At 36.9% G+C, this 57,671-nt stretch carries 46 protein-coding genes, 14 tRNA genes and 1 other RNA gene (2 of these 61 only partly in view); 49 read left to right on the top strand and 12 right to left on the bottom strand.

The features are described 5' to 3' along the window. From AC6CHJ_RS09490 to AC6CHJ_RS09450, 9 genes are all read left to right on the top strand, one after another. A protein-coding gene (locus AC6CHJ_RS09490; protein ID WP_066788449.1) for an adenine phosphoribosyltransferase crosses the window boundary here: on the top strand, positions 1-267 show its 3' portion. The gene continues 246 nt to the left of window position 1, outside the view; only the last 267 of its 513 coding nucleotides appear in the window; its start codon lies beyond the left edge, outside the window; its stop codon occupies positions 265-267. A 160-nt stretch (positions 268-427) separates the two neighbouring features. Next, positions 428-2,620, top strand: a complete 2,193-nt coding sequence (locus tag AC6CHJ_RS09485; protein WP_251646956.1) for a RelA/SpoT family protein — start codon at positions 428-430, stop codon at positions 2,618-2,620. An 18-nt stretch (positions 2,621-2,638) separates the two neighbouring features. Beyond that, complete coding sequence (gene dtd / locus AC6CHJ_RS09480) at positions 2,639-3,085, top strand: D-aminoacyl-tRNA deacylase (protein WP_066788445.1); 447 nt, start codon at positions 2,639-2,641, stop codon at positions 3,083-3,085. Between the two features lie 373 nt (positions 3,086-3,458). Next, positions 3,459-6,242, top strand: coding sequence for an ATP-dependent DNA helicase DinG (gene dinG / locus AC6CHJ_RS09475; RefSeq protein ID WP_498288238.1), 2,784 nt, complete (start codon positions 3,459-3,461; stop codon positions 6,240-6,242). 98 nt (positions 6,243-6,340) lie between these two features. Continuing rightward, a complete protein-coding gene (locus AC6CHJ_RS09470; protein WP_498288236.1) occupies positions 6,341-6,823 on the top strand; it encodes a cell wall elongation regulator TseB-like domain-containing protein in 483 nt (160 codons plus the stop codon). A gap of 380 nt (positions 6,824-7,203) precedes the next feature. Then, the gene (gene asnS, locus AC6CHJ_RS09465; RefSeq protein WP_066788436.1) at positions 7,204-8,499 is read left to right on the top strand and encodes an asparagine--tRNA ligase; all 1,296 of its coding nucleotides are present in this window, start codon (positions 7,204-7,206) and stop codon (positions 8,497-8,499) included. Positions 8,500-8,588: 89 nt separating this feature from the next. Then, complete coding sequence (locus AC6CHJ_RS09460; RefSeq protein ID WP_147195766.1) at positions 8,589-9,320, top strand: DnaD domain-containing protein; 732 nt, start codon at positions 8,589-8,591, stop codon at positions 9,318-9,320. Positions 9,321-9,335: 15 nt separating this feature from the next. Continuing rightward, entirely contained in the window at positions 9,336-9,998 is a 663-nt protein-coding gene (nth, locus tag AC6CHJ_RS09455) for an endonuclease III (protein WP_147195764.1), read from the top strand. Next, complete coding sequence (locus tag AC6CHJ_RS09450) at positions 9,991-10,341, top strand: YpoC family protein (protein ID WP_392993135.1); 351 nt, start codon at positions 9,991-9,993, stop codon at positions 10,339-10,341. The genes nth and AC6CHJ_RS09450 overlap by 8 nt, the downstream gene beginning before the upstream one ends. 85 nt (positions 10,342-10,426) lie before the next feature. Here AC6CHJ_RS09450 and AC6CHJ_RS09445 read toward each other — a convergent pair whose 3' ends face one another. Together AC6CHJ_RS09445 and recU are read right to left on the bottom strand one after the other, a co-directional pair. Further along, positions 10,427-13,093, bottom strand: coding sequence for a PBP1A family penicillin-binding protein (locus AC6CHJ_RS09445; protein ID WP_392993138.1), 2,667 nt, complete (start codon positions 13,091-13,093; stop codon positions 10,427-10,429). Between the two features lie 35 nt (positions 13,094-13,128). Continuing rightward, entirely contained in the window at positions 13,129-13,737 is a 609-nt protein-coding gene (gene recU, locus AC6CHJ_RS09440) for a Holliday junction resolvase RecU (protein WP_249774497.1), read from the bottom strand. Between the two features lie 171 nt (positions 13,738-13,908). On the opposite strand from recU, the gene AC6CHJ_RS09435 reads away from it, so the two are divergent. The 12 genes from AC6CHJ_RS09435 to AC6CHJ_RS09380 all read left to right on the top strand — a co-directional run bounded on the left by AC6CHJ_RS09435 (position 13,909) and on the right by AC6CHJ_RS09380 (position 29,031). Beyond that, complete coding sequence (locus AC6CHJ_RS09435) at positions 13,909-14,085, top strand: hypothetical protein (protein WP_184117458.1); 177 nt, start codon at positions 13,909-13,911, stop codon at positions 14,083-14,085. Positions 14,086-14,201: 116 nt separating this feature from the next. Next, entirely contained in the window at positions 14,202-14,564 is a 363-nt protein-coding gene (locus AC6CHJ_RS09430) for a YppE family protein (protein ID WP_498288234.1), read from the top strand. Beyond that, complete coding sequence (locus AC6CHJ_RS09425; protein WP_498288232.1) at positions 14,557-16,839, top strand: DEAD/DEAH box helicase; 2,283 nt, start codon at positions 14,557-14,559, stop codon at positions 16,837-16,839. Before AC6CHJ_RS09430 ends, AC6CHJ_RS09425 begins: the two co-directional genes overlap by 8 nt. 2 nt (positions 16,840-16,841) lie before the next feature. Further along, complete coding sequence (locus AC6CHJ_RS09420) at positions 16,842-18,101, top strand: ribonuclease H-like domain-containing protein (protein ID WP_498288231.1); 1,260 nt, start codon at positions 16,842-16,844, stop codon at positions 18,099-18,101. Between the two features lie 58 nt (positions 18,102-18,159). Continuing rightward, entirely contained in the window at positions 18,160-18,483 is a 324-nt protein-coding gene (gene gpsB, locus AC6CHJ_RS09415; protein ID WP_066788409.1) for a cell division regulator GpsB, read from the top strand. 67 nt (positions 18,484-18,550) lie between these two features. Beyond that, an RNA gene (gene rnpB, locus AC6CHJ_RS09410) (RNase P RNA component class B) lies at positions 18,551-18,934 on the top strand. A gap of 83 nt (positions 18,935-19,017) precedes the next feature. Next, a complete protein-coding gene (locus AC6CHJ_RS09405; RefSeq protein WP_498288229.1) occupies positions 19,018-20,754 on the top strand; it encodes an EAL domain-containing protein in 1,737 nt (578 codons plus the stop codon). 2 nt (positions 20,755-20,756) lie between these two features. Further along, the gene (locus AC6CHJ_RS09400; protein ID WP_066788404.1) at positions 20,757-21,884 is read left to right on the top strand and encodes a THUMP domain-containing class I SAM-dependent RNA methyltransferase; all 1,128 of its coding nucleotides are present in this window, start codon (positions 20,757-20,759) and stop codon (positions 21,882-21,884) included. A gap of 142 nt (positions 21,885-22,026) precedes the next feature. Further along, a complete protein-coding gene (locus tag AC6CHJ_RS09395) occupies positions 22,027-23,928 on the top strand; it encodes an ATP-dependent DNA helicase (protein WP_446738189.1) in 1,902 nt (633 codons plus the stop codon). 180 nt (positions 23,929-24,108) lie between these two features. Next, positions 24,109-26,910, top strand: a complete 2,802-nt coding sequence (locus AC6CHJ_RS09390) for a response regulator (RefSeq protein WP_446738190.1) — start codon at positions 24,109-24,111, stop codon at positions 26,908-26,910. A gap of 11 nt (positions 26,911-26,921) precedes the next feature. Further along, entirely contained in the window at positions 26,922-27,755 is an 834-nt protein-coding gene (locus tag AC6CHJ_RS09385; protein WP_446738191.1) for a CheR family methyltransferase, read from the top strand. Positions 27,756-27,879: 124 nt separating this feature from the next. Next, on the top strand, positions 27,880-29,031 hold the full coding sequence (locus tag AC6CHJ_RS09380) for a SpoIIE family protein phosphatase (RefSeq protein ID WP_498288227.1): 1,152 nt from the start codon (positions 27,880-27,882) through the stop codon (positions 29,029-29,031). A gap of 67 nt (positions 29,032-29,098) precedes the next feature. Here AC6CHJ_RS09380 and AC6CHJ_RS09375 read toward each other — a convergent pair whose 3' ends face one another. The 4 genes from AC6CHJ_RS09375 to AC6CHJ_RS09360 all read right to left on the bottom strand — a co-directional run bounded on the left by AC6CHJ_RS09375 (position 29,099) and on the right by AC6CHJ_RS09360 (position 32,343). Next, the gene (locus AC6CHJ_RS09375) at positions 29,099-30,700 is read right to left on the bottom strand and encodes a b(o/a)3-type cytochrome-c oxidase subunit 1 (protein ID WP_066791889.1); all 1,602 of its coding nucleotides are present in this window, start codon (positions 30,698-30,700) and stop codon (positions 29,099-29,101) included. A gap of 116 nt (positions 30,701-30,816) precedes the next feature. Next, the gene (locus tag AC6CHJ_RS09370) at positions 30,817-31,299 is read right to left on the bottom strand and encodes a cytochrome c oxidase subunit II (protein WP_498288225.1); all 483 of its coding nucleotides are present in this window, start codon (positions 31,297-31,299) and stop codon (positions 30,817-30,819) included. 22 nt (positions 31,300-31,321) lie between these two features. Next, the gene (locus tag AC6CHJ_RS09365) at positions 31,322-31,447 is read right to left on the bottom strand and encodes a cytochrome c oxidase subunit 2A (RefSeq protein WP_147195739.1); all 126 of its coding nucleotides are present in this window, start codon (positions 31,445-31,447) and stop codon (positions 31,322-31,324) included. A gap of 440 nt (positions 31,448-31,887) precedes the next feature. After that, entirely contained in the window at positions 31,888-32,343 is a 456-nt protein-coding gene (locus AC6CHJ_RS09360) for a chemotaxis protein CheX (RefSeq protein WP_066788386.1), read from the bottom strand. Positions 32,344-32,678: 335 nt separating this feature from the next. On the opposite strand from AC6CHJ_RS09360, the gene AC6CHJ_RS09355 reads away from it, so the two are divergent. The 20 genes from AC6CHJ_RS09355 (at position 32,679) to AC6CHJ_RS09260 (ending at position 44,260) form a co-directional block, all read left to right on the top strand. After that, positions 32,679-36,296 carry a dynamin family protein gene (locus AC6CHJ_RS09355; protein WP_498288223.1) on the top strand — a complete coding sequence of 1,206 codons (3,618 nt, stop codon included), beginning with the start codon at positions 32,679-32,681 and terminating at the stop codon, positions 36,294-36,296. Continuing rightward, positions 36,251-37,108 (top strand): sulfurtransferase, encoded by an 858-nt coding sequence (locus AC6CHJ_RS09350; RefSeq protein WP_498288221.1) that lies wholly within the window; start codon positions 36,251-36,253, stop codon positions 37,106-37,108. The genes AC6CHJ_RS09355 and AC6CHJ_RS09350 overlap by 46 nt, the downstream gene beginning before the upstream one ends. Before the next feature lie 66 nt (positions 37,109-37,174). Next, the gene (locus AC6CHJ_RS09345) at positions 37,175-38,434 is read left to right on the top strand and encodes a hypothetical protein (RefSeq protein ID WP_498288219.1); all 1,260 of its coding nucleotides are present in this window, start codon (positions 37,175-37,177) and stop codon (positions 38,432-38,434) included. Positions 38,435-38,639: 205 nt separating this feature from the next. Further along, positions 38,640-38,711 (top strand) — tRNA-Gly (locus tag AC6CHJ_RS09340). A gap of 77 nt (positions 38,712-38,788) precedes the next feature. Further along, positions 38,789-38,865: transfer RNA gene (locus tag AC6CHJ_RS09335), tRNA-Arg, on the top strand. 4 nt (positions 38,866-38,869) lie between these two features. Then, a tRNA-Pro gene (locus AC6CHJ_RS09330) sits at positions 38,870-38,946 on the top strand. A 19-nt stretch (positions 38,947-38,965) separates the two neighbouring features. Further along, positions 38,966-39,041, top strand: a tRNA-Ala gene (locus AC6CHJ_RS09325). A 20-nt stretch (positions 39,042-39,061) separates the two neighbouring features. Continuing rightward, positions 39,062-39,135, top strand: a tRNA-Met gene (locus tag AC6CHJ_RS09320). Between the two features lie 9 nt (positions 39,136-39,144). Further along, positions 39,145-39,237 (top strand) — tRNA-Ser (locus AC6CHJ_RS09315). A gap of 29 nt (positions 39,238-39,266) precedes the next feature. After that, positions 39,267-39,343 (top strand) — tRNA-Met (locus AC6CHJ_RS09310). 152 nt (positions 39,344-39,495) lie between these two features. Further along, positions 39,496-39,572: transfer RNA gene (locus AC6CHJ_RS09305), tRNA-Met, on the top strand. A gap of 3 nt (positions 39,573-39,575) precedes the next feature. Next, positions 39,576-39,652: transfer RNA gene (locus tag AC6CHJ_RS09300), tRNA-Asp, on the top strand. Between the two features lie 30 nt (positions 39,653-39,682). Then, positions 39,683-39,758, top strand: a tRNA-Phe gene (locus AC6CHJ_RS09295). Positions 39,759-39,764: 6 nt separating this feature from the next. Further along, positions 39,765-39,840: transfer RNA gene (locus AC6CHJ_RS09290), tRNA-Thr, on the top strand. A 10-nt stretch (positions 39,841-39,850) separates the two neighbouring features. Next, a tRNA-Asn gene (locus AC6CHJ_RS09285) sits at positions 39,851-39,927 on the top strand. 3 nt (positions 39,928-39,930) lie between these two features. Further along, positions 39,931-40,021: transfer RNA gene (locus tag AC6CHJ_RS09280), tRNA-Ser, on the top strand. A gap of 9 nt (positions 40,022-40,030) precedes the next feature. Beyond that, a tRNA-Glu gene (locus AC6CHJ_RS09275) sits at positions 40,031-40,102 on the top strand. A 253-nt stretch (positions 40,103-40,355) separates the two neighbouring features. Further along, positions 40,356-42,056, top strand: coding sequence for an ABC transporter ATP-binding protein (locus AC6CHJ_RS09270; protein ID WP_147196713.1), 1,701 nt, complete (start codon positions 40,356-40,358; stop codon positions 42,054-42,056). Between the two features lie 95 nt (positions 42,057-42,151). Next, positions 42,152-42,793, top strand: a complete 642-nt coding sequence (locus AC6CHJ_RS09265; protein ID WP_498288217.1) for a Yip1 family protein — start codon at positions 42,152-42,154, stop codon at positions 42,791-42,793. A 183-nt stretch (positions 42,794-42,976) separates the two neighbouring features. Continuing rightward, a complete protein-coding gene (locus AC6CHJ_RS09260) occupies positions 42,977-44,260 on the top strand; it encodes a Na+/H+ antiporter NhaC family protein (RefSeq protein WP_498288215.1) in 1,284 nt (427 codons plus the stop codon). Positions 44,261-44,284: 24 nt separating this feature from the next. Here the strand turns inward: AC6CHJ_RS09260 and AC6CHJ_RS09255 are convergent, their stop codons facing one another. Both AC6CHJ_RS09255 and hmpA read right to left on the bottom strand, forming a co-directional pair. Further along, positions 44,285-44,512, bottom strand: coding sequence for a hypothetical protein (locus AC6CHJ_RS09255; protein WP_147196719.1), 228 nt, complete (start codon positions 44,510-44,512; stop codon positions 44,285-44,287). Between the two features lie 111 nt (positions 44,513-44,623). Further along, on the bottom strand, positions 44,624-45,811 hold the full coding sequence (hmpA, locus tag AC6CHJ_RS09250; RefSeq protein WP_150284668.1) for an NO-inducible flavohemoprotein: 1,188 nt from the start codon (positions 45,809-45,811) through the stop codon (positions 44,624-44,626). 307 nt (positions 45,812-46,118) lie between these two features. Between hmpA and AC6CHJ_RS09245 the strand changes: the two genes are divergently transcribed. After that, positions 46,119-46,790: a TerC family protein gene (locus AC6CHJ_RS09245; protein WP_066788352.1), complete on the top strand. Its 672-nt coding sequence runs from the start codon at positions 46,119-46,121 to the stop codon at positions 46,788-46,790. 103 nt (positions 46,791-46,893) lie between these two features. On the opposite strand, the gene pepF is transcribed toward AC6CHJ_RS09245, so the two are convergent. Both pepF and gdhA read right to left on the bottom strand, forming a co-directional pair. Continuing rightward, positions 46,894-48,711: an oligoendopeptidase F gene (gene pepF, locus AC6CHJ_RS09240; RefSeq protein ID WP_446738200.1), complete on the bottom strand. Its 1,818-nt coding sequence runs from the start codon at positions 48,709-48,711 to the stop codon at positions 46,894-46,896. A 164-nt stretch (positions 48,712-48,875) separates the two neighbouring features. Further along, positions 48,876-50,249, bottom strand: a complete 1,374-nt coding sequence (gene gdhA / locus AC6CHJ_RS09235; RefSeq protein ID WP_223823551.1) for an NADP-specific glutamate dehydrogenase — start codon at positions 50,247-50,249, stop codon at positions 48,876-48,878. Between the two features lie 159 nt (positions 50,250-50,408). Between gdhA and AC6CHJ_RS09230 the strand changes: the two genes are divergently transcribed. Beyond that, complete coding sequence (locus AC6CHJ_RS09230; protein WP_150284666.1) at positions 50,409-50,873, top strand: YaiI/YqxD family protein; 465 nt, start codon at positions 50,409-50,411, stop codon at positions 50,871-50,873. 60 nt (positions 50,874-50,933) lie between these two features. Here the strand turns inward: AC6CHJ_RS09230 and AC6CHJ_RS09225 are convergent, their stop codons facing one another. Next, positions 50,934-51,725 (bottom strand): squalene/phytoene synthase family protein, encoded by a 792-nt coding sequence (locus AC6CHJ_RS09225; protein WP_150284953.1) that lies wholly within the window; start codon positions 51,723-51,725, stop codon positions 50,934-50,936. Positions 51,726-51,913: 188 nt separating this feature from the next. Between AC6CHJ_RS09225 and AC6CHJ_RS09220 the strand changes: the two genes are divergently transcribed. The 3 genes from AC6CHJ_RS09220 to coaW all read left to right on the top strand — a co-directional run bounded on the left by AC6CHJ_RS09220 (position 51,914) and on the right by coaW (position 54,208). Then, positions 51,914-52,648 (top strand): SDR family NAD(P)-dependent oxidoreductase, encoded by a 735-nt coding sequence (locus AC6CHJ_RS09220; protein ID WP_147196727.1) that lies wholly within the window; start codon positions 51,914-51,916, stop codon positions 52,646-52,648. A 33-nt stretch (positions 52,649-52,681) separates the two neighbouring features. Next, positions 52,682-53,101, top strand: coding sequence for a MarR family winged helix-turn-helix transcriptional regulator (locus tag AC6CHJ_RS09215; protein WP_066788341.1), 420 nt, complete (start codon positions 52,682-52,684; stop codon positions 53,099-53,101). Positions 53,102-53,383: 282 nt separating this feature from the next. Continuing rightward, positions 53,384-54,208 carry a type II pantothenate kinase gene (gene coaW / locus AC6CHJ_RS09210; RefSeq protein WP_147196729.1) on the top strand — a complete coding sequence of 275 codons (825 nt, stop codon included), beginning with the start codon at positions 53,384-53,386 and terminating at the stop codon, positions 54,206-54,208. A 74-nt stretch (positions 54,209-54,282) separates the two neighbouring features. Here the strand turns inward: coaW and AC6CHJ_RS09205 are convergent, their stop codons facing one another. Next, positions 54,283-54,675: a reverse transcriptase-like protein gene (locus AC6CHJ_RS09205; protein ID WP_498288212.1), complete on the bottom strand. Its 393-nt coding sequence runs from the start codon at positions 54,673-54,675 to the stop codon at positions 54,283-54,285. Between the two features lie 80 nt (positions 54,676-54,755). Here AC6CHJ_RS09205 and AC6CHJ_RS09200 point away from each other — a divergent pair, with 80 nt between their 5' ends. The 3 genes from AC6CHJ_RS09200 to AC6CHJ_RS09190 all read left to right on the top strand — a co-directional run. Next, positions 54,756-54,947, top strand: a complete 192-nt coding sequence (locus tag AC6CHJ_RS09200) for a zinc-finger domain-containing protein (protein ID WP_147196927.1) — start codon at positions 54,756-54,758, stop codon at positions 54,945-54,947. A 578-nt stretch (positions 54,948-55,525) separates the two neighbouring features. Beyond that, on the top strand, positions 55,526-56,896 hold the full coding sequence (locus AC6CHJ_RS09195) for an aspartate kinase (RefSeq protein WP_498288210.1): 1,371 nt from the start codon (positions 55,526-55,528) through the stop codon (positions 56,894-56,896). A gap of 243 nt (positions 56,897-57,139) precedes the next feature. Further along, positions 57,140-57,671: the beginning of a hemolysin family protein gene (locus AC6CHJ_RS09190; protein ID WP_147196734.1), read on the top strand. It continues 776 nt past the right edge of the window; 532 of the gene's 1,308 nt are visible here — the first part of the coding sequence; its start codon is at positions 57,140-57,142; its stop codon lies beyond the right edge, outside the window.

The following is a 57,671-nucleotide window of genomic DNA, read 5'->3' as shown; positions in this document are numbered from 1 at the left end:
TTGCCACGTGAAGTCATTTCAGCTGATTATGGCTTAGAGTATGGCAAGGATACTTTAACTATGCATAGCGATGCTGTAAAACCAGGCCAAAAAGTGCTGATTGTCGATGATTTATTAGCGACTGGCGGAACAGTGGAAGCTGCAATTCGCTTAGTAGAAGAATTAGGCGGCGTTGTGGTAGGCTGCGCGTTCCTTATTGAACTAGAAGAACTTCATGGTCGCGATAAAATTGAAGGTTATGACGTCTTCACTTTAATGCAATATTAATTTTTTATAATAGCGAGTCTGTGGTCAAGTAGATTATAGACTCGCGAAATTTGTCGAAATATCAATATTTCGGGAGTAATAGCCTTTACAAACAGGCTATTTTTTTTATACAATTAACTTCATACTCAATCGGCAAATTTATGAAATAAGGTGGGCAATCATGGCGAAAGATCAAGTGATGACAGTCGAAGAAGTTTTCGCAATACTCTCATCATATATGAATGATGAACATGTAGCATTTGTAAAAAAAGCATACGAAGTGGCAAAAGAAGCGCATAAAGAGCAATTTAGAAGCTCTGGTGAGCCATATATCCTGCACCCTGTGCAAGTTGCGGGCATTTTAGCTGATCTCCAAATGGATCCAGAGACAGTTGCAGCGGGCTTTTTACACGATGTCGTAGAAGATACATCTGTTACGCGCGAAAACCTTGTGGAAGAATTCAATGAAGAAGTCGCCATGCTTGTAGATGGCGTGACGAAACTAGGGAAAATCAAATATAAATCTAAAGCAGAACAGCAAGCTGAAAACCATCGCAAAATGTTTGTCGCTATGGCCCAAGATATCCGAGTAATTTTGATTAAATTAGCGGACAGACTACATAATATGAGAACGTTAAAACACTTACCTGTAGAGAAACAGCGCCGTATTTCAAAAGAAACACTCGAAATATTCGCTCCACTAGCACATCGCTTAGGAATTAGTGCGATTAAATGGGAGTTAGAGGATACAGCTTTACGCTACTTGAATCCTCAGCAATATTATCGAATTGTCAACTTGATGAAAAGAAAACGCGTAGAACGTGAGAATTATTTACAATCAGTCATGGATGAAATCAACGATCAGTTAGGTGAAATCCATATCCATGCAGAACTTTCGGGCAGACCAAAGCATATTTACAGTATTTACCGGAAAATGTCTATGCAAAATAAACAATTCAATGAAATATACGATCTTTTAGCCGTGAGGGTAATTGTAGATAGTATTAAAGATTGTTACGCTGTCCTTGGTACAGTCCATACTCTCTGGAAACCTATGCCAGGAAGATTTAAAGATTATATAGCTATGCCAAAACAAAATCTTTATCAGTCTTTGCATACCACTGTGATTGGTCCATATGGCGATCCGCTTGAAGTCCAAATTCGCACGAAAGAAATGCATAAGATCGCAGAATTTGGGGTAGCTGCACACTGGGCTTACAAAGAAGGTAAAAATGTTGATCAAAGCAAATCGAATATTGACAATAAATTAACATGGTTCAGAGAAATTCTTGAATTCCAAAATGAATCATCGAACGCTGAAGAATTTATGGAATCGCTAAAATTTGATTTGTTTTCTGACATGGTTTATGTATTCTCGCCTAAGGGTGATGTAATTGAATTGCCTGCAGGTTCTGTTCCTATCGACTTTGCTTACCGTGTCCATTCAGAGATCGGTAATAAAACCATTGGTTCAAAAGTGAATGGTAAGATGGTGCCCCTAGATACGAAGTTGAGTACAGGCGATATTGTTGAGATTATGACTTCAAAACAATCGTTTGGTCCAAGCCGTGACTGGTTGAACATAGCTCAATCATCTCAAGCGAAACATAAAATTAAGCAGTTCTTCAAAAAGCAATTACGCGAGGACAATGTGACTAAAGGGCGCGAAATGATTGAAAAAGAGATTGCTGAGCAAGACTATGATCCAAAAGAAATATTAACACCTGAAAACTTTAAACGCGTATGTGAAAGATTAAATTATGCCAGTGCAGAAGAGATATTTGCGGCAGTTGGATTCAATGGAATGACGGCTGTACAAGTAGTCAACCGCTTATCTGAACCATTGAGAAAGCAACGTAGTCAAGAAGAAACGCTGGAAAAAATCACAAAAGAAATGAAAGTGCCTCAAAAAGAAAAAGTAACCGAAACAGGTGTTGTGGTAAAAGGTTTGGAAAATTTATTGATCCGTTTGTCTCGATGCTGCAATCCGGTGCCGGGTGATGATATTGTCGGTTTTATTACTAAAGGGCGAGGTGTTTCTGTGCATCGTGCAGATTGTCCTAATATTAAAGCTGAGGATCAAGAACGGTTGATTGATGTTGAATGGAGCAAAAACCTAGAATCAGAACAAAAACTATTTGATGTAGATATTGAAATATCAGGTTTTGATCGTGAAGGTTTACTGAATACAGTGATTCAAGTAGTTACTGAAACCAAAACGCCAATTATTGCTATTAGCGCACGTACTGATCGGAATAAGATTGCAACAATCAATATGACGTTGAAAATTCGCCATATCCATAACCTGTATAAAGTGGTAGAACGCATTAAACAAATTCCAGATATTTATCTAGTGCAACGTGTCATACATTAAAATTGGAGTGACGATTACATGAGAGTAGTAGTTCAACGAAGCAAAGAAGCCTCTGTTACAGTGGACGGAAAAGTAACAGGAAGCATCGAACAGGGCTTTGTTTTGTTAGTCGGCATTACACATGGAGATACGAAAGAGGATGCAGACTTTATTGCTAAAAAAATCGCTAAAATGCGCATTTTTGAAGATGAAAACGGCAAAATGAATCTTTCGATAAAAGAGTATGGTGGAGCAATTCTTTCCATTTCGCAATTTACTTTATATGCGGATACAAAGAAAGGAAATCGTCCAAGCTTTACAGATGCTGCCCGGCCTGAAGAAGCTCATCTTTTATGGGAGTATTTCAACAGCACTCTATTTGCTCTTGGCCTACATGTCGAAACTGGCATCTTCGGTGCTATGATGGATGTGAAGCTGACCAACAGTGGACCAACAACTATAATTATTGATTCAAAAACCCGATGATTTAAAATCCTCGGGTTTTTTTCTCTCTTCGGATAATGGTAGGTAGAGGAGGTGTAAAATACTTATTTAAAGTAAAAATGATGTTGAGATAGAACAATATTAGCCCCTAATTGAACCTCATCGAATCGATTAACTTCATAAAATGGTGTTTCTTCCTGGACAGTGATTCCCACGGAAAACATCGTCTGAAGCATAAAAAACTAAATGTTGTAAGCAAGTTCTTCATTCATTTTTTCATTTACTAAAATACTACAATCCTAGCAACTACTTTTTTGCTAAAAATCAACGAATAAAACCTAACACCAGAGTCGGCTAAACTGGCTTAAATATGATAAAATCTTGTATATACCATTACGGAAAGTTGTGAAGAAGATTGGAAAGCCAAACGTATGCAATTGTAGATTTAGAAACAACAGGTCATTCCTCACAACAAGGGGACCGAATCATTCAAATTGCCATAGTCTTGATGAAAGACTGGGAAATACTATCAACCTATACGACCTTCATCAATCCTGAGCAAAGAATTCCTTATTTTATTCAGGATTTGACACATATATCTGAAAAAGAAGTGAAAAATGCCCCTACTTTCGAAGAAAAAGCAGAAGAAATATATGAAATACTACAGGATACAGTGTTTGTTGCTCATAACACCGATTTTGATTTGCCTTTTTTACAAGCTGAGTTTAAAAGAGCAGGATTGCCAAATTGGGTTGGAAAGCATTTAGATACAGTAGAGCTGGCTAAAATTTTATTCCCAACAGCCTATAGCTTTAAACTTCAAGATTTAGCACTAGAGCTCGGGATAAGGTTAGCTAATGCACATAGAGCGGATGATGATGCAGCCGCGACAGCATATTTATTAAAGGCATGTTGGCACAGGCTTTTAGCACTGCCTTTATTGACTCTTGAACAGCTTCATGAGCGTTCTTTTCAACTTAAATCTAATATTTCAAGATTGTTGTTAGATGCTATTCATATAAAAAGAACTCAACAGAGTGCTACTTCGGATCATCATTTTTATTATCGGCGTTTAGCGTTAAAGCAGCCGCCTAATGATGGAGAAGATAGACAGGAAATTATTGATTATCCAGTAACCTTTCAAGAAAAGAAGCAGCTTTTTGAAAAAGCATTTCAACACTTTGAAGTGAGAGAAGATCAGTTCAAAATGATGGATAAGGTGTGGGAAGCCCTCCTGAATAAAGAGGAAATTATGACAGAAGCCTCTACAGGAATTGGCAAAACACTCGCATATTTGATACCTTCCATTATTTATGCAAAAAAATATCATTGTACGATGGCAATTAGTACATACACATCTCATTTACTTGATCAATTATTGCAAGAAGAATTGCCGAAGGCCGAGTCAATATTACAGAATAAGGTGTCAGCTGTTATCGTAAAAGGGATGGATAATTATATTGATTTAGATCGTTTTTGCGATTTGCTTGAGGTAAAGGATGTTTCTTACGATGAGAATTTCACCAAATTACAATTGATTGTCTGGCTCCAAGACACAGAAACAGGAGATTTAGGTGAAGTAACACTAACAGGTGGCGGAAAATATTTCGTCGATAAAATAAGGCGTATGGAAACAACAGCGGAAAATAGGAGAAGAAAACCGACTTTTGATTTTTATTTGCAAACACTCCATGCGTGCAAAAAAGCAGATTTAATCATTACAAATCATGCTATGGTGCTTGCTGATTTAAATCGGCCTGACCCAGTTTTTAAAAATGTGAATGGATGGATTTTGGATGAAGGTCATCAATTTATCCAAGCGGCGACAAATCGTGCGGAAAAAGCCTTTTCATACTCTAAATGGAAGCATTTATTTGGCCAGTTAGGTTCATCCGAATCAAGCGGTATTGAACATCCATTCTATCTTAATTTAGTGAGTAGTCATACAATGTCAACAAGACAGCTAACAGCATTGGATGAGCAATTTAAGGATTTAACTTCGTTGTTTGATAAGTCGATTATGGCCTTGTTAAGAGGGCTACCTTCAGAAAAAACCAAAAAAAGCCATCATAAACAAAGCTACTTACTATCACAGCTTAATTTACAGACGACTGTATTTAAAGAGTATAGCTATCGGTTGAATCAATGGCTTTCACTTGCCAACTATATGACCAATGCTTATTTGCGTTATCCTGATGAATTATCGACAAAGCAAAAGGTACATCTTGCTGATTGGCAATACCAATTGAATGAACTGCAAGTCTATCTAGCTGAATGGGACTTTATTTTCTTGCAACAGATTGAAAATGATGCTGCTTGGATGGAGATAGACCTAAGAAACCTTCCCGGCAGTGTACATGTCTATAAAAGACCAGCAGAAGTGGAAGAGTCAGTAGCGGGAATTTTCCAATCCTTCCGCCAGACTGCTGGCATCATATGGGCATCAGGGACGTTAACGGTACCTAAAAATCCACGTTTTATTGCAGAGCAATTGGGTCTTGAAAAGACGGTTCCGCTACACCAATTCCAAGCTCCATCGTCTTATTATAGCGGTGCAAGTGTCTATGTTGTAGAGGATATGCCAGACATACAGAATGTATCTCAAACTGTTTATATTGAATCTGTAGCAGAAGCGATAGTCCAGACGGTGCTAGCAACAAATGGCAGATGTTTTGTATTATTTACATCACAAGACATGCTTCGAAAAACAGTTGACCTTATACAAGAAACTGGTACTCTGGATGATTATATGTTGTTTGCACAAGGTATGTCTTCGGGCAGCAGGATGCGACTTCTAAAGATGTTCCAGCGTTTCGAGCATTCAGTGCTGTTTGGAACTAATAGCTTCTGGGAAGGTGTAGATGTCCCTGGTGACGCACTTTCTGCTGTCATCGTTGTGCGGTTGCCTTTTTCTTCACCTGAAGATCCTTACTTTAAAGCGCGTGCCGCAAGAATTACCCAAAAAGGTGATAATTCGTTCTATAAATTATCACTCCCAGAAGCAATATTACGCTTCAAACAGGGCTTTGGAAGATTAATCCGATCATCTGAGGATAAAGGTGTTTTAATAGTGCTCGACAGGCGTATAGAAACCAAATCCTACGGTAAAGAATTTACAAATGCATTGCCAAATGTGCCTGTGAAAAAAGTAACGCTCGATGCTATGGTTTTAGAGTTGGAAAATTGGTATAATAGCTAGTTTGAAGTGGGTTTCTTGGAGCTGAAGGCTATGATTCATCTCCAAGAAGCAAGCTCGATATCCAAAATAAAATAAACAAAGAAATATAAGGTGATTGTATGAAAAATTGGATAAAATTCTTCGCTATATTTTTACCGCTATTAGCTCTCACAATTCTGGTGATTGTTGGATGGAAAGCATTTTCGCCTTTTTATCAAACAGAGAAAACTGCGAAAGCGGCAGTTTTGCATAAACAAGAACTGTCATCCGTCACGAAGTCGTATGTATACCATGGAAAAGAATCTTATGTGACGGTAATTGGTAAAGATAGCTCAGGAAAAAGAAAAGCACTGATTGTGTCACAAGAGAATAAGAAGGAAAAACCAACAGGAATTTATTTGAAAGATGGGATTTCCAAAAAAGACGCAATAGCTGAAGCATCTAAAAAAGGAGATGTGAAAGAAATTCTTCACGCCAAACTAGGTATCGAAAAGCCTGGAGTTGTTTGGGAAATTACTTACAAAAATAAGAAGGGTCAATTGAATTATGTGTATATCCTCTTTGAAGATGGTCGTTGGTGGAAACGTTTAACGAATCTATAGAAAAAATATAGATGATTAATATAATTGGACCTTTGATTGGGTGAAAAACAGGAGTTCTTAAAGAATTTATCCTTTTTACACGAAATTTGCTGAGAATTTGTATATAATGGTGTTATAGTATTGACGCTTCACATTTCCTTTGAGGATTCAAGGTGACAGAAACCGTAGGTAATGAATTAGTCCATTGTGATTACTAACTTAGGTAACGGCTGATTCATATCACCAATCGTTTCGGCTTAATGAATTGCGGCTCAGCCTTTACTTCAATTAGAATTGTGAGTGTAAGAATTTCGTCGCTTATGTGATGAGAAGTTCAATGAAGTTGCTTATTATGATTTTTAAAATTATCATAATAGATATTTAGCATGCTGGAGGACAATATGAAAAAAATTTCTATTCAAGACATGCCAAAACATGTCGGCGAAACAGTAAAAATCGGCGCTTGGCTAGCAAATAAAAGATCAAGCGGAAAAATCGCTTTCTTGCAATTGCGTGATGGCTCTGGCTTTGTGCAAGGAGTTGTTGTAAAAGCGAATGTGAGTGAAGAAACTTTTGCTGCGGCAAAATCTATTTCACAAGAAAGCTCTTTATATGTGATTGGTGAAGTAACTGAAGATACTCGTTCTTCTTTCGGTTATGAGCTACAAATACAAGAAATTCAAGTAGTTTCAGAAGCTCATGATTATCCTATTACACCTAAAGAACATGGTGTTGAATTTTTAATGGACCACCGTCATATTTGGTTGCGTTCAAAAAAACAACATGCCATTATGGTAGTGCGAAATGAAATCATTCGTGCAACGTACGAGTTCTTTAATGGAGAAGGATTTAAAAAAGTGGATCCGCCTATCCTAACAGGTTCTGCTCCTGAAGGAACTTCAGAATTATTCCATACAAAATATTTTGATCAAGATGCATTCCTTTCACAATCTGGGCAACTATACTTAGAAGCTGCAGCTATGGCGTTAGGGAAAGTATTCTCATTCGGCCCAACTTTCCGAGCTGAAAAATCAAAAACACGTCGCCATTTAATTGAGTTCTGGATGATTGAAGGCGAAATGGCATTCTATGAGCATGATGAATCGCTAGAAGTACAGGAACAATATGTTGCATATATCGTGCAATCTGTTCTTAAAAATTGCAAACTAGAATTAGAATTACTTGGACGCGATACAACCAAGTTAGAGAATATACAAGCTCCATTCCCACGTATCTCATACGATGAAGCAATTGAATTATTGCATGAAAAAGGATTTGACGATATTCAATGGGGTGAAGATTTTGGTGCTCCGCATGAAACAGCAATTGCTGAACACTATGATAAACCTGTATTTATCACATGTTACCCAGTAGGCATTAAGCCGTTCTATATGCAACCTCACCCAGAACGCAATGATGTTGTATTATGTGCTGACTTAATTGCCCCAGAGGGTTATGGAGAGATCATTGGCGGTTCAGAACGTATCTATGATTATGAACTAATGAAACAACGTATAGCGGAACATGGTTTGGATGAAGAAGCTTATGCATGGTATTTAGATTTAAGTAAGTACGGTGCTGTTCCTCACTCGGGCTTTGGATTAGGCTTAGAGCGCACAGTTGCTTGGATTACTGGCGTTGAGCATGTTCGTGAGACAATTCCGTTCCCACGTCTACTTAACCGTATTTATCCTTAATAAATTTTAATTTTCAAGGCATGGCAAGAAGAATCGCATTTGCGCTTCTTCTTGTTCTATTTAGTGACTAAAAGGGAGGAGTTCTTGAAATGAAAGAAACGGAACGGCTCCAAGTATGGATTGAGCAGGGAAATGTAACCATTTCTCAGCTTTTTTTTCAATTCTACAAATTGCTTCAGATTTCGGATGAAGAAGCCATGCTGATCATGCATTTAAATGCATTTCAAGAAAGCGGCAATTCATTTCCAACACCAGCTAATATTGCGGAACGTATGACTATGAGTGAAGATATGGTCGCTACAAATATGCAACGGCTTATGCAAAAAGGGTATATGGAAATACATCAAAAGTTGGACGAGCAAGGTGTTTTATATGAAGTAATAAGTCTGATGCCACTTTGGAAGAGAATACTTGATTATATGACCACTCAAAATCAAAAAGATGAAACTACAAATGAAAAGTTAAAAGAGGGACAATTATTTCAACTTTTTGAGCAGGAGTTTGGACGTTTTTTATCGCCAATGGAAACAGAAATGATTTCTATGTGGCTAGATCAAGATCGTCATACACCAGAGGTTATCCGAAAAGCTTTAATGGAAGCAGTACTTTCTCAAAAGCTAAGTCTACGCTATATCGATCGCATTTTATTTGAATGGAAGAAAAATCATGTTAAAACGATTGAAGATGCAGAGAAACATTCGAAGAACTTTCGTAAAAATACTGTAAAAACAACCAAGGATTATCAAGCCCCTAAAGAATCAGACATAAAGAAACCAAATAATAATATACCTTTTTACAATTGGCTTGATCAACAAAAGTAAAAGGGGAGGGTTAGAATGTTATCAAAAAAACAATGGACATACTGTTTAGAAGAAATGGATAAGATGTTTCCAGAAGCACATTGTGAACTAATTCATAGTAATCCTTTCGAGCTTACTATCGCTACGTTGCTTTCTGCTCAATGTACAGATGCTCTTGTCAATAAAGTCACACCATCTCTATTTCAAAAGTATAAAAGACCAGAGGATTATTTAGCGGTCCCAGTAGAAGAGCTTGAACAGGATATCCGTTCTATAGGTTTATTTCGCAGTAAAGCTAAAAATATCCAAAAGCTATGTCAAAGACTTTTAGAGGTCTATCAGGGAGAGATCCCAGATACACGCGAGGAATTAGTGACGTTACCTGGGGTAGGGAGAAAGACAGCAAATGTTGTATTGTCAGTTGCTTTTATGCAACCGGCATTTGCAGTTGATACACATGTAGAAAGAGTGACGAAACGTCTAGGATTGTGCAAATGGAAAGATAGTGTGCTACAAGTGGAAGAGACGGTCATGAAGAAGACCCCACCGGAAAGGTGGTCTAAAGCACATCATCAACTTATATTCTTTGGTCGTTATCATTGTAAAGCGCAAAGACCACAATGCCACATTTGTCCATTACTTGAGCTTTGCCGCGAAGGACAAAAGCGATTAAAGAAAGGTCTTGTCAAAAATGATTGAATGTAAGAAAGAAGCAATAGAGAAAGATCGTGTAGACGAATGGTTTCAGCAATGGCTGACATTAGAAAAAAAAATCCATGCAACACATTCAAAACGGGAAGACGCAAAAGCTTATATGTTAGAAGCAATTCTTTTGTATGAAGGATTCATCATTCAAGCTTCTAAAACATCGGAGCAACAATTGATCAATGAAACATATGAAGTATTGCCGATTAATGGGTTAGAAAGATTGGCCTTTATTAAAAATAGGCCAGGTCAATATGCTTGCTATCGTCAACTGGCTGAATTGTTTGGTGAAACGAAGAAAAGGTGTGCTAGGTTAAGGCTTAAACATGCTAAGTGAAAAGTGTATTATAATCCACTATTTTATATTTATGAACAATAAAAAAAGCGTGAGAGATTTGATCTCTCACGCTTTTTTTATTCATTTAATGATCTTGATCATTTTGAGAGTTACCCCTGTTACCTCTGTTATTGTTTGGATTATTCTCCTGCCCATTGTTGCTATTTTCATTCCTATTACCGTTACCATGACCATTTCCCACACTATTTGTATGAGCATTTACCTGTTCGTCATTTGCGTTACCATCATCTTGCCCATTGTTGTCACCGGGTTCCTGTTCCTGAGCTGGAGGCTCGTTTTCATTCCCATCTCCAGGCTGTTCTTCTTCAGTTGGTGGGGTAGGCTGTTCAACCTCCCCCGGTTGCTCTGGTGACTCATTTTCATCTGTCTTAGGTTCTTCCGGCTCTTTTTCAGGTGCTTTTATTTGAATCGATGTTGTAGCAGCATCACTTGTTTTGCCATCCATTATTGCGACTACAGAAAATACATAGGTTTTGCCATCTTCTGGACCACCATATGTGTAAGATGTATTCGATGTTTCTGTTAAAGACTGGCTGCCTCCGCCATCTACCGAAACAGATACCTTATACCTTACTGATTGATCTTCTGGATGATCATGTGACCAAGATAAATTAACTGCCTTTGCATTTTCATCATAAGTTGCTTTTAAACCAGAAGGTGCATGAAGCTCTTCGTCTTCTTTTTTCTCTTCTTCAGGGTCTTTATTCTCAGCAACCGGTTGTTGACCTTTTACATAAAGCTCATTGCCTACTCTTACGACAGAATTAGGCTGCTTGAAATTAGGCGTTTCTTTATTGGCTGATATCTGAGACATAATCGTTTTAAATAGTTTTTGAGGAAGCAATTTCTCCTCGTTTGTCGTAATTGGTGATTTATAGTCGGTATAACCGCCCCAAACAGCGATTGAATAATTGGTTGTATAACCTGCAAACCATGAATCTGGCACGGCGGAAGCAGGAAGTCCATATTCACTGAATTGAGCAGTACTATAGTTGGTTGTACCCGTTTTCCCCGCTACATCAAGGCCCGGGATTCCAGCTGCTGAACCACTCGCACCGTATTTAGAACTTACCACATCACGGAGCATGTCAGTTACCATGAATGCTGTATAGTCGCTCATAGCAGGCACAGGGTCAGGTGTATACGATTTGGATGTTTTGCCGTCTCTGTATACAATTTTCTTAATTGCATGCGGTGCTGTGTAAATACCATTATTACCAAATGCAGCGTAGGCACTTGCCATTTCAATAGGAGTTAAGCTAATCTTCCCACCGCCAATTGCATCTGCTTCATATAATTCGTTCGTGTTAATGCCAAGGTTTTTAACAAATGCTTTGGCTTTATCTGCACCAACTTCTTTGAAAGTTTTTACTGCAGGTATATTTCGAGAGTTATATAGTGCTTGTCGAATGGTTACAGATCCTTTATATTGATGGTCGAAGTTGTTAATTGGTTGGCTTGAGCCCGTATAATTCATTGGTTCATCCACAATTGTTTTGCCAGTTGACCATTTTAAATTCTCAATAGCAGGACCATAATCTACTAACGGCTTCATCGTAGAACCTGGTTGACGTTTGTTCAATGCCTCTGCATAGTTGAAGCCACGTTCAGGACCGTAGTTGCGACCGCCACCAACAGCGACAATTGCACCTGTTTTAGTATCAATAACAGATAGGCCAGCTTGAATATCTTTAGTAGGGAAGTTAGCACTATTATTCATTGTGCTTTCAACTACTTTTTGTGCGTTTGTATCAAGTGTCGTATAGACGCTTACACCTTCCTCTAACGCTTTTTCATCTTTATTTTCACTTAGTTCTTTTAGTACAACATCAATGAAGGCATCGTATTTAGACGCAGTAGTCTGTCTCTTGCTTTCAGGGAGAAGGCCTTTTTTGATGTCTACTTTTCGTGCTTTTTCCATCTGTTCTTTAGTAATGACTTTATGCTGATACATTAAGCCTAAAACAATATTACGACGTTTTTCTGCTCGATCCGGATTTTTAAACGGATTGTAGGCGTTTGGCGCTTGTGGCATGCCGGCAAGCAAGGCCTTCTCGTCTAATGTTAGATCTTTTAAATTTTTTCCATAAAATTTCTTGGCTGCTGTCCCAAAGCCAAATGTTTGCCCGGACATCAATACCTTATTGAAGTACATTTCAAAAATCTCTTCTTTTGAATACTCGCGTTCCAATTGGATTGCAAGGTAAGCTTCTTGGGCTTTACGTTTAAGTGTTTTGCCGTTATTTAAGAAAGAGTTTTTGATCACTTGTTGAGTTAAAGTACTGCCGCCTTGTGCGCCAAAACCAAACCTAAAGTTGGCAAGCACGGCCCCTCCAAGACGAACAAAGTCGATTCCGTGGTGTTTGAAGAATCGAGAATCCTCTGTTGCTAAAATGGCATCGCGCATATCTTTTGGAATATTGTCATAATCGACATGTTCGCGTTCTTGATTCCCCATTGTATAGAAGACCTTACCATTTGAATCAAAGAATTTAGTTGAAACAGGGTCTTTTAGCAACTCTTCATCTAATTTAGGCGCTTGCGCCGCATAAATGGCAAAAATAGATGCGCCAATTACAAATAATGCTATACCTAACGCTAAAACAGCGATTATAATCTTTTTGAACAAAGAACGATTTGGTTTTTTACCGTTGCTTTTTTGTTTGTTGCCCCTTCTTTTTTGTTCTTCTAGTTGCTTTCGCTGTTTCCGTGAATTAACTTGTTGATCCACAGTATTTCCTCACTTTCTCATAACTTAAATTCAAGCTATGGTAGCAATGTTGTGATTGCCTTTAAATAATCTAATCGAGGAGTAAGCCCAAGATGTATTTCGGTAGCTTGCTCCTCAAAATCAGATAACGGAATGGATTTTCTTCCGCCATCCAACATTCGTTTCCATGCTGCTAACAGCATGTCACATGGTACTATAAAATAACGATCTAAGGAAGTAAAGCGTACAATTAAGAAACTGATTCCTTGTTGATTCGCTATGCCCTCCATATGTTTGACCTGATGAGCATGGACGTTTTTTAAAGGGAAAGAAGTCTTATTTTCTGTCTCTTTTGCATCAAAGTCAATATAGGCCCCATTAAAAACACCATTATAATCCGTTGTAGATGGTGTGCGAAAATAGGCTTCGCGTATAACAGCAGCGCTTCTGGATGGATACTCTACTTTGACGATTTGGACAGGAACAGGTTTCTTATGAATTACCGCAATGTTTCTCTGCAGATAATACACGTTGGTTTCATCAATATAATCTTCCAATGATTTACCCCGGTTACTATAAGAGATGTTTTTCTCTTTCCTCGTTTTTTTGCTTTCGTCTGGCGTAGGAGCCGTGTATTTTTTTCCATTCGGATATCGAATTGCCATAATACCACCTCGTCTGCCATCTATCATACCACAAACACGAACATAAACATTTGACAAATACATTGTCGGAATTTAAAAAATTAAACTTTAATCGTCGAATGAACACTTGTTTTGTCCACTTCCCCGAATTTAGTAATCAACATGGTAATGTAATAGCAAGGGGGCGATAATATGCGGAAAATTGATCACTTATTGAATCTAATTGAAATGGTAGATGAACTTTTACGGAATAGGGTGAACCACGAAGAAGAGATGTATACCAAAACGCATGAAAAAAATATAGCACTTGTAGCAAACCGCCTTGATATGATAGAAGAACAGAAAGAATATTTGTTCGCTGTTAAGTAGTAAAAGACAAATATATTTGTTAAAATAAAAACAGCTTGAAAAGAAAACCTTGTTAAACAGGTTGAAGAAAATTAATAAATTAATTAGTTCATATAAATTAAACGGAGATGTGAATGATGATTGAAAAGATGACAGAAGAATTACTAAATGAATGTAAAGAAAGCTGGCAACGGTTTTTAAATATGCGAGAAACAAACACATCTCCGGACTTTTTTAAGGAAGTTAAGCCATATGCTGACGCATACCATGCAAAATTAGCCATTTGGCAAGCAGAAGTAGAGAAATGGCTTGATCTCCATAAACCAAAACATGTCCATAAAATTCAAATAAAAAATGCAGTCGATGCGATGGACCAATTTATTGTCCAATCTTTTTATCAGCAAACCAGCAGGAAAAGGCTCTATCAATCTATTCAATCTGTTACCTATACATTGGAAACATTGCAGCGAGCGTTAAAAAAGGATGATACAGATGCTTAATAAGAAAAAAAACATTCAGGAATTGCTTGAAGAATGGCAACGAAGTAAAGAAATGCAAAACCGAATTGAATATGTACACACAATTCCAGCAAAGCAAGCAGATTTAGTCAAATTGCCAAGCAATTTGCATCCATCATTGAAAAAAGCGTTAGAAAAAAGAGGAATAGACCAATTGTATGCTCATCAGCGGCAAGCATTTGATTATGCGATGAAGAACGAATCCTTTACTGCCGTAACGCCTACAGCTTCAGGAAAATCATTATGCTACCATTTACCCGTGCTGCAATCAATCATGGAAGATCGAACAGCAAGAGCCCTCTATTTATTCCCTACCAAAGCTTTGGCACAAGACCAAAAAAGCGATTTAAACAAGTTAATAGAAGACAGTGAAGAAGAAATATTAAGTTATACATACGATGGAGATACAGCGCCTGGTATCCGGCAAAAAGTCCGAAAAGCAGGCCATATTGTGATGACGAATCCAGATATGCTGCATTCAGGGATACTGCCGCATCATACAAAATGGGTTTCATTATTTGAGAATTTGCAGTATATCGTTGTAGACGAATTGCATACGTATAAAGGGGTCTTTGGTTCACATGTCGCTCATGTGCTAAGGCGCCTTTTACGTATTTGCCATTTCTATGGTAGCCATCCGACTTTTATTTGCACTTCGGCTACTATCAAAAATCCGCGAGAACTTGCTGAAAACCTAACCAATACAGACCATAAACTGATTGCAAAAAATGGTGCGCCTGCAGGTAAAAAAACATTTTTGTTTTATAACCCGCCCATTATCCATCCGACATTTGGTGTGAGAAGAAGCGCAATACTTGAAGTGCGAGACTTGGCAAGGGAATTATATAATGCAAGAATACAAACAATCATCTTTGCTAAGAGCAGAGTGCGTGTTGAGATGCTAGTCACCTATATGAAATCCTTAACTGTAAAAAAAATTCACGATGAAAGTATTAGGGGATATAGAGGGGGCTATTTGCCATCTGAACGTAGGGCGATAGAGAAAGGGCTTAGAGATGGTACCATCCAATGTGTTGTATCGACGAATGCTTTAGAGCTAGGTGTAGATATTGGTCAGTTGCAGGCATGTATCATGACTGGGTATCCAGGCAATATCGCCAGTGCTTGGCAACAAGCAGGCCGTGCTGGCAGACGACAGGATGATGCGTTAATCATTTATGTAGCGCAATCAACTGCCTTAGACCAATACATTATCAAAAATCCATCTTATTTATTTGAAAGCTCGCCAGAGGAAGCGCGCATCTATCCAGAGAATATACTTATATTAATGGACCATCTAAAATGTGCAGCATTCGAGTTACCTTTTCAAGAAGGTGAAAAATACGCTGAGTTCGAAATAGATGATTTTCTAGACTACCTTTGCGAAGAAGGCATTCTAGTGAAATCTTCGGATAAATGGCATTGGATGAGCGACAGTTTTCCCGCACATGATATTAGTTTGCGCTCTGCCTCTCAGGAAAATGTAGTCATTATTGACCAAACTATTCCTGCCCATACAAAAGTGATTGGAGAGATGGATAGATACAGTGCAATGACATTACTGCATGAAGAGGCGATATACCTTCACCAAGGCATTCAATATCAAGTTGAAAAATTGGATTGGGAAGAAAAGAAGGCTTACGTTACAGAAGTGGATGTAGATTATTTTACAGATGCAAATTTAGCGGTAGAATTAAAGGTAATAAGTGAAGATAAAGAACGAACAATAGGCCATCTACAAGTCGGTTTCGGGGATATAATGACACTTGCCACTGCAACCATCTTTAAAAAAATTCGTTTTGGTACACATGATAATATCGGTAGCGGTCCCATTCATTTACCTCCTGAAGAATTGCATACAAGCAGTACATGGCTGTCGTTTGACCAACCAGAAAGCTGGAAGGAAGATGACTTAACAAATGCTATGACTGGTGTTGCCTACGCAATGAATAGTTTTATTCCTTTATTTTTGCAAAGCGATATTAGCGATGTACATGTTGTTCCGCAAGTAAAAGCGACGCATATTGGCAAACCAGCATTCTTCGTCTATGATAGATATCCAGGCGGAATAGGGCTTAGTGAACGGGTTTTTGATTTATGGGAAGAGTTGATTGAACATGTTTACAGTCATGTCGCAAGCTGTCCTTGCAAAAATGGTTGTCCTTCGTGTATTGGAGCCCAAGACTTAGAAGGCGAAGGCAAGAAACAAGTACTCTCATTTTTACAAATGATCACACATGCAGAAATGGATGATTAATCTTGTCATACGAAAATAAAATACTCCAGATGAAAAAAATGATTAAAAAATCCTCTTCAAAAGCGGAAGAGAAAAAAACGCCATTCGCAAAACCAAGTGACCCTGCATATACAAAAGACTGGGAAATGGCAGGACTGAAAAGAATAGAAAATCAATTTGGAATGGTTTTTTTACTTGAAACCCATTATCCACTTGAGACGAAACATGGAGATTTTCTCCTGGGAGATCTATATAATGCATTCCGATTATGGAGCATGCCTGATAATTCACATCCAATAGAACTTACAAAAGACGATCAACTTATTTTTTATGATACTGAAACAACAGGATTGCGTGGCGTTGGAACACAGATCTTCCTCAACGGAATATTAGAAGTATCACAAGCCGGATTTATACTAAAGCAATATGTTTTAGCTGAACCAAGCCATGAAACAGCATTTTTATATGAATCTAAGCTTTGGGAACCCAATAAAACGCTTGTCACTTACAATGGCAAGAGCTTTGATTGGCCTCAACTCCAAACGCGTTTTACGTTGCATAAAAAAGATTTGCCGAACTTGCCTGAACAAAGGCATATTGATCTTTTACATGGTTCCAAAAGAATTTGGAAAAATGATCTTTCGCGTATGAAATTAACGCAAATAGAAGAGGAAAAATTAGGCTTCAAACGGGTTGGAGATATCCCTGGGTATCTGGCACCAATCATTTATTTAGATGCAATTAAAAGCGGTAATCCTGATGCCTTGCTGAAGGTGTTAGATCATAATAAATATGATTTATTATCATTGGTTACCCTATACATCCATGCAACAAATTTATTGTGTGAAAGTGAAGAGGATGAATCATCTACTACTATTACAAATATCGGTAAGTGGTATGGTGATCTTTCTGACTATGAAAAAGGTAGCAGAGTATTAGAAAAGGTAACAAATCAATTTAATAGTAATGAAGCAGGCTATGCCCATTATCATTTGGCATTTCAGAGAAAAAAACAACATCTCTATGAAGAGGCGTACCAATCTTTTATGACTGCAGTTCCTTTTCTCAAAGAAAGTGAACAGCTTATTGCATATATAGAGCTCGCAAAAATAGATGAGCATAGGCGTAAAGATTACCAATCAGCTCTCTATAACGCGTATAAAGCAGAGCGGACCCTAAATAATATGCAAAGTCTGGATAGAGATAAAAAATTGAAAAAGTTTAATGAAATTAGCCATAGGCAACTGCGGCTAAAAAAGAAGCAATCATTGCACGGGAAATAAAAGGAACGTCGAATGAATTATGCTATAATGTTGAGACAGACGTTTATATGGAAGGAAGATGAATATGGATATGAAACTATCTGCGAAAGCTATTTTAGATAAAGACTTTAAAACGGGAATCAGAGGATATAGCCAAGACGAAGTAGATCAATTTTTAGATATTATCATTCAAGATTATGAAAAATTTGAAAAAGCTTTGGCAAAAAAACAAGAAGAGGTGGATGCGTTAAAGGATGAGTTAAAAAATGCGCAGTCACAAGCTTCTACTGATGGAAGAAGACAAACTTCTTCATCTTCGTATGCAACAAACACTAATTTTGATATTTTAAAAAGAATTGCCAATTTAGAAAAACACGTTTTTGGCGATAAATTATATGATTAATCTTATTCAACTAAATAGGTCTTGAAAAATTATAACAATACCTGTATAATAGTTGACGTCATCATAAAAGAACAAGTAATCGCTGCAATGTTAAACATTGTTGAGGAAAGTCCATGCTCGCACGGCTCTGAGATGAACGTAGTGTTCGCGCTTAGCGAATCAATAAGCTAAGGCAGTCTATAGGCTGACGGCAGGAGGAAAACCTAAGTCCTTTATGGATATGGTTGAAACTCCTTGAAAGTGCCACAGTGACGAAGCTGCATCGGAAACGTTGCAGGTGGAACGAGGTAAACCCCGCGAGCGAGCAACCCAAATTATGGTAGGGGCATTCTCCAAAAAGAAATGAATGGATGGAGAGACGGAAATTTATTTCCGTAGATAGATGATTACTACCCATTAGTACAAGGCATAGCGCCGTTATAGTACTCGGGCACAAAACATGGCTTACGTTCTTTTAATGATGCTTTATATTTTATATGAATATTTGGCTCTCCAGTTATTGGAGAGCCTTTCTTTTAGGAGATGGTGTATAAAATGGATCAGCATATTGCAAAAAATACTATTCATACAGAACATCTCGCCAAACTTTGTCAATACATAACACCTAAAATTCTGGATTCTATATCAGAAGGAATCATGATTACAAATTTAAAATCTCAAATAATTGATGTAAACCCTGCTTTTGAGTTTGTAACGGGTTATAAAAAAGAAGAAGTTATAGGTAAAAAACCTGATGTACTTCAATCAGGAAACCATAAAAAAGACTTCTATCAAAAGATGTGGGCTAGTATCGCCAGTGAAGGCGAATGGCAGGGAGAAATATGGAATCGTCGCAAAACAGGAGACGTATATCCGGAATGGTTGAAAATCACTAAAATAACCAACGATGAAGATACTATCATTGGGTATTGCGGCATTTTCTCAGATTTATCAGATGAGAAAAATGTGGAGAGCGAGCTGAAAAAACGTGCTACAACTGATATGCTGACAGGCGTCTCAAACCGCTTCGCTTATACTGAACGTATGAATGTATTGCTAAGTACATCTAAAACGCATAATTATCAGCACGCTGTATTATTTTTAGATTTAGACCGTTTTAAACAAGTTAATGATACACTAGGCCATGCAATTGGAGACCAATTACTGGTTGAGGTTACAAGACGTATAAAGACATTACTTAAAAACAAAGATATTTTTGCGCGATATGGCGGTGATGAGTTTGTTCTAACATTTACAGACATTCACCATCCAAGAGAAGCGTTACATTTGGGCGAGAAGATCATTCAATTGCTCGAAAGTCCATTTTATATTCATACCCACGAATTATTTATCACAGCTAGCATCGGTATAAGTGTTTATCCGCATGATGGAGATGATACAGAAACATTGCTCAACAAAGCAGACATTGCCATGTACTATGCAAAAGATCATGGGAAAAATCAATTTTCTTTTTACTTTGATGATTTGAAAACAGACGCAAAGAGAACGTTTACCCTGGATAGTGAACTGAGAAAAGCGATTAGCAATAAAAATGAGTTTGAGATATATTACCAGCCTAAAGTCAATTATCAAAAACAGCAGATTATTGGAATGGAAGCATTGGTCCGTTGGCATAATGAGATATTAGGAAATGTGTCTCCAGGTGAATTTATCCCTTACGCAGAGGAGACAGGGCTGATTATTCCTCTTAGCGAAATTATTTTAGAAAAAGTATGCCTGGATGCTCATGAGCTAATAGGGTATGGCTACAAAATGCCAATTGCCATTAATATATCGAGTATCCATTTTCATCAACCGAATTTTATTACTTCGATACAGCAAATATTAGAAAGAAATAATTTGCCAGCAAACCATTTTGAATTAGAATTGACTGAAAGAACAATCATGAATAATGAAAAAGAAACAACGCGTAAATTAATTCTGCTAAAACATATGGGTTTTAAATTATCTCTTGATGATTTTGGTACAGGTTATTCTTCTCTAAGCTATCTAGTCGAATTTCCGCTTGATTGCTTAAAGATTGACCAAAGCTTTATCAAACAAATTTGCAGTGTCAGTGATAAGCAAGCGATTGTGCATGCGATAATCCAGATGGCGCACAGATTACAAATGAGCGTCATTGCAGAAGGTGTTGAGCAGCGTGATCAAGTTAAATTGCTCGGTGAAATGGATTGTGATATGATTCAAGGATATTATTATTCAAAACCGGTTCCATTAGATGAGATAATGGAGTTCCTTGAATTTTGGGAACTAGAAATAGAAGGGAAGTAAGTATGACTAAATATCAACTAGTAGCGACAGCAGCCATGGGGCTTGAGTCGATTGTGGCCGATGAACTAAAAGCCTTGGGCTATCATACAAGAACAGATAACGGGAAAGTTTATTTCGAAGGCGATGAGAGAGATATCGCTAAAACCAATTTATGGTTGCGCGTAGCGGACCGCGTAAAAATTGTAGCTGGAAGCTTCCCAGCTAAGACTTTTGAGCAATTGTTTGAGGGAGTAAAAGCGATTGAATGGGAAAAGTATTTGCCTGTCGATGCCGAATTTCCGGTTACAGGGAAATCTGTAAAGTCTAAATTATTCAGCGTTCCTGACTGCCAAGCGATTACAAAAAAAGCCATTGTGGAACGGTTGAAGGGCCACTACATGCGTTTAGGCTTTTTGGAAGAAACCGGCGCTAAGTTTAAAATTGAGATTTCTATACTAAAAGACATTGCAACATTGACAATAGATACTAGCGGAGCAGGGTTACATAAAAGAGGTTATCGTCTTGATCAAGGTGAAGCTCCTTTAAAAGAAACGCTTGCTGCTGCCTTAGTATATATATCAAAATGGAATCCGAATCGACCATTTGCAGACCCGTTTTGCGGTTCAGGAACGATTGCTCTTGAGGCTGCTATGATTGGACAAAACATGGCTCCTGGTTACAACCGTGACTTTATTAGTGAAGAATGGCCGTGGATAAAATCTAGTATATGGAACGATGTGCGTATGGAAGTTGAGGATGTAGCTAACTACGATCAACCACTTCAAATCTTTGGTTCTGATATTGATCATAGAATGGTTGAGATTGCACAATCAAATGCACGAGAAGCTGGCTTTGCTGACTTGGTATCATTTAAGCAAATGCAAGTAACGGATTTTACCACAACCTTATCGGATGGTGTAATGATTGGTAACCCGCCATATGGTGAACGTATCGGTGAAAAAGAGACTATTGAAAAAATGGTTCAGGATATGGGTAAGATGATGAATAAATATCCAACTTGGTCTGTTTATATGCTCTCTTCCATGGAGAATTTTGAAGAATTATACGGTAAGAGAGCTACAAAGAAACGTAAGCTCTTCAATGGTTTCATTAAGACGGATTACTACCAGTTTTGGGGTAAAAAATCTTGAAAACAGTGACTAAATAGTAGAGCTATAACATATTTTAAATTTAGATAAAGTTGTCTATAATAGGATTATTAAAGATTTAAGTGCGTATGTAGCGGATGGGGAAACCTATCCGTTTCGTTGTCTAGTCGAGAGGGGAATAAGAATGAGACAGTCAATACCATTTGCCTTATCCAAAGATAAGTCTTTCTTTGATTCATTAGGAGACTGGATAGGCGATATTTTGTATGACGAGCTTCCTGAAAAAGGATTCGAATGTCGTGATGAACAAATTTTTATGGCTTACCAAATTGAAAAAGTGCTTCGTGAGAAAGCGGTGCTCTTTGCTGAAGCAGGAGTGGGTACTGGTAAAACAATCGCTTATTTATTGCCTGCGATTGCCTATGCACGCTATACGGGAAAGCCTGCTTTAATTGCATGTGCAGATGAAACGTTAATCGATCAACTGGTTAAAGCTGGTGGCGATTTATATAAATTACAGGATACGCTTGATATGAAGATAGATGTTCGCCTGGCAAAGTCAAGAGATCAATATCTATGCATTAAACGCTTTGAAGAAGCTGAAAAGTATGCTGATGGCCCTTATCTGGACGACATTGCAGAAACAATGCCTGAAGGCGTTTTCGGCCAAGGAACATTAAATCTCTATGGCCAACACAGTGATTACCCAAATATAAGTGATGAAGAATGGAATCTTGTGAATTACAATTCTATTCAACAATGTTCTGTTTGCGAATTGCGCAATAGATGTGGTCAGACACTGCATCGGGCACATTACCGAGAATCTACAGATCTAATCATTTGTTCGCAAGACTTTTTAATGGAGCATATCGCTACAAAAGAATCCCGTGAACGAGAAGGGCAATTGTCGCTGTTACCTGAAGTATCGATGATTGTGCTTGATGAAGGGCATTTGCTTGAGTATGCTGCACAAAAAGCACTGACATATAAAGTGCAAGATTATACCATTGTTCAATTAATCGACCGTTTAATGGTTGACGGTCTACGCGAAAAAACGTTATACACAATGGAACAATTGCAAGAGGGGCATGAATTGTTTTTTGACCAATTGCGAGATGATGTTATTGAATCAGCCGATGAACGTAAAAGAATTAATAAATCTCCTCAATTATTAGCGTTAGGAAAAAAAGTAATCAATATTATTGAGGTGCTTTTAGAGGAATTTGTGTTTGAATCAGAACTATATGTTATTCCGGAATATGAATTAAGAATGGCTGAAGAATTTTTAGAACAATATCAATCAGCAATGAAGATTTTTGCAACTAGCAATGATGCGGTCAATTGGCTAGAAGAAACGGATGGCAAAGAAACACTAGTCATTATGCCGAGATTGATTACTGAAGTATTAGAAGAGAAATTATTCACCAAAAAAATTCCTTACGTCTTCTCTTCTGCCACTCTGTCAGTTAACAAGGATTTTAGTTATATAGCAGGAAGCTTAGGCATTAAGAATTATCACTCTTTCTCTGTACCTTCTCCATTTGATTATGAAGAAGTGATGAAAATTTTCTTGCACCAGAGCTCACAGCAGGAAAAAGCTCAAAAAGTAGAAGAACTATTAAAGGACAAACAGCAAACGCTTATACTATTTAAATCTCAAAAAGCTATGCTCGAATTCAAAGAAAAACTGCCGGATGAGTTCAAATCAACAATTGGCTTTGAAGGAGATCGTGAATTGTCCTCCATTGTTCGAGAATTCCAAGAAGGCAAGCTCAATGTTTTATGTTCTTATCATCTTTGGGAAGGGTTAGACTTGCCGAAACAAGCATTAACGCGAGTAATTATTTTTGATTTGCCATTCCCTCCACACGATCCATTATTTGACGCTAAACGGGCTTTTGCAAAAGATCCTTTCCAAGAAGTAGATTTACCTTTTATGCTACTTCGATTACAGCAGGGGATGGGACGCTTGATTAGAACATCAGAAGATTACGGTGAAATCCATCTGTTATTTAATGAAGAAGAAGTAAAATATCAAGATGAATTGATTCCAATCTTGCCGACTAAACCAGTAGAATACAAATAACCATGACCCTTAAAGTATGCTCTTAGCATACTTTTGGGGCTTTTTTCATTTTTTTCGCAATCCGGAACATTTTTTAGCATAATCTATCGAATAGTGATAGAATAAAGTATGTATACTATTCTTTACTACTAGGATTATTTACAAATTTCTATATAACATTAAAAAGAAAGGCGGGATTATATGGATTATAAGAAAAGGCAATGGATAGGCTTTGGATTAATTATTGTTTTTCTATTAATTCTGTTATCAACGATGATATCCAACTTAAATTCGTTGAGAAAAAATATGAGCGAGATTGTCGACGACCGTTATGAAAAGGTAAAAATAGTCTTAGATATGAGACAGCTCTTTTCCCAGTCAGACCGAGAAATCTTGTTTGCTGCGCTTAATGAAGGGAAAGGCAAAGCTGAAAAGAGCGTAGAAATATTAGAAAAAAACCAAACAGCTATTATGAAGGATATTTCTCAGTTAAGCTCGTTAGTTAATACTACAGATGGAAAAAGTTTGTCACAGCAACTAAATGATCAGTATCAATCTTATACTGCAACTGAAACTAAGATTATTCAAGCGGTGACTAATAAAGACAACAATGCAAATCTCGAGTCTCTGATGAATGACCAAATGGCTAAACGTAGTGAAGTAACGAAGACACTCAATGATTTTAAAACGTATCAAGAAAAGTTAATGGATTCAAAAGTCGATGAATCTCAAAAAAATTATGAGAGTACTTTATTCTTAAGTATTATTGGGTCAGTGATTGGAATTATATTCGTTTCAGCAATTCTTTTGTGGATGCTACGCAAACTTTCCCAAGATTTGTCATCTATTGCTGGTGTAATTAAAGATATTGATTACCATAATTTATCTAGTATCCCACGGATCCATATCAATACTAAAGATGAGATTGGTGATATTGCTCATTCATTCAATGCAATGGCAGAATCATTAGAGCAATATAATTTAAATGAGAAAAAATATACACAAGAAATGAATGATCAAAACTGGATTCAAACCGGTTTAGCAGAAATCGGTACAATGTATCAACGAATTGAAGATATTCAAGTTTTAGCAAATCGTCTTTTAACTAAATTGGCACCAATGATTAATGCTTCATTCGGAGTCTTTTACCTTCGAAAAGGTGATGGAAAAGATACTCGCTTTATCAAGCTTGCTGATATTGCGGGCGATGGAGAAAATATTGGCCGGGAAGCTTTCCGGGTCGGCGAAGGTATTATTGGTCAATGTGTGTCTGAACAAAAATCACAAGTTATCACACATATACCCGATAACTATCAATTGGTAACCACAGGGCTTGGTCAAGTTAGCCCAAAAAGTATTTTAATTGCACCAGTTATCTTTGAAGACCAAGTAGTAGCAGTCATTGAAATGGCAAGCTTAGAAACATTTACACCAGTTCAAGAAAAATTCATCCAAAAAGTGCTTGAAACATTAGGCATTACGATTAATAGCGTTGAAGGACGTATGGAAATTGAACGTCTCTTAAAAGAGTCACAAGCACAAACGGAAGAGCTTCAGGCACAATCAGAAGAGTTGCAAGCTCAATCAGAAGAATTACAAACACAAGCTGAAGAATTGCGAATGATTAATGAACAGCTATCAGAAAGAACATATGAAGCTGAAGAAAAATCACATCAGCTAGAAGAGACGAAAAAAGAGTTAGAAGAGCAAGCTTTAGAGTTGCAGCGCAGTTCGCAATATAAATCCGAATTTATGGCGAATATGTCTCATGAGCTTAGAACGCCTCTTAACAGCATTATTATTTTGTCTGAGATGCTTCAAGATCCTAAAGATAGCAGTACAGCCGAAGAAAAACGTGAATTCGCCCAAATTATTGGTTCATCAGGTCAAGATTTATTAACCTTGATCAACGATATATTAGACTTGTCAAAAGTTGAAGTCGGAAAATTAGTGGTTGAATTTGAAGAAATGAATGTTAGCGAGATACCTGATCTTCTTTACCAAAACTTTAAGCATATTGCGAAAAACAAAGGATTATCCTTTGAAGTGAAAATGGAGGACAATATTCCAGCGTTATTCTATACTGACCATCAACGATTCCAACAAATTATGAAGAATTTACTTTCAAATGCCTTTAAATTTACGGATGATGGTTCTGTAGATGTTCATTTCAAAAAAGCAGATATGGAACGAGTTTACAAACATGTTCAAGGTGCAAATCCAACTATTGATTGGATTGAAATCAATATATCAGATACAGGTATTGGTATTCCGAAAGATAAACAAGAATTAATTTTTGAGGCATTCCAACAAGCGGATGGCGCAACTATTCGCAGGTATGGGGGCACTGGATTAGGTTTATCTATTAGTAGAGAGTTTGCAAAATTGCTTGGCGGGAATATAATTTGTGAAAGCGTTGAAGGGCAAGGAAGTACCTTTACATTATTCCTTCCAAACTTGCCAGAAGGCGTAAATGTAATGGAAGAAAGCGACGTTACAGATCTTATTGCAGCTACAGTAGAAGCAGAACGATGCCAAGATCAAGATATAACATTTGACACTTTAGTAAGCTTCAGCGAAGAACAGCAGAAAGAACAAGCAAACTCAAATAAATTAACAGGGAAAAAGATACTAATCGTTGATGATGATAACCGAAACATCTTTGCTTTGCGTAAAGTATTAGAAGCAGAAGGAATGAATATAATCACTGCGCAAAATGGCTATGAATGCTTAGACATTCTTCATGAAGAAAATACAATTGACGCCGTCCTAATGGATATCATGATGCCAGGCATGGATGGTTATGAAACAATGCAGCTGATTCGCCAGCAAGAACAGTATCAAGAATTGCCAATCATTGCCCTGACAGCAAAAGCAATGAAGGGTGACCGAGCTAAATGTCTAAAAGCCGGTGCATCTGACTATGTAAGCAAACCATTAAAAGTAGATCAATTATTGTCTGTGCTTCGTGTATGGCTCACATCAACGGTGGTAACCAGATAGCGGTGAAAACTATGAAAGATTCTATTACACAAGAAGAAAGAGAAGAAATTGAAATAAAGTTATTGTTGCAGGCGATTTTTGATGTTTCGGGTTTTGATTACCGTGATTATATGCGCTCATCTATTAAGCGAAGAATAGAGAATCGAGCTCGCATAGAAAATGTTAGGACAATTAGCTATTTAATTGAAAAGGTTTTATATGAAAAAGGATTTGTAGAAAAATTAATTGATGATTTCTCCATCAATGTAACAGAGATGTTTCGAGATCCTGAGTTTTTTGAAGCGTTTCGTTTACAGGTAGTTCCGCATTTGAGAAATCTTCCTGAAATTAGGATTTGGCATGCAGGTTGTTCAACAGGCGAAGAAGCCTTTTCCATGGCTATCTTATTAGAAGAAGAAGGCCTATACGATCGAGCAAAGATCTATGCAACGGATATAAGTGAGAAAGTCTTATCTACTGCAAAAAAAGGCATTCTTCCGTTGAATCGCATGCAAACCTATACTCGGAATTATTTAAATGCTGGTGGTAAACATGAGTTTTCTAAATACTATACTACAGATTATGATTATGCTTATTTAGACGAAAGCATAAGAAAAAACATTGTTTTCTTTCAACATAATTTAGTAACAGATGGGTCATTTAACGAATTTCATATCATAATTTGCAGAAATGTAATGATTTATTTTACAAGTGATCTTCAACTAAACGTTAACCAATTATTCTATGAAAGCCTCTGTAAAGGGGGCTTTATGGGAATTGGCAGTAAGGAGTCTCTGCGGTCAACTCAGTTTTCAGATAAATATGCTGTTATTTCAGCCAAAGAGAATATATACAGAAAGATCTAACAGAAGGAGATGCTTATGCATTTCCTTTCCTTGTTTTATGTAGCGTGATACTTTACACTTTTTTATTTAATAATGTTTAATTTTTTACTATTAGGGAATTACATTATCAGTAAGGGGGAGAAGAATGACAATATTAATAGTAGATGATAATCAAATCAATCTCTTTTTAATAGAGAATATACTTAAACGTGCAGGTTATACAGACTATTCTTCTCTTACATCTGCCAAAGCCATGTTCGATTATTTAGAAACAGAAGTAAAAGAATCAACAAACACATCTGTTGATTTGATTCTTCTGGATATTATGATGCCTGAAATGGACGGAATTGAAGCATGTAAGATACTACAAGATAACCCTAAGTTTAAAGATATACCAATTATTTTTGTAACAGCTATTGAAGATTCAAAAAAAGTTGCTGAAGCGTTAGATGTCGGCGGCATTGACTATATTACAAAACCAATTAACAAAACAGATTTGCTAGCCAGAATTCGTGTAGGCCTTCGATTAAAATACGAAAAAGATTGGCATAAAAAACATGAAAAGAAAATACAAGATGAACTAGAATTATCTATGCAAGTTCAAAGAGGGCTGCTTAGTAAACCTTTATTAGAAGAAAGATTTAATGTCAATGCTTCCTATTTGCCTGCAAATCAATTAGCCGGAGATATGTACTATTGGCAAAAGATTGATGAAGATCGATATGGTGTAATCTTACTTGATGTAATGGGCCACGGCATTACATCATCTTTAGTGTGTATGTATATATCTTCTGCATTACGCGATGCTATTCGCAAAAATCCAGACCCTGTGGCACTAATTGAAGAACTAAATAGATGGATGAATATACTCAATCAAGAAAAAAATACATTTCACTATTATTTTACTGCCATATATTTAGTTATTGATACGAAGAATAATACTATTGAATATGTGAATGCTGGCCATCCACCAGGGTTTTTATTAGTCGAAGATCAAAGAATTATTACCTTATCGACCAATTGCTGCCCTGTAGGATTGTTTAGAGAAATGAAAGTGAAAAAAACAACAATTGAATTTAAAGAAAAAATTCAAGTTCTTATTTATACGGATGGGGTAATGGAGGCATTAGATGATATCAATCATGATGGGCTAGAAGAACTGAAGAAATTAGTGATTAACCAGAAGTTTGATATTCAAATGCAGAAACCTATTGAGTATGTATTACCTAAAGAACTGCAAATTGATCAACCTGATGATATGTGTGTAATTATGATTCAAGCGGGAAATATATCGTAGATACATATACAGGCAAATAAAAACGTTCTATTTCAATTAAGAAATAGAACGTTTTTTATTTGCTAGATTACCAAAGCTTATAGCCTTTAGAACCTAGTGGAGCATTTTGTATAATATCATAGATAGGGAATGTATAAGCAATCAATATTAATGCTGCTAGAATTACAAGCCATACTTTGAAATTTTCCAAAATAGCAGGTGTTTTCTCCGCTTGTGGAGAAATTTCAGCGATTGGGAATTCTTCTTCACCTTTAGGTGCAAACCAGCAAAGTTTTACAAAGATATACAAGAAGATAATAATGCCGATGAACAATAATGTGCCACCAACAGCTTGTGCAACTTGGTAAGATGCCCATGTCTTAGCAATTTCAGCACCGCCATAATCAGAGAAAGCTGAACGGCGAGGTGCACCCAGTAAACCTTCAATATGCATGGAGCTAGACATAATGGCCATACCAACAACCCAAACGATTGTTTGGATAATACCAAGGCGATTTAACTCTTTTGTAAACACTCTGCCTCTTAAGTGAGGAACCAGCCAATAAGCAGCACCGAAAAATGTTAGAATAACGGTAGTTGCCACTGTTAAGTGGAAATGTCCTGTTACCCAAATGGTATTATGGATAAGTTGGTTCATTTGGTTAGATGCATTGACAATACCACCAGCGCCTGCTGGGATAAAGATTAACATACCCATAAACGGAGCGAAAAATCTTGCATCTCCCCAAGGTAATTTTTTTAGCCAACCAAACAGTCCTTTAGCACCTTTTGAACGTCCGGCTAATTCAAACGTGGCAAACATTGAAAATGCTGTCAATAAAGAAGGAATAGATACCATCATAGTTAGAACTACTTGAACATATTTCCATGATGGGTCAATACCAGGTTCAGTCAATTGGTGATGAACTCCGACTGGGATTGAGAATAATACGAATAAGATAAATGCAAGGCGAGCAAGGGAATCTGAGAAAATTTTCCCGCCAATAATTTTTGGAATGATGGTATACCATACCATGTAAGCTGGTAATAACCAGAAATACACAAGTGCATGCCCGAAATACCAGAATAAAGTACGTGATAAAAGAATATCAACTCGTTCTACTAGGCCAAGTGACCAAGGTAACAATTGGAATAATACTTCAGCAGCTACGCCGAGAGTTGCAACAAACCACATTAAGTTATTGCAAACGACCATGAATGAAAGTAAAGGTGAAGTTTGTTTTGGATTTTCTTTGCGCCATTGTATCCAACGCATTGCTTGTGCAAGTCCTCCGATCCAAGAGCCAACAATAACAAGTGTTAGGCCTAAATAGTAAATCCAGTGTGCTTGTAATGGGGCATAGAAAGTATAGAGAACAGACGCTTCATTTAAAAGAACCATCGCAGCTGCCATTGCAGTACCAGCTGTCATGATCCAAAATCCGATCCAGCCTAGTAATCTTTGTTTATTTGATAGGGTACCAGATGTACGGCTAACCGCTGCAATTTGAAAACCATAGATAAAGAATGTAGTAAGTATTAAACCTAGCAAAACACCATGTACAGTTAAAACTTGATAATAGCCGATGCCAAAAGGTAATTCAAAATGCCCCGAACGAACTAAAACTTGCAATAGACCTGCAGTTCCACCCAAGAATAGAGCTATGAATGCAACATAAATATGAGCCATAGAAAGTTTAGCATCTTTAGGATTTACTTTAAGAAGCTCAGCTGTTTTTCTATTAACCTTACTTGCAACTGTTAGACTATCATTTTTGACTTTTGATTGATCGATGACTGTTTGACTCATTTTTTATCCACCACCTTAAGCATAGAATGCATTTGCGCATGGCCAACTCCGCAATATTCGTTACATACAATTAAATACTCGCCAGCTTTATCAACTGTTGTCACATATTCAGAAACATAGCCTGGTTCTAGCATCATGTTGACATTCGTACCGGATATTTCAAAGCCATGTACAACATCTTTAGAAGTAGCTATAAACTTAACCTTAGACCCTACAGGTACTTCTAGTTCTGGTGGGTTATAGTAAAAGGCAGAAGCGAGTACTACTATTTCATAATCCCAATCTTTACTTGAAACTTTGTGAACACCAGGTTTGTTAAATGGTGCAATTTGGTCTACCTTTTCATGATTTATTGTGTTTTTGGCACTTGGTGGATGACTGCCGTTATGAAATGCCATGATTCCTGTAATTAATAAAAATACGATTAAAGATCCGCCACCAAATAAAAGCCAATACTTTTCATATTTATGCAGATGCATTTTTTTCCCTTCTTTCCTTTATTTAAAAACGTTCTAAAAATAGGCCAAAGCATGCAGCCCACGTAATTACTATAAAAGCGCCTAATGCAAATACTAAATAGAGTGTTCCTTTTAGGTTTTCTTCTTCTTCATGTTTCTTGGGTGCCATCGAAATCGCTCCTTTCAATTAAATCAAAACATTTATTCTGCAATAGTTTGCAAGAGGGAAGCTTCTTCAATAAATAATCTAGAACGAGATGAATTAAGTTTTACTTCGTCCGATTATTGGGCTGTAAATAACCGAAGAAAGAAGACTTCTCTGAATGAAGTTTTGCTTTATTGTTTGAGTAAATGATATAAAAAAAATATAGGTTTAGATGTGATAAAAATCACACCTTTTGACTAAAAGTGTGAAAGAAGTGTGAAAAGGAATGTGTGTTTAAGAGGGTTAACGAGATGAGATGATAAAAATCTATGAAAAATAATGATATAAAGAGGGTTTTAAGTGAGGGTACCTTTAGAGGGTGATTAAAAACTCCCAAATATGTCTTTAACAAACTATGAGTAATCTGGATATAAAAAAAGAAGCTTTGAAAAAGCTTCTTTTTTCTAACTCGGATCCATCGCTAGCAATATGGTTAACTTTCCGATGGCATCTATATCAACAGGAAGTATGATTGCTTGATTATAGCCAAGCAGTTTTGTATGGCCCACCATAACAGTTGGTGGTGTAATATCTAATACTAATTGTTGTGCAGCAACATATGTACAAAGATTGCCAGCAATCATATTGCCAAACTCTCCTGTAAAAGATTCCAGCATTTCACCTTCAAGCTTCATTCCGAACATGGCTTCACTAATAGTACTGAAAGTTTCTGGAGAGGAATCTATAATAATTCTACCCTTTAAATCTCCCACCATGCCGATTAAAACTCCGATTTCGGATTGTTCGTAAGGTTCTTTAGAAATGGATGGAGCTGAGACATGGACGTCGTTCGGTAAAACAGTTTTGAGTGATTGAATCATGCTATTGAGTATAGTTTGTACTTGTATCGATGTGCTCATTGAAAACTCCTTATGTTATGACCTTTTTAATATAGTATCACGCAGCAAAAGAATTGAATAGTTGTTGACGTCACATAGTTTTTTTATTATGATGAAATTAACAAATGAGAATGATTTTCATATTCACTGATTAATTTCTTTAAAAGGAGCGTTTCAGATGGTTTATGCATTCGTTGGTGCGACACTTATTATTTATGGGGCAATAGGCAAATACATTTTTAATCAAACCTCCACGCATTTAAAATAATTTTTTTAATCCTTCTAATAATAGAAGGATTTTTTTATTATAGGCATGGTAAAATAGCGTTAAGGCAAAAAAGGAGGAAATGATTTTCATGAGTCATTTTGAAGAACAACTACATCTGCTGCTAAAACAGACTGCAATGCAATATTTAATCTATCAACATAACGAAGACCAGGAAAGGCTTCAAAAAACGAAATTATTTGCTGAAAAGCTTATTAATAAAGAATATATGATTGCCTTTGCAGGTCATTTCTCTGCAGGTAAATCTACTATGATTAATGCGCTGACAGGGGATGATCTCCTTCCTTCTTCTCCTATACCAACAAGCGCAAACGTTGTAAAAGTACATAAATCGGATGAGAATTATGCCATTGCATACCTAGTAGATCAAAATCCTATCAAATTTGATGACGGGTATGATATTAAAACAGTAAAAGAATTCGCTAAGAACGGTGCCTTGGTTTCTCAAATTGAAATTGGCCATAAAGATTCTGTTTTGCCAAAAGGCATAACAGTAATGGATACACCAGGTGTTGATTCGACAGATGATGCGCATCGTTTATCTACGGAAACGACACTGCATTTGGCTGATATTGTTTTTTATGTAATGGACTATAACCATGTCCAATCAGAATTAAACTTCCAATTTACAAAGAATTTAATGAAGCATAATCCTAATGTTTATCTAATTGTGAACCAAATTGATAAACATAAAGAGAGTGAACTAACCTTTCAGGAATTTTCCGATTCGGTGTATCAATCATTCTCAAATTGGGGGGTAGAGCCAAAAGGGATTTACTTTACCTCATTAAGAGACTTTAATCTTCCTTACAATGATTATAATAAAGTAAAAGAAATAGTCATGAATAGTATGGAAGGATGGCAAGATCATTTAATTGCTGGAGGTAAAGCAGCTCTTGAGCAGCTTCAAATAGAACATGCACAATATTTAGAAACTAATAAAAAGCAGCTATTAGAAAATAATGAAACCATTTTATCGCAAGAAGAGTGGGAAAATAACGAAGAGATTACAGCAGACTTTGAAGTAGTACTTCAACAGTTGAAGTTGTATTCAGCATCAAATTGGCAAAAGAATTTTGATCACAGCCGTGATGAATTATTAGAAAATGCTGCTATAATGCCTTTCGAATTACGAGAAAAGCTGAAATATTATTTGGAAAGTGTACAGCCAGATTTCAAAGTTGGAATGCTTTTTTCTGGTAAAAAAACACAAGTAGAAAAGGATCAGCGTAAGGAATCTCTGTATTCACTTTATAAAGAAATAGCGTTCTCCCAAATTTCCGGTCATATGCGCTCTTTAATGAAGAGCTCATTGAAATTAGTTAATGCTTTAACGGATGATTTTTCTCATGAAATCGATGATTTTGATATGCAGCCACCATTTTCCGTAATTGAAGAACAAGTGAAACTTGATTCTGGTATTACAGGGGATGCGCTTTTAAACTTCGCCAATCGTGTAGCAAGTGCCACAAAGAGGTGGTATAAGCAAGACACGGATCAATGGAAGTTTGAAAAAAGCGCTTATATAGAAGAGTTGTCCTTTACGACAGTAGAGCCCTTAAAGAAAAAATGTGCAGTATTGAAAAACAAAGTAGAAGTAATTGATGGCGCAAAAGCAATTGAAGAACAGGAAAAATATTTTGCTATCCAAAAAACGGTCTCGATTCAGACAATGAATCCTGAAGCAGATCAATGTGTATCTGAGTGGGAACAAGAACATGAAAAGGCAATGGGCAATATCCGACCGTTTGATCCATCTATGCTCGTAAAAAAAGAGGAGCAGGATCAAGAAGAGGAATTGGAGGACAAAATTTCATCTCCATCAATACACTCGACAACTGCTCTTCAAAACGCTGTAAGAACAGCAAGCGCTATTGAACCAATTCAAGGATTTTCAGAGGTTGCAAATTATTTAAAAAATAAAGTGAATCGCTTAAAGCAAAAAGATTTTACAATTGCACTTTTTGGAGCATTTAGTGCAGGGAAATCTTCTTTTTCAAATGCATTGATGGGGCAAAAAGTACTGCCAGTGTCTCCTAATCCTACAACAGCTGCTATCAATAAAATTCGTCCTATTTCAGAAGGCCATCCGCATGAAACGGCTGATGTCCACTTAAAAACTATTGGACAATTAGAAAATGACATTATTGCTAGTTATGAAGCAATTGGAATTACAATTCATTCACTAAATGAAGCATATGATCGGGCAGAAGAGGCTTTAGCTAAACCACTCGACGATGAAAGACTGCATGTTCATAAATCCTTTGTGCGTGCCTTCAAAGAAGGCTATCCTACATTTAAAGGAAAATTGGGCAATACTATCAGGACAAACCGCGAAGAGTTTGAAAAGTTCGTAGCTCAAGAAAGCAGAAGCTGCTTTGTCGATAGTATTGATTTTTATTACGATTGTGAATTAACCCGTTTAGGTGTGACATTAGTAGATACACCGGGAGCAGACTCTATAAATGCACGGCATACGGGGGTGGCGTTTGAGTATATTCGTAATGCAGATGCCATATTATTTATTACTTATTACAATCACGCGTTTGCAAAAGCCGATAGAGAATTCTTAATCCAACTTGGACGTGTGAAGGATGCATTTGAACTAGATAAGATGTTCTTTATCGTTAATGCAATTGATCTTGCAAAGGATGCAGAGGAAGCAGAAGACGTAAAAGATTATGTGAAACAAGAACTCCAACGTTTCGGCATTCGCCATCCAAGACTATTTGGTGTTTCGAGTTTATTAGCATTGCAAGAAAAATTAGAAAGTCAGGATTTACATTCTGGTTTGCCATTGTTTGAAGAGAATTTCCATCACTTCTTATCAGAAGAATTGACAGCACTAGCAGTTCAAGCACTAGCTGAAGAAACGGAAAAAGCCCAAGAAAGACTTCGAATACTGATCCAGCAAACCGAAGACAATATGAAGCGAAAAGATGAACGTCTTGCTGAGCTAGCTAAGTTAGAACAGTATATCCACACAAGATATATGCACTCTGCAGCTCAAACGATTACAAAAGATACAAAACAGGAACTGGATGAACTGCTCTACTTTGTATTACAGCGAGTTTATTATCGATACCCGGATTTCTTTAAAGAAGGCTATAACCCTACAACCTTCGCATCAAAATCTTCTTCAGTTGCATTAGCCATTGCTTTGAAAGAAGTCCTAGCAAGTTTAGGGTTTGATTTTGAACAAGAAATGCGTGTTACTAACTTTAGAATTGCGAAATTTATTATGAAAAAAATTCACGAACGAGACCTAGATGATATGAAACAGCTTAAAGACATCAATGCTAGTTTTTCATTTATGCCATTTGAGGCTGAAGAACCTAATATTTTAGAATTCGTGGGTCCTTTTTCTGATAGTAAACCATATGAATCCGTTAATAAATATTTTAAAAATAATAAGTCCTTTTTTGAAAAAGGCGATAATCTGAAGTTGCGTGAAGCACTTGAAGAGCTAACTAAGCCAGATGCCAAAAAGTATCTAGATGAACAATCAGCACGCATGAAAAAATGGCTTGAAGACATTATTGGAAAACTTGCTGAAGAATTGCGTCTACACATCTCAAGACAAGCTATTAACCAAATTGATATTGAAAAAACGTTGCTTCATGAAGGTACGAAGCTTGAAGAATGGAAACACATTTACAACACACTAATGAATGGGGTGGAGAAGTGATGGGTGAAGTTTTTCTTTCAGTAAAGGATATCTCTCTTGACTCTCAAGAAAATTATAAATGGATTGATGCTCGTTTTAATCTCCAGAATTCTGCCGAAGGTTCGACTGCTTATCAAAAACAGCACATTGCAGAAGCTGTTTACTGGGATTTGGAGAAGGACTTATCAGACATGGAGCAGCATGCGGGACGCCACCCAATGCCCACGAAAGATAAACTACAGTCTCTATTTGAAAGAAGTGGACTGCAAATGGACGATACTATACTAGTCTACGATCAAGGCGGAACACCATTTGCAGCAAGAGCGTGGTGGTTACTAAAGTATGGCGGGTTTCAGAAAGTACAGATTGTACAAGAAGGGTATCCTGCTTTAGTTAATGCAGGCTTCAAAACGTCGAATGAATTAACGGTTGTCCAACGATCAAACTTAAACTTAAAATGGCAGGAACACCTATATGCAGACCGCACAGCAGTAAAGGAAATCGTAGATGGTCATGTGGATAGAACATTGCTTGATGCCCGATCGAATGCTCGCTATAAAGGAGAGATAGAGCCGATAGATCAAGTTGCTGGCCATATTCCTGGAGCAATAAATTATGATTGGGAGCAATTATTACAAGATGGTAAACTTTGTCCTAATGAAACATTGTTGGAACTAGCATCTAAGAAAGAACCAATTACGGTTTATTGTGGAAGTGGTGTCACTGCTGCCCCGTTATTCGCAATGCTAAAGGAAATGGCATATGAAGATATACAATTATATACTGGAAGCTACAGCGACTGGATTCAACACTTTGAGATAGAGAAAGCTTAATAAAAACATCCGCATTTTAGGAATGCGGATGTTTTTTATTTCAAATTACAAGGAATTTCTTTTTTTATGTCGAATGTTCTCGTTAATGAGTGTTGGAAGCGGGGGATTAGTATAATTACTAGAGATCATGTATTAGAGATGATTACTGAAAATTTTAATGAGTTCTTTGATGAGTTAGAAAATATCACCCAATTAGAAACAGAAGCTTTAAAAAATGAAATTCAGGGACGAAATATGTATATTCAGAAGCTGAAAAGTGAAAAAGAACTGTTGTTAAAAGAAATAGGCATCATCAAGAAGGTAAATAACAATCTTTTAGAAGAAAGGAAGAAATTACGAAAGGAAATAGATGCCAAAAATAAAATTATGGACTTCACGGATGGCATTACCGTTCTACTTAATAAAGAATGTATCCTAGAGGAAAAGCAAAGAGTAATTGAACATCTATTTAGAATAGGCATTGACGATGAAAATTCAAAGATATATATAGAAGAATTTATTTACGTTCTTTCCAATTGTTTAAGTTTATTAGATGTGAATCAAAGCAAAAGAATAAAAAGTCTATTAAAGAAAAATATGGATTTTTATCATGAGCTTTTTTCAAATACAACTCCTCAAACTCAATTAAAAATCTTATACATGTATAAAGTGAAAAATTGGAGTGTGCTTCTAGAACATTTCTTAGAAAGAACTGTGCAATCTAATAGCTTAAAGCGCTTTTCTGATATAGAAGGTCTAAATCTACTTTTATACATAATTTATTATAAGAAATTAAGCCAACTTGAACAAAATAAAATGTTTAAACTTTTTTATCATGATCAGAATAAACCACTTTCTGCGAAGCTATATAAAAGTTATCATGACTATTCGTTAAGCAAAACTTTACGAGAGCTAAACAAATTTATTTCTATCATCAATGAAGAACAAAAAAATATAGACTTGTTGAAAGGAGAGATTATGCAATATTTCCTTGAGAAAGTTTTTACTGCAAAGGAAGTAGAAAATTTTAGAATGTTTAAAAAGTACAATATTCAAACTGCGGAGAAGAAAACTAAACAATTCGGGTTAAACTTTAGTGAATTAAGAAAATATGGTTATCAAATATCTGGTCGGACAGATGAACAACGTTGGCAAGCTTTAAATGATTTTGTAGAAGAATATGGTTTAGAGGTGACTGTAGCAGAGTTATCAAAGAGAATAAAACTCAAATCCAGAGAAGAAGACCAAAAAAAGTATTCCAATGCACTTTGTAAATGGAACAGCGATTTGGAAAAGTTAAAAATACAATATTATCGTGGAGATTTTCCCTGGCCGAATTTTGAATAAAAATTAATGTTATGGATGTGTGAAAATAGACTGTCTTACGCTATCCAACCCATTTATATTTATATTGATTTTTTGAAGCTTAGCTTGTAGACTTATTAAGGTAGTGCTTCTGAAAGAAATGGTATAAACAAGATTGTTTATAATTTTTTTAAGAAAAGTATTGCATTTATAAAAATGTCGGTATATAATTAATCTTGTCTTTAACGCGGAAGTAGTTCAGTGGTAGAACATCACCTTGCCAAGGTGGGGGTCGCGGGTTCGAACCCCGTCTTCCGCTTAATAGTAGAATGGTCTGGATTACTAGTAGGACATACATAATTTTCGGCTTTTAGCTTGAAATTCTATTTCTAACAAGCGCCCATAGCTCAATTGGATAGAGCGTCTGACTACGGATCAGAAGGTTGTGGATTCGACTTCTGCTGGGCGCACCATTTCCGGGAAGTAGCTCAGCTTGGTAGAGCACTTGGTTTGGGACCAAGGGGTCGCAGGTTCGAATCCTGTCTTCCCGACCATTTATATTCTATACACATTGGGGCCTTAGCTCAGCTGGGAGAGCGCCTGCCTTGCACGCAGGAGGTCAGCGGTTCGATCCCGCTAGGCTCCACCAATTTTAATATTTAATACTATGGCGGCCTAGCTCAGCTGGCTAGAGCGTACGGTTCATACCCGTAAGGTCGGGGGTTCGATCCCCTCGGCCGCCATATTTCCCTGGAGGAATACCCAAGTCTGGCTGAAGGGATCGGTCTTGAAAACCGACAGGCGGGTCAAACCGCGCGGGGGTTCGAATCCCTCTTCCTCCTCCATTTTCTCAAGAGCATACTCATATTATTATCGCGGGGTGGAGCAGTTCGGTAGCTCGTCGGGCTCATAACCCGAAGGTCGCAGGTTCAAATCCTGCCCCCGCAACCAAATGATCTGGTATTTTACGAAAGCATATTCGTATTATTATCGTGGGTGGAGCAAATTGCAATACGAAGGTTGCGATTAACATTGACGCAAGCGAAGCGTGGAAGATGTTATTATGCTTTGTTGATTGAAAAGATTATATTCTATACTATTATCGCGGGGTGGAGCAGTTCGGTAGCTCGTCGGGCTCATAACCCGAAGGTCGCAGGTTCAAATCCTGCCCCCGCAACCAAATGGTCCGGTAGTTCAGCTGGTTAGAATGCCTGCCTGTCACGCAGGAGGTCGCGGGTTCGAGTCCCGTCCGGACCGCCATTTTTTAGTTTAATATATTCTTATTTTGATGGGTCGGTAGCTCAGTTGGTAGAGCATTAGATTGAAGCTCTAAGTGTCGGCAGTTCGATTCTGTCCCGACCCACCATCAAATGCCGGTGTAGCTCAGTTGGTAGAGCAACTGACTTGTAATCAGTAGGTCGAGGGTTCGACTCCTTTCGCCGGCACCATATTTACTATTCCGAAGTAGCTCAGTTGGTAGTAGCATCTGACTGTTAATCAGAGGGTCGCAGGTTCGAGTCCTGCCTTCGGAGCCATATGGGGAAGTACTCAAGTGGCTGAAGAGGCGCCCCTGCTAAGGGTGTAGGTCGGGCAACCGGCGCGAGGGTTCAAATCCCTCCTTCTCCGCCATACAATAATGGCCCCTTGGTCAAGCGGTTAAGACACCGCCCTTTCACGGCGGTAACACGGGTTCGAATCCCGTAGGGGTCATTACATAACCTAACCTTCAGAGCATTCTGTATTGTTCTGAAGGTTTTTTTGTATGCAAAAAGATGTTTACCATAAATTTTGAAGTGTGCCAGCCTTTATTTATTAAAAAATATAATAGCTTTCCATAGACTGTTTGCTAATATGAGGTTTAAACCTATCTTGACAATTAAATTAGGTAAAATGGGTCGCTTTCTATTTAAAAGTTCTGTATGATATTTAGGATAACGAAATTTTCAGAAAGGACTTCATACATATGCTAAAACAGTTTTTTAGTTACTACAAACCACATAGGAAATTGTTTATAATTGATTTTTGTTCAGCCATTATTGTGGCTATTTTAGAGCTAGCGTTTCCTGTAGCTGTTCAAAAGTTTATTGATACGCTGCTTCCTACAAACAACTGGGGAATGATCACGAAAGTAGGAGGCCTTTTGCTTCTGGTGTATCTATTGAGTACCATCTTAAACTTTATTGTTAATTATCTTGGTCATAAACTTGGTATAAATATTGAAACTGATATGAGAGAAGAATTGTTTACACATGTTCAAAAGCAGTCTTTCCGGTTTTTTGATAATACTAAAACCGGCCATATCATGAGCCGAATAACGAATGATTTATTTGATATTGGCGAATTTGCACATCATGGGCCAGAGGATTTCTTTATCGCTATCATGACTTTTATTGGCGCTTTTTGGATCATGTTTACCGTGAATCCAACGCTTTCATGGATTGTGCTTGTAATGGTTCCAATTTTAATGGTTCTTGTTTATGTATCTAATGTAAAAATGAATAGGGCATGGACGGGTATGTACGGAGAAATAGCTGAAATCAACGGACGAGTAGAGGATAGCGTTTCAGGTGTTCGAGTAGTACAATCGTTTACAAATGAAACCTATGAAAAAAATCGTTTTAAAAAACAGAATGGATTATTTCGCCTTGTTAAATTAAGTGCTTATAAAGTCATGGGAGCGACAAACGCTAGTATCTATTTTATGACGAGGCTCTTGACTTTACTAGTCCTTGTAGTGGGAGCATGGCTAAGTTTTCATGACAAATTGTCATATGGTGAGCTGGTTAGCTTTATCTTGTATACAAATGTGTTAATTAAGCCGATTGATAAAATCACAGCATTACTGGAGTTGTATCCGAAAGGCATGGCGGGCTTTAAACGCTTTCAAGATTTACTCGCTCGTGATCCCGAGGTTCAAGATAAGCCGAATGCTTTAATTGCTCCACATTTAAAAGGTGCTATTTCCTTCAATAATGTAGATTTTAGTTATGATCATTCAAATGAAATTCTACAGAATTTATCTTTCGATTTAAAAGCAGGCGAAATGACAGCTTTTGTAGGGCCTTCAGGAGCGGGGAAGACAACAATTAGCTCGCTTATTCCACGTTTTTATGATGTTAATAGTGGTTCAATTACCATTGATGGAATAGATATTCGTGATATGACGAAGCATTCATTGCGCAAACAAATTGGTATAGTTCAGCAGGATGTATTTTTGTTCACTGGTACCATTCAGGAGAATATTGAATATGGCAAACTAGGAGCCTCATTTGAAGAAATTCAATATGCTGCAGAAAAAGCAAACCTTTCCGAACTAATAGAAAGTTTGCCAGATGGCTATCAAACAGAAATTGGTGAGAGGGGATTAAAATTATCAGGTGGGCAAAAGCAACGTTTAGCGATCGCTAGAATGTTCCTTAAAAATCCTCCTATATTAATCCTAGACGAAGCGACTTCTGCACTTGATACACAGACCGAAAAAATTATTCAAGATTCACTAATGGAATTGGCGAAAAACCGTACTACAATCGTTATTGCTCACAGACTTGCAACAATTCGGAATGCTAATCGTATAATGGTAGTAACAAAAGATGGTATAGCAGAAGATGGAACGTTCACTGAATTGATGGAAAAAGGCGGCATTTTTGCGAGATTAAACGCTTAGATATGTGAAAGTTATGCGCGATAGTTTAGCCTAATATAAAAGAGTATATGTACTATAAAGAGTTTCTAAAAAGAAAAAGGAGAGTATTATTTTCTATGAATCAACCTGACGACTATAAAATTCAGCCATTCTTTTCAATATGGCTCCACCCAAAGAAAACTGCCAGCTATGTGATCGAACATAAGAATTGGACATATGCTATTCTCTACGTCATACTTGGCGGAATGGCAAGCACAATGATAGGCTTGTCTGGACAAGAGTTATATCCTTCTTTTTCCATTTGGCTACTGTTGCTTGGTTGTATTTTAGCGGGACCATTCATAGGGGCAGTCAGCGTCATTATTTCTTCAGGTGTCATTTGGCTTGTAGGGAAATTATTTAAAGGAAAAGGAAGCTTTGAAGATATATTTAAAGTAATTAGTTTATCATCGATTCCTAATATTACTCTTGCTCCATTTATGCTAGTATGGATGGCCAATGCCCCTCAAAGTTTTTTTAATATGAACGATGAAGCATTAACAAATGGTGCTGCGATTATTAGTATTGTGCTGACATTAGCGGTCTTTATAGTTACTATTTGGACGTTTGTCATCCAAGTGGGAAGTGTCGCAACTGCACATCGCTTTTCGAACTGGCGATCATTTTTTACGCTCGTATTGCCAGGCATCGTAATTGGATTAATCCTTATAGGAATTGTTTTACTGCTTGTCATTACATTTGGTTTTATTGTGTACTAATCTTAAGCCGGATTTCCTCAAGTAAGGAAATTTCGGCTTTTTTGCATGCTTTTCTGATTATTAGGGAAGTAAATATTTGTTGGAAAAAGCGCGAAGGGAAAACTGAAAACAATAAAAATTTACATTGTAAAACCATTTCGGTATGATTAACTTTGTGTATTTAAAAAGTGGAGGATTTTTTGAATGAATCATGGCAACAAATGGGCATTATTGCCTTTTCTTATTTTTATACTCTTATTCATTGGTTCTGGCATATTGACAAAAGACTTTACAGCTATGCCACTTAATATGGCTGTTGGAATTGCCTGTATAGCTGCTTTTGTAATGAATCGCCGAGATGGAACAGAGAAAAAGCTAGAAGTATTTTTAAAAGGTGCGGGAAACAAAGATGTCATGCTAATGGTTTTAATTTTCCTTTTAGCAGGTGCATTTTCAAATGTGGCTAAAGAGATGGGCGCTGTGGAATCAACCGTAAATCTAGGGTTAACATACCTGCCACAGAATTTTTTATTAGTAGGGTTATTTATTATTGGCTGTTTAATTTCATTGTCGATGGGCACATCGATGGGGACTGTGGTGGCATTATCTCCTATTGGCGTTGGGATAGCAGATGCTACTGAAATCTCAGTAGCCTTAACCATGGCAACAGTGGTAGGAGGAGCCATGTTCGGCGATAATCTATCAGTTATATCAGATACCACTATTGCAGCTGTTCGAACACAAGGTACAGATATGCGTGATAAATTCAAGGTGAACTTTTGGATTGTGTTACCTGCAGCTGTGGTAACAGCTATTATTATAGGGATTTTGACAGCAGGAAACAGTCATGCACTCAAAAACTCCTATGATTATTCAATCCTTTCTATAGTTCCTTACATTTATGTGCTGGTTGCAGCCATAATTGGGGTGGATGTAATAAAAGTGTTGCTAGGAGGCATTATTGTTTCTTTTGCAATTGGTTTGATAAATGGCTCATTAAGTGTTCTCTCGTTTGTAGAAGCGGCGAGTAAAGGAATAGTTGGTATGGAGGATATTGCTATTATTGCAGTATTAATCAGCGGACTTGTAGCATTAATACAGCATGCTGGAGGTATTGACTTCCTTCTAACGTTTATATCCAAAAAAATTCGTTCGAAAAAAGGGGCAGAATTCGGCATTGCAAGTTTAGTGAGTGTGACTGATATCTCGACTGCTAATAATACAATTGCGATTTTAATGACAGGACCTCTAGCAAAAAAAATAGCGGATCAATATGAAGTCGATCCAAGAAAATCTGCAAGTTTATTAGATATATTTGCTAGTGTATGGCAAGGATTTGTTCCCTATTCACCGCAGTTATTAGCTGCAGCGAGTGTCGCAGGTATCTCAACGGTAAGCATAATGTTTTATTCGTTTTATCCTATTTTAATGGCTATTTGTGCGGTAGGGGCTATTTTAATCGGTTATCCGCGTTTAAAGAAAAAATAAGGATGTGCAATTATGAGCACATCCTTATTTTTTATTGAAAATATTGTCTTCTTGTAAAATTTCACGTGAAATTGCAATCGCACCTTTTTTTCTTAAGTGCATGATCGCTTCTTCATCAGCTGTTAGTATTTTTTCAATATATTCATCTTGCTTTTCGCTTGGTATATGCATACCTTTAAACTCATCTCTTAGAGCATATTCATAAATTTCCATTTCTTCGTTAGAAAGAAACGTGTTAGCTTTAGAATCCATATGTTATAACACCTTCAAAATAGAATTTGTAATTTAATTATACACCAATGAACAAGTTAAATAGCAACTGAAACATTATAAAAAAAGATTAAGCTTAATCGCTTAATCTTTTTATATTTCAGGTGTCTCCGTATCAATTGTCATGGATGGACCAAAGAATTCGTAGAAGATGTGGTCTTCCTGCAATCCCATAGCTAGCAAATGCTTAACCATGGCCACCATAAAAGGAATGGGTCCGCATATATAGACATCTGTAGAAGTGTCAATATGCTTTTCCAAAAACTCTTTTGATACAAAGCCATCAGTTTGAGTAATTAACTCATGGTAGTATAGCTGTGAATGATCATTCGCTAATTCCTTCAAGGCATCACTAAATGTTAATAAATCTTGGGTGCTAACACTTTGGATAAAATGGATTTTTTCCTTATTTTCTTTAACAGCTGATTGAACCATACTAAAAAGTGGAGTAATTCCAATGCCGCCAGCTAAAAAGGCGACAGAAGTACCAGCTTTTGTGTGGTAGAAAAATTCGCCTGCTGGTGCGCTGATTTGTATTTTGTCTCCTACATTTAATGAATCATGCAAATAGTTGGAAACAATGCCTGCTGGGTCAGTTATGATTTCGCGTTTAACAGAAATTCGATATGATTCTCCATCATAGGTTTTAGACAAACTATATTGCCTCTTATGTGCATACTTTTGCCCAGATATCGGCACATGTACTGTAATATATTGACCTGGCTTATAGTCAGGCAGTGGTGCATCATCAGCGGGTTTTAAGTAGAATGAAGTCACTAATCTATTTTCTGGAATTTTATCAACTAGGGTAAAGTCTTTAAAGAATCTCCATCCGCCAGGCTTATTTTCTGTTTCCTTGTACATCTCTTCTTCAGTATTGATGAAGACATCCGCTAACACCCCGTATGCCTCAGTCCACGCATCCATAATTTCTGGTGTTGCTGCATCGCCAAGTACTTCTTTAATGGCGATTAATAAATTTTCACCCACGATTGGATACTGCTCAGGTTTAATGCCAAGACTTCGATGTTTCTCAGAAATTTGTCTAACGACAGGCATAATTTCCGAAAGGTTTTCAATATGAACAGCTGCAGCATAGACGGCATTTGCTAACGCTAATTGCTGACGTCCTTGTTTTTGGTTTGTTTGGTTAAAAATATTTAATAGTTCTGGGTGTGTTTCGAAAAGCCGTTTGTAAAAGACCGTTGTAATCTCTTTACCGTGTGCCTCTAAGGCGGGGGCAGTAGATTTAATAATTTCCATTTTTTCTTTACTAAGCAATGCCACCATTCCTTCCATTATACATATAGGTTATATTTTCCTTAATACTTAAAAATATACCTTTTTTAATGTTCCTTAAACTTGGTTAGAAGTATGATTATACTCTCTCATTAGATGAGTAATAGAGGTTGAAATGGGGAATTACTTTATACCGAATTTTCTTGTTAAGAGTTATTGAGGGTTCTAGATGACGATGCATAGAAAGAATACCTCGTACATAAAAATATAATTATCGAAGTTTTTTGCTTTTTATTTTGAGGGAGTAATGTACAATAAACTAGAGAGCTTTTAGAAAGTAGGAGAATAAATGGAAGCAGAATTTATTGCAAAGATTGTATCAATTATTTTGCTAGATATTGTATTAAGTGGAGACAATGCAGTAGTCATAGCACTCGCTTGCCGCAACCTAGCAAAAAACCAACGAAAAAAAGCCATATTGATTGGAACAGGCGGTGCAATCGGTTTACGGATCGTCTTGACATTTATTGCTGTTTGGCTACTACAAATTCCATTCGTAAAAGTGGTAGGCGGCTTGCTCTTATTTTATATCGCGTATGATTTAATTCGTTCAAAAGAAGAAGATCCGGATATAAAAAGCGGCAATAACTTATTCGCTGCTGTACGTACCATCATAGTTGCGGATTTCGTTATGAGCCTTGATAATGTTTTGGCTATTGCAGGTGTTGCCAATGGACATAATGGCCTTGTTGCATTAGGCCTGCTTGTTAGTATACCTTTAATTATTTTTGGTAGCCAAATCATTATTAAATTAATGGAGAAATTCCCTATTTTAATATGGATTGGCGGTTTGCTCATTGCTTATACGGCAGGGCACATGATTGTCAATGACAAATATGGACATCGACTAGTTGAAGCTACAACACCACTTATGAATATAATTATCCCAATCATAAGTATGGTCTTACTTATACTCGTAGGACTATGGACAAAAAAAAGACAAGTTAGGAATATAAAATAAAGTGTATGCATCGGCTATGATTCATTCGTTAATTACACTATAAATGAGAAGAACTAAAAAACGTAACAATGCCAAAAACAGCATTGTTACGTTTTTTTCTATATTAGTTTGTTGTTTGATGAATTTCTGCAGTTAATTCTTCTAGTTGATCAATTAAAGAACCAATGAATGCGATGGTTTCTTGTAATGGTTTGTCTGTAGTGATATCTACATTGGCCATTTTTGCAAGTTCAACAGGCGATTTTGTACCACCTGCTTGCAATACTTTTAGCCAATCTTCCACAGCGGGCTGGCCTTCTTCTAGGATACGTTTTGATACCTGTGTAGAAATAGTAAGCCCTGCACTATATGTGTATGGATAAAGACCCATATAGTAATGTGGCTGGCGCATCCATGTCAACTCTGCTCCATCGTTAATTTCAACATCGTTACCCCAGAATTCTTCTAAAACCGAGCGCGTTATGTTGCTTAAGATAGCTGCATTTACACTTTCTCCTGCATCGATTAATTCATACACTTTACGCTGGTAAGCAGCTTCCAATAAGTGTGTCACAAAATTATGATAGTATGTGCGTGCAATAATGCTTGAGATAACCCATCGTTTAAAGCGGGGGTCCTCTGAATTCTTTAACAGATAATTCGCCATAAGCATTTCATTCAATGTAGACGGTGCTTCAACAAAGTATTTAGAAGAATCACTATTGAATAGAGTTTGATGCTTTTGAGCATTTCTAAAATGCCCTGCATGGCCAAGTTCGTGTGCTAAAACAAATACTTCATTCATGCGTTCAGTCCAAGAAATCAAGATATAGGAATGGAATCCATATGGACTTGAACAAAAGGCACCAGTTGATTTTCCTTCATTATTGGCGAAATCGATCCAGCGCTCATCAAAAGCAGCATCAATCATCGCAAGATAATCCTCACCCATGACGCCCAGCGCTTTCTTCATATAATCACGAGATTCTTCGATAGTCACTGAAGGTTCATAACTTGGATCCATTGGAATTTTTAAATCGGCAAATGTCATCTTGCCGATACCATGCTCTTTTTGGAGAAGCTTAGCATATCTTCTCATATGAGGCGCCAATTCTTTCATAATCAAATCGATTTGGCGGTGATATAAATCTTGCTCAACTTCTTGGTCAAATAATAAATAGTCCGTTACTGAATCATATCCACGCAAATCAGATAGAGTTTTTTCTGTTTGAACATGGGTATTATATGTTTTAGCAGTAGTATGTTGATAATCTGCCAGCTTTGTTGAGAAAGCTTTGAATGCTTCGCGACGAACTTCTGTATCTGATTCCAATTCCCAATCTCCTTCGAAAAGGTTATAGCTTAGTGGGTAGCTTTTACCGCCGACTGTAAAGTGATCAAACTTCATATCTACTAGTTTGGTTGTATTGTATAATCCGTACGGCGCATCTAATGTTGAGCTAAGTGCTGCCAGCGTTTTTTCTACTTCTGGGTGTAGCTGATGAGCTTTTTTGGCAATTAATCGATTAAGATAGTGTGCATATGTCGGCTCTATTTCTATCGCTTTTTCTAATTCTTCTGATGAAAGTTCCAATATTTCGCCATCTATAAATGATACTAGACTAGCAAACTGAGAAGAAACTGTGCTAAATTTACTTGCTCGAATTTGCGCTTCATTATTTGTTTGATCTTCTTCAAGCTGGAGAGAGACATATGTTGCATAGGGGATTAGTGATGTGACAAGTGCCTCGCAGTCACGTATGACTTCTATTACTTGTTGGGCGTTGTTAATATTTCCCTTATGTTTCGCATTAAATTCATTTGTGTCTTTTATAAGCTTTTTTACGCCTTCCTCATAAGCTTCCTCATTAGAAACCAGATGAGTCAAATCCCATGTTTCTTCTACAGGTACTTCATTACGCTTTAGTATATTTTCGACCATCTTTACCACTCCTTTATTTCGTAACACGAATCATCTCTATTATAAATCTTATATTCTATAAAGTAAAACATTTCTGACAAATTGGATTGGAAGTCAAGTTATTGCTTTTGATAATAACAAAACAATTAAAACTCTATGAATATAAAACTTCAATTTATCACTTACTATATAATCCCTTGAGCAATCATTGCATCTGCTACTTTTAGAAAACCAGCAATATTGGCGCCAATCAAAAGGTTTCCGTCATGTCCGAATTCTTTTGCTGCGTTTTTACTGTTTTCGTAGATTGATTTCATAATATCATGCAGTTTTTCATCTACTTCTTCAAAAGTCCAAAAAATTCGCATGCTATTTTGAGCCATTTCTAGCGCAGATACAGCTACTCCGCCAGCATTAGCGGCTTTAGCTGGAGCAAATAATATATCATTAGCCAAAAATGCTTGAATGGCTTGTAAGGTTGAGGGCATGTTAGCTCCTTCACCAACAGCTTTGAGACCATTTTCAATTAGCAATTTAGCTGATTCTTCGTCGATTTCATTTTGAGTAGCGCAGGGGAGGGCAATGTCACATGGAATACTCCAGATGCCTTTGCAGCTTTCTTTATAGGTTGCATTCGGACGGGAGTCTACATATTCTTTAATACGGCCGCTTCTCATCTCTTTGATGTCTTTGACAACTGATAAGTCTATGCCATCAGGATCAAAGATATATCCATCTGAATCCGAGCATGCAATTACCTTGGCGCCTAGCTGCTGCGCTTTTTCTATAGCATACGTGGAAACATTACCTGTTCCGGATACGACAACCGTAGCATCTTCGAATGTTAGACCCTTTTCTTTCAGCATTTCTTGCACAAAGTAAACAGTACCATATCCAGTAGCTTCTTTTCTTGCTAAAGATCCACCAAATCTAGGGAGTTTTCCTGTAATGACACCAGGTTCGTATGCACCTCGTATTCGATTATATTGGCCAAATAAAAATCCAATCTCACGTGAGCCAACTCCAATATCGCCAGCAGGCACATCGACATCGGGTCCAATATATTTATGTAATTCCGTCATAAATGCTTGGCAAAATCGCATGATTTCTGCATCAGATTTTCCTTTAGGATCAAAATCGGCACCGCCTTTTGCGCCGCCGATTGGCTGGCCGGTCAAAGAGTTTTTAAATATTTGCTCAAAGCCTAAAAATTTTACGATACTTTCATTGACAGAAGGATGAAAACGAAGGCCTCCTTTATAAGGGCCGATTGCGGAGCTGAATTGAACGCGGTAGCCACGGTTTACTTGGATTTTTCCACTGTCATCTTCCCACGAAACACGGAATTTCACTACACGCTCTGGTTCTACAATCCGTTCTAAGAGGCTTGCTTTCATATATTCTGGCTTCTTTTCAAATACGGGTGTTAATGAGAAGAGGATTTCTTTCGCTGCTTGAAGAAATTCGGGTTCATGACCGTGATGTTCTTTCAGGTTATTGAATACTTTATCAATATAGGAAGTTGCGATTTGCTTTGAATCTCTCATATTGGTAACCATTTAATACCCCCATATAATTAGACTTATCTCTCTATATTATACAAAATGATGTGAATTTTCAATCAATTATTATTATAAAAATACGAAAGCGTTAACATATGTGACAGATCAGTACTTTACTGTTAGCATGAAAAGTGAAAGTGTTGAGGAGTGAATGGAATGCCTAAAATTTGTATTGATGCAGATGGCTGTCCTGTCGTACCTGAAAGTATTCAGGTTGCAAAAGAGCTTGAACTTGAAGTAATTGTTTTCTGTGATACAGCGCACTTGATACAGATAGACGGAGTGCAGACCGTTATTGTTTCAAAAGGAGCCGATGCGGTTGACTTTGCTTTAGTAAATCAAATCCAAAAAGGGGATATAACCATTACCCAGGATTATGGTCTAGCAGCAATGGTGTTAGCTAAAGGAGGTTATGCTATAAACCAAAATGGCTTACAGTATACATCAGAGAATATTGACCAGCTTCTTTATGCAAGGCATTTTAATCAAAAGGTGCGTCAAGCAGGTGGAAGAACGAAAGGACCAAAGAAAAGAACTAAAGAAATGAATGGGCGCTTTATCGAGAAATTTAGAAGCCTTTGTCTATCTATTCTTGAAAATAAAGCTGGCGGCATTTATTAACCGCCAGCTTTATTTTTTTCTAGACAAATTTTGCTTGAGATTTAAATGGTGCGGAGAACTTTAATTTATATCTGAAGTTACTTCTTCTACAGTTTGTTCTACTTCGCTCCGCGTCATTTTAACATGGCCTTTTCTCATTGCATCGAGTGTTTTGTGAGCTAATGCTAAAGGAATTTTACAAAACATCAAGATACTGCGTTTTTTAATGCTTTTATTATATTCATCAGCTTTTGCCAGGTTTTCCTCTGCATATTTAAATAAATCATCGCGTGTCCAGCCTTCAGGCATGAAGCTTACGCCACGTTCACTGTCTTCATCCTGGTTCCGCAAAATATTAACAGCTTGTAGTCCTCGCCCATAACCAATAGCGAGATCACGATCAGTCTCAACTCCAGCTCCCCATAGCCATATATCTGATAACATGGTGCCTACCAAGCCAGCTACATAATAGGTATATTCATCGAGGTCTTCTTTCGTTTTAACAATCCATCCTTTTGCAGCCCATTTGGCCATACCTTCTGCCATTTCACTAGTAGAATCTGCAACTGTCTTGCGGATACCCTCTGGACAGAGTGATAGCCAATCAAAGAGGCGAAGAGAAACTTCTGGTAATTTGTCTTTATAAGGAGCGATCAGTGATTGATAGGCGTCCTCGTTAGCAGAAGATTTTAATAGTTGACTAATTTCATTTAACAAGTCTGTTTTTACAGTAGTCGGCAATTCTTCATGATCTTCGATTTCATCGATTGCCCGCATGCACAAATAGGCAGCAGCCACTGTTGTTTTCAAGTCCTTTTTCAAAAATGTAATAGGAATAAAAAACGTACGGCTTGTCTCCTTTAAAACAGTCATTGCTTCTTTATATATATCTTTGTGTGCTTCCAATTAAAACTTCCTCCGTTCACTTTCAAACATATTCTATAACTATCCTATATCAATTAATGAAAAATGAAAAATATAATCTATAGTTTTGCTAAAACAAAATTATTATGATATTATTTAGATGCTTAAATACTTGAAAATAAAAGGAGATTTTTTACATGGGACGTTTAGAGAATAAAATTGCAATCATTACAGGTGGAGCTTCTGGTATGGGTGCACAAATGGCAAAATTATTCGCATCAGAAGGCGCAACTGTTATTGCGGCTGATATCAGCGAACAAAATTTAGCTAATGTTTCAGAAATTGACGGCGTTGAAGGTATGAAACTAGATGTGACTTCAGATGAAAATTGGGCTGAATTGACTAAAAACATCGTAGATAAATATGGTCGCATTGATATTTTAATCAATAATGCTGGTATTTCATCTCAAAAATCACCTGATGATGTTACGGCAGATGACTGGGCTTTATTGCATAAAATCAACTCTTTTGGACCATTCCTTGGAATCAAACATGTAAAACCGTATATGATTGAAGCAGGCAAAGGTGCAATTGTAAATACTTGCTCATATACTGCATTAATCGGTTCAGGTACGAACCCATATACAGCATCTAAAGGTTCACTTCGTGCGATTGCACGTGCAGCAGCTGCTGAACTTGGAAAACATAACATCCGTGTTAACACTGTTTTCCCTGGTGTAATTGAAACACCAATGACTGCAAATATTGGCCAATTTAAAGAAGCAATGGATGGTTTAATCCGTGCTACTCCAATGGGCCGTCTAGGTAAACCAGAAGAAGTAGCGAATGCTTCTTTATTCTTAGCATCTGATGAAGCTTCTTATATTACAGGTGCAGAATTAGTTATTGACGGTGGATATTCAGCACAATAATGATTCGTAAATTTAGAAAAGAAGGTGATGCATATGACCGAAAATCCTTCCTTATTTGAATTGCTTCATGAAATGGATAAAGTAAATGGGAAAATGATTATCCGTTGGAAGAAATTATTTAAAGTAAATATCGGTATTTCTCATATTTTGGTTCTGAGTTATCTAAAAGAACACGGCCCAAGCAGACCTTCTGATATTGCAAAATATCTAGAATTTGCTCCTGCATCTTTGACGCATTTATCGGACAAGTTAATTGCCAATCACTACTGTGTCCGAAACGCAAGTTCTAAGGATCGTCGTATTACATTTTTAGAAATCACTGATGAGGGATTAAATGTACTCAAAGAGGCAACAATCCTAGGTCAAGATATGAAACGAGAATATTTTAAAGTTTTATCTGATGAAGATATTAATCATCTATTAGCTATTTATACAAAATTAAATGATCAATAACTAAAAGTCCCCATTTTTCGCCTACAAAATTTAGGTTTAAGATTATTGGCATTCGTTAAGAGTAGCCATTATCTTGCTTCTAAACACTCAAAAAGATCCATTCAGTTGGATTAACATAAGTACCCATAAGAAAGGTTTAACTCTTTCTTATGGGTACTTTACTTTTCTGTTTTTTTATAATAACGAGCTCGTAATGGGACTTTTTGGAGAAGCTAAAAAGCTATTTGCACAATTTCTTCATACAGAGTAAAGTAGGAGTGGGCGGAAAAAGGAGATTAATATATGTCACAAGCAATCGGTTTAGATGCAGGAGGAACTCTTACAAAACTTGCATATTTAGATGAAAACAACCAATTAAAATTAAAGCACTTTCCTTCTAATAACATGCCAGCTATTATAAATTGGATTAATTCGAAGCATAATATAAAGGAAATTGGAATTACTGGAGGCCGTGCCGAACAAGTAAAGACAATGCTTGACCAAGATACAAACTTACATTATATAGTTGAGTTTGAAGCTACACTAAAAGGTGTTCGGTATCAGCTGGAAAAAGAAAACCACAATTTCGACAAATGTATCATTACAAATATTGGTACAGGCACATCTATCCATTACATGAATCAAATAGAGCATATGAGAGTTGGGGGAACAGGAGTCGGAGGAGGCACCTTAATTGGCTTGTCAGCTCTTACTACAGGTATTATCAATTACCAAGAGATACTTCAACTTGCTAAAAAAGGAAGTAGAATGGGTATTGATCTTTTAGTACAAGATATTTATCAGGGGATGGAAACACCAATCTCTCCTACCTTGACTGCCAGCAATTTTGGCAAGGTTGGAATTAATGATGTTTTAGAATATAAGACAGAGGATATTTTAGCAACAATTCAAGGGTTGGTTGGTGAAGTAATTACTACGCTTAGTATTCAACTTGCAGAGCAAAATGAAGTAGAGCAAATTGTATATATCGGGACAACATTAGATAATAATGAAAAACTACGAGATATTATCGCCGACTATACGATATTAAAAAAGAAAACGCCTGTATTTTTAGAAGATCATGGTTTTAGCGGAGCAATTGGTGCGTTAATTAATGTTACACAATAGTTTTACTCGTTACTTTTGAATATGCAAATAATGCCAGTAGCAAGCTCAATACAGCGGTTGCTGCTGGCATATTCCTATGCATTATTTTTTTGTATACCTTCTCTCGCTAGGGCATCAGCAGCTTTATTTTGCGTATCAGGAACCCACTTGATAAAGAAAAAGTCAAACTCTTTTATTAAAACAAGTGCTTTTTCCAAGTATGGCTGATATTCTGCATTTTTCACAAATTCTTTTTCTACAGAAGCCACGACAATTTTGGAATCGGATCGAAATGATACCATCCCCTTCGTTAACTTTTTTGCTTCTTCTAAGCCACGTACAAGTGCCATAAATTCAGCTACATGGTTATTGGCCATACCTATAGGCTCGCTCAATTTTATGAAATGGTCTTCCCCTTTAATAAAGATCCCTATGGCACTAGGGCCTGGGTTTCCAGCACTTGCTCCATCAATGTAAACTTCTAGCATGTCTAAACTCCCTTCACTTGCATGTTATCGCTTATTTTTAGTAAAATGAAACGTATACGAAAAAGAGGTGATATATTTTGATCAACCAGGTCACCGTCGTTAAAGAAATCGATGAATTATTAGAAAATTATTGTGATGGCTGCCTCGCCAAACAACAACTGCGTACAGAACGCGGTAAAGCCGGTGCTCATAAATTTTGTATTGAATCCTGCACAGTTGGCGAACAATTGCACTTCTTAGGACAAGAATTATTAAAAGTCTATAGTAAATAGATTGTACTATAAATTAGAGTATTGAGAGTATTTTTCTCAATACTTTTTTTTGTACTAGGAATTCTCAATGGGATGAAGGAATATAGATAATTTTAACAAAGGTGAAGCCTACAAAAGGTTAAAATGAAAGGATAGATGTTTTTTTAGAGGATTATGTAAAGAAAATACTTGTCGAGCATTTTTTGATATATATTTTATAGAATAATGAAACAATGGTCATTGTAACAGCCTCTAGTTATAAATGGTAAAGCATTAGAAACAGCACATTTTATTTTTCCAGACGTTTAGATGAATAATTACGGTCATTGGAAATTAAAAAGAAGTTATATAGAAGCAGGGATACTGAATGCTGATATCAAATTCTAAAGAGAGTTGGTAAATAATCAAAAAAATTTCTTCATTATTGAACTCTGCCTACCTATAAGTATAAAAGGCCAGCTTACATATAAAATAAAATTTAAATTAATGTTGAGAAAAATTAGATAAATATTTTTATATTTATTGACTAAATATTGTATTATTTATACACTGTTTTAAAACATTATTCAAAATGTTGTACATAATTGGGAGATGATTTGATGAAAGTATGTAAATTTGGCGGTACTTCAGTAGCGAATGCGGAACAAATAAAAAAAGTTGCATCAATCGTTAAATCGGACAAAACAAGACGCTTAGTCGTTGTATCCGCTCCAGGAAAAAGGTTTCCGGAAGATATCAAAGTAACAGACTTGCTTATCGATTTGGTTAATGGTGTCATTGCCGGAGTTGATTATCAAGAGAGACTTGAAAAGGTTGTATCTCGTTTTCATGTGAATGCAGTTGACCTAGGGTTAGATGATACGATTATTGAAGATTTAAGAAGAGATTTGAATAATCGTATTCATCATAGTATACAGATCAGCGAGCAATATTTGTTTGATACAATAAAAGCATGCGGTGAGGATTATAGCGCCAGAATGATTGCAGCATATTTGAATAAAATAGGGGTAAAAGCAAGATATATTAGCCCAAAGGAAGCGGGGCTTATTGTAAACGAAGCCCCATCTAGAACGATGGCAATAGATGAAGCGTATAAGAATCTAGCAGCTTTGAAAAATTCAGAAGATATTGTTATTTTTCCGGGTTTTTTTGGATTCACAAAAGCGGGTAGGCTACGGACATTTGACCGAGGGGGTTCAGATATTACAGGCTCTATTTTAGCAGCGGCTGTTCAGGCAGATGTATATGAAAATTTTACGGATGTAGATTGTGTATTTACTGCCAATCCTAAAGTTGTCAACCACCCTTCAGAGATTCAGGAGATTACATATAGAGAAATGCGAGAATTGTCTTACGCAGGTTTCTCAGTGTTTCATGATGAAGCACTGATGCCAGTGGTGAAATTGGGTATACCGGTTCATATAAAAAATACAAATAATCCAGAAGCAAAGGGAACAAAAATAGTTGAAAAAAGGAACGTAAACCCACATGCTATTACAGGTATTTCAGCTGATGCTGGATTTTCAATCTTATATATCAGCAAATACTTAATGAATAGAGAGATTGGTTTTGGCCGTAAACTACTCCAAATTCTTGAAGAGGAATATATCTCTTATGAACATACACCTTCTGGTCTTGATGATATTTCTGTTATTATAAGGAGCCATCAATTAACACCTGAAAAGGAAGAAAGGATTATTAAGAGGGCATACAATGAATTGCATGCAGATGATGTTTATTTCCGGCATGGATTTTCAATGGTAGTTCTTGTAGGAGAAGGAATGAATAACAGTACGGGGCTAGCCGCAAGAGCAGCGACTGCCATTTCAAGAACAGGGGCTAATATAGAAATGATCAATCAAGGATCATCTGAGGTTAGTTTAGCGTTTGGTATACTTGAAAAATACGAAGATACGATTCTTAGATCACTATATGAAGAATTTTTCGCAATGGCAGCGTATGCCAATTAAAAAATAAACTTATATTAAAAGGCAGTTGCCTAAAGATAAATCAAAATGCATCATTTCTATTAATAACATACATTCAGCTGCACAACATAGACAAAAGAGCATTGAATGACAAAATATTAAAATTTTTCGTTAAACAATGGTTAGCATTTGCATTTTTGAATGTTTAACCTTTTAATAAGAAGTAGTTGAAAAAACAGGAGGTGAACTCTCTGCGTTAAAACAAATAACGTAGAGAAATCATATTTGGACAGTGAGATAGCCAGTAATTTAGTTCTGTTTGTGCTTTTAATTGCAATGACAGGGTTTTTTGTCGCCACAGAATTTGCGATTGTAAAAGTAAGGCAAACGCGAATCGATCAACTTATTACGGAAGGTAATAGAAAAGCTATAAAAGCCAAGAAAGTATTAAGTCATTTGGACGAATACTTATCAGCTTGTCAATTAGGTATTACGATTACAGCCCTCGGCTTAGGCTGGATTGGAGAACCAACAGCCCATAAAGTCTTTACACCCCTAATGGAGATGGCTGGTATTGATGGAAGCTTAGCTAAATGGCTTTCTTTCGCCTTTGCCTTTGCGGTTGTCACGTTTGCGCATGTGGTTATTGGGGAATTGGCGCCAAAAACTTTTGCAATCGAACAGGCAGAAAAGATTACATTAAGGTTTGCAGGTCCTTTAATTATTTTTCACATTGTAACTTATCCACTCATCAAAATATTAAATGGTTCAGCAAGAGTGTTAACAAGTCTCTTTGGCTTGAAGTTGTCAACAGAGC

The organism is Rummeliibacillus sp. GQ308, from assembly GCF_059759115.1.
The sequence above is the reverse complement of the archived record's forward strand: the minus strand, read 5'-3'. Positions and strand labels throughout refer to the sequence as shown.

Excerpts from the sequence above, each read along its gene's own strand:
- AC6CHJ_RS09195 (WP_498288210.1), top strand. The coding sequence starts at position 55,526 with ATGAAAGTATGTAAATTTGGCGGTACTTCAGTAGCGAATGCGGAACAA.
- AC6CHJ_RS09470 (WP_498288236.1), top strand. The coding sequence starts at position 6,341 with ATGAAAAATTGGATAAAATTCTTCGCTATATTTTTACCGCTATTAGCT.
- AC6CHJ_RS09360 (WP_066788386.1), bottom strand. The coding sequence starts at position 32,343 with ATGAGCACATCGATACAAGTACAAACTATACTCAATAGCATGATTCAA.
- AC6CHJ_RS09370 (WP_498288225.1), bottom strand. The coding sequence starts at position 31,299 with ATGCATCTGCATAAATATGAAAAGTATTGGCTTTTATTTGGTGGCGGA.
- dtd (WP_066788445.1), top strand. The coding sequence starts at position 2,639 with ATGAGAGTAGTAGTTCAACGAAGCAAAGAAGCCTCTGTTACAGTGGAC.
- AC6CHJ_RS09220 (WP_147196727.1), top strand. The coding sequence starts at position 51,914 with ATGGGACGTTTAGAGAATAAAATTGCAATCATTACAGGTGGAGCTTCT.
- gdhA (WP_223823551.1), bottom strand. The coding sequence starts at position 50,249 with ATGGTTACCAATATGAGAGATTCAAAGCAAATCGCAACTTCCTATATT.
- gpsB (WP_066788409.1), top strand. The coding sequence starts at position 18,160 with ATGAATATGGATATGAAACTATCTGCGAAAGCTATTTTAGATAAAGAC.
- AC6CHJ_RS09380 (WP_498288227.1), top strand. The coding sequence starts at position 27,880 with ATGACAATATTAATAGTAGATGATAATCAAATCAATCTCTTTTTAATA.
- AC6CHJ_RS09405 (WP_498288229.1), top strand. The coding sequence starts at position 19,018 with ATGGATCAGCATATTGCAAAAAATACTATTCATACAGAACATCTCGCC.
- AC6CHJ_RS09230 (WP_150284666.1), top strand. The coding sequence starts at position 50,409 with ATGCCTAAAATTTGTATTGATGCAGATGGCTGTCCTGTCGTACCTGAA.
- nth (WP_147195764.1), top strand. The coding sequence starts at position 9,336 with ATGTTATCAAAAAAACAATGGACATACTGTTTAGAAGAAATGGATAAG.
- pepF (WP_446738200.1), bottom strand. The coding sequence starts at position 48,711 with ATGGTCGAAAATATACTAAAGCGTAATGAAGTACCTGTAGAAGAAACA.
- coaW (WP_147196729.1), top strand. The coding sequence starts at position 53,384 with ATGTCACAAGCAATCGGTTTAGATGCAGGAGGAACTCTTACAAAACTT.
- AC6CHJ_RS09265 (WP_498288217.1), top strand. The coding sequence starts at position 42,152 with ATGAATCAACCTGACGACTATAAAATTCAGCCATTCTTTTCAATATGG.
- AC6CHJ_RS09390 (WP_446738190.1), top strand. The coding sequence starts at position 24,109 with ATGGATTATAAGAAAAGGCAATGGATAGGCTTTGGATTAATTATTGTT.
- AC6CHJ_RS09345 (WP_498288219.1), top strand. The coding sequence starts at position 37,175 with ATGTCGAATGTTCTCGTTAATGAGTGTTGGAAGCGGGGGATTAGTATA.
- AC6CHJ_RS09375 (WP_066791889.1), bottom strand. The coding sequence starts at position 30,700 with ATGGCTCATATTTATGTTGCATTCATAGCTCTATTCTTGGGTGGAACT.
- AC6CHJ_RS09215 (WP_066788341.1), top strand. The coding sequence starts at position 52,682 with ATGACCGAAAATCCTTCCTTATTTGAATTGCTTCATGAAATGGATAAA.
- AC6CHJ_RS09270 (WP_147196713.1), top strand. The coding sequence starts at position 40,356 with ATGCTAAAACAGTTTTTTAGTTACTACAAACCACATAGGAAATTGTTT.
- AC6CHJ_RS09430 (WP_498288234.1), top strand. The coding sequence starts at position 14,202 with ATGATTGAAAAGATGACAGAAGAATTACTAAATGAATGTAAAGAAAGC.
- AC6CHJ_RS09350 (WP_498288221.1), top strand. The coding sequence starts at position 36,251 with ATGGAAACACATTTACAACACACTAATGAATGGGGTGGAGAAGTGATG.
- AC6CHJ_RS09485 (WP_251646956.1), top strand. The coding sequence starts at position 428 with ATGGCGAAAGATCAAGTGATGACAGTCGAAGAAGTTTTCGCAATACTC.
- AC6CHJ_RS09395 (WP_446738189.1), top strand. The coding sequence starts at position 22,027 with ATGAGACAGTCAATACCATTTGCCTTATCCAAAGATAAGTCTTTCTTT.
- AC6CHJ_RS09425 (WP_498288232.1), top strand. The coding sequence starts at position 14,557 with ATGCTTAATAAGAAAAAAAACATTCAGGAATTGCTTGAAGAATGGCAA.
- recU (WP_249774497.1), bottom strand. The coding sequence starts at position 13,737 with ATGGCAATTCGATATCCGAATGGAAAAAAATACACGGCTCCTACGCCA.
- AC6CHJ_RS09225 (WP_150284953.1), bottom strand. The coding sequence starts at position 51,725 with ATGACTGTTTTAAAGGAGACAAGCCGTACGTTTTTTATTCCTATTACA.
- AC6CHJ_RS09450 (WP_392993135.1), top strand. The coding sequence starts at position 9,991 with ATGATTGAATGTAAGAAAGAAGCAATAGAGAAAGATCGTGTAGACGAA.
- AC6CHJ_RS09365 (WP_147195739.1), bottom strand. The coding sequence starts at position 31,447 with ATGGCACCCAAGAAACATGAAGAAGAAGAAAACCTAAAAGGAACACTC.
- AC6CHJ_RS09385 (WP_446738191.1), top strand. The coding sequence starts at position 26,922 with ATGAAAGATTCTATTACACAAGAAGAAAGAGAAGAAATTGAAATAAAG.
- AC6CHJ_RS09435 (WP_184117458.1), top strand. The coding sequence starts at position 13,909 with ATGCGGAAAATTGATCACTTATTGAATCTAATTGAAATGGTAGATGAA.
- AC6CHJ_RS09355 (WP_498288223.1), top strand. The coding sequence starts at position 32,679 with ATGAGTCATTTTGAAGAACAACTACATCTGCTGCTAAAACAGACTGCA.
- AC6CHJ_RS09460 (WP_147195766.1), top strand. The coding sequence starts at position 8,589 with ATGAAAGAAACGGAACGGCTCCAAGTATGGATTGAGCAGGGAAATGTA.
- AC6CHJ_RS09255 (WP_147196719.1), bottom strand. The coding sequence starts at position 44,512 with ATGGATTCTAAAGCTAACACGTTTCTTTCTAACGAAGAAATGGAAATT.
- asnS (WP_066788436.1), top strand. The coding sequence starts at position 7,204 with ATGAAAAAAATTTCTATTCAAGACATGCCAAAACATGTCGGCGAAACA.
- AC6CHJ_RS09400 (WP_066788404.1), top strand. The coding sequence starts at position 20,757 with ATGACTAAATATCAACTAGTAGCGACAGCAGCCATGGGGCTTGAGTCG.
- AC6CHJ_RS09245 (WP_066788352.1), top strand. The coding sequence starts at position 46,119 with ATGGAAGCAGAATTTATTGCAAAGATTGTATCAATTATTTTGCTAGAT.
- AC6CHJ_RS09205 (WP_498288212.1), bottom strand. The coding sequence starts at position 54,675 with ATGCTAGAAGTTTACATTGATGGAGCAAGTGCTGGAAACCCAGGCCCT.
- AC6CHJ_RS09260 (WP_498288215.1), top strand. The coding sequence starts at position 42,977 with ATGAATCATGGCAACAAATGGGCATTATTGCCTTTTCTTATTTTTATA.